Source organism: Peptococcaceae bacterium (assembly GCA_024655825.1).
In the GTDB taxonomy this organism is placed as follows: Bacteria; Bacillota; Peptococcia; order DRI-13; family PHAD01; genus JANLFJ01.
In genome coordinates, this window is record JANLFJ010000010.1 from 1 (window position 1) to 57,671 (window position 57,671).

Consider the following 57,671-nt stretch of genomic DNA (forward strand, 5'->3'; position numbering starts at 1 on the left):
AGGATAAATCAATATTTTGTTAAGTATCAAATTTTAGTAATTACAGCGGCGATTAAGTCGCTGATTGATTACAACTATATTGTACTAGGAGGTGGCAATATCTGTATGTATAAAGAGGCAGCTGAATGGTTTAACATACCGTTTTTTTGGCCGGGTTTTTTCGTTATAGCTTGTTGCATCTATATGGATAGGTTAAGCCTGGTTTTCCCTTATTCTTATGTGATGTCTGATAATATATCAGGATTACAAAAAATAAACGCCATGATGCAAATAACGCAAAAGATAAACAGCGTTTTAGTATAATGTAATCAGCGATAAGCGGAAGGGAGGAAGAACCGCATGCCCAAAAAACTGGCCTGGCCCGCTTTGCTGATCATGCTTGCCTGCGCCTTGCTGCTCGGTTTTTCGACAGCGACAGCCGTCACGTATTACAAAACATACCCGGTGGCCAGGATTGTGCTGAACGGCAACGAGGTGGCCACCCCGGACGTGCCGGCGTTTATCATCGACGGGCGGGTTGTGGTTCCCCTGCGGGTTGTGGCGGAAGCCATGCAGGCCGAGGTGGAGTGGTCCGAAGGAACGCGGACCGTTACGATCACCAGGCCTGATCTTGTGCCCCCGCCGGCGAAGGATAAGATCAGTTTTTCCCCGATACAGCTGCGCGGCTACAACCCCAATTCCACCGAGGTGTCCGGCAGGGTGACGAACAACAACAGCAATTCGGTGCATATCAGATTCACTGTGAACTTCATTGAAGCGCGCGGACCGCTGGGGCACGTCCACGTCGAGCTGAAGTCGGCAAGCCCCGGCGAGGCCACGGAGTTTTATGCGCTGATCAAAGAAAACGTTCAAGCCTACGAGCGGATCGAAATAACCATCGACGAACTGGAGTGGACCTGATCAAACCGCCAGTTCACTTCCGAGGACATAAAAGCGAACAGGTCGACGGGGACCAAAACCCTTTCGTTAATGGACAGCCGCGTCGGGGCTTCAAAACGGGTTTTGTAGCCGTTGATGACCGCAAAGTCCCACCAGACCGAAACCTCCACTTTCCTTGGCCCTTTTTCAAAGGTGACCACGCCGATGTTGTTGCCGTCAACCGCGTAACCTGTTTTGTAACCGAGTTTTTCGGCGATGACCGCGGCCGGGACCAGCACGCTCCCGTCGGCGGCGTAGGGTTTATCCTGCCTGAACACCACCGGCTTGTTGTCGACAAGCACGTTGATTTTCAAGTCCTCCGGCCCGGTGAGGCCTTCCAGCAGGTACGGCTTGGGTATTACGCCGTAGTCCGCTTTCAGATCGCGGCTGACCAGCCCTTTCGGGCAAAATTCCCAGTATTCACCGGTTGCCTGGTACCCGGACCTGCTCCACTCATTGAGGACCTCTTCGCTGACGACGGTGTTCGGCGGCAGCCGTAGTTTGGCGGGGTCGCTGCCCTGCAGCCATTTTTTGGCTTCCTCCAGCGAGCCAAACGGCTTGGGAAGGCTGATGTCTTCCTGGATGTTCCATCTGATTTTGCCGTAGCTCAGGCTGCCCTTATAGTCCAGCCGGCCGGACAGGCCGCTGTATTCGTCGTAGATCCTGTGGATGGTCAGGCCGTCGGAGCTGAGCCTTTCTCCCAGCAGGACCCGGTAAGTCTGGCCGGGTATGACCCGGTAATCTCCCGGAATATCGGCCAGCGCGCCCTGGGCCGGAAGCAGCATGAGCATAAGGACCAGCAATAATATTCTTCTCATCGTTTTTACTCGCCTGCCTGATTTTAGTGCTACTGAATAATATTATAGTTTATCGCGGCATAAAGTTAAATAGCCGGCGGAAGGCGGAACGCTTTATTCCGGCCGAGCTTGCGGTAAAGGTGGGCTTGGGGTATAATTGAGCCAAAATATGGAATGAGAGGCTAAAACATGACCATAAATATAATTAAAGATATGATCATTCGAAAAGCAAGGGAAGTAATATCAGCAAGAGAAGAGGTCCTTTTTGCGTATTTGTTCGGTTCTTTAAGCAAAGGCACAGCCGGGAAAATGAGCGATGTGGATATTGCCGTATTTTTGGACCAAGACAAACATGCAGCAGCGGGTCTTTTCGGCTACCAAAGCGAGTTTTCGGTTGAGCTGGAGCGCCTCTTGCAGGAGCGGGTGGATCTGGTAATATTGAACTCAGCTCCCCTGGTGCTGCGATTCAAGATAATCAAGGATGGTCAACTGATGTTTTGCCGATCGGAAAGCGCCAGGCGAGCATTTCATGAACGGACAATCAGAGAATACCTCGATTTCAGGCCGTTTTTAAGGGCGCAAAATGACTGCCTGCGCAGGCGCCTGGCTGAAGGCACCTTTGGAGGGGGTAAATGTGGCGGACATTGAATTGATAAAAGAAAAACTGAAACAGCTTGACCGTTATTGCATGCAACTGAGCAAGTATCAGGGTGTGACAGCTGAAGAGTTGGAAACAGATCAAAGGAATGGCTGGGTTCAGAAATATTCTTGTTCATGAATATGCAAAAGTGGACATGAAGAAGGTGGCAGAAATTCTTAACCACAATTTTTTATGTTTTATACGATTTGCGGAATATGTGTTAAAATATGTCGAATAGAAATGCCTGTCTTTCTGTCTGTTACAACAGCGGCGAAAGCAGCCTGGCCGCCGATTCCAGCACGCGCCGCGGCAGCGACCGCTCCTTGAAGCTTTCCAGGTCCAGGGCGTGTGAATCCAGGAGGTCCCGGGCAAAATCCTCGTCCAGCCGTCGGGCGGTTTCCTTGTCGTAGACCAGGGCATTCACCTCAAAGTTCAACCGGAAACTGCGCTGGTCCATGTTGGCCGAACCGATCACGGAAAGCACCCCGTCCACCGTCAGGACCTTGCAGTGCATCAGGCCCTTCTGGTAAAGGTACACTTCCACCCCGGCCTCCATCAGCTCTTCCAGGTAGGACATAGCGGCGAGAAAGACGATCTGGTGATCCGTTCTGTCGGGCAAAAGGATCTTGACGTCCACCCCGCTCAAGGCCGCCGTCTTGAGGGCGGTGAGGATGCTTTCATTGGGTATGAAATAGGCCGAAGAAAGGTGGACCGATTTTTCGGCGGTGGCGATGGCGTAGTAATAGGCCTGCATGATCGACTCCCAGTGGGTGTCCGGCCCGCTGGAAGCAATCTGGACGATTTTGTTGCCGGGACGCTCGCCGGTGGGACAGGGAAATTTCTCTTCCAGCGACTCTTTGGTGATAAAGTACCAATCCAGCAGGAAAATGCGCTGGAGAAAACAGACGGCGTTCCCGCTGATCCGCAGGTGCGTGTCCCGCCAGTAGCCGATGCCCGGGTCGCGGCCCAGGTACTCGTCGCCGATGTTGGCGCCGCCCACGAAGCCGATCCGCCCGTCGACCACCAGTATCTTACGGTGGTTGCGGTAATTGATCCTGTTGTGCAGGATTGGGAAACGCACCGGGAAAAAGGGTTCTATTTTTATTCCCGCCTGTCTCAGGCTCTGCAGGTAAGACTCGCCCAGCTCGCGGGAACCCAGGGCGTCGTATATGACACGCACCTCAACCCCCTGCCGTGCTTTTGCCAGCAGGATTTCCATGAGCCGGCTGCCGATTTCGTCGCTCCGCAGGATATAAGTTTCAAGGTGGATATGCTCGCGTGCTGATTCCAGGGCTTCAAACATCGCGGAAAAAATCTGATCACCGTCGGTGAGGACCTGGACATCGTTGTACAGGGTAATAGGGGATTCGGCGGTGTTGATGATCAGGTTCATCAGTCTTTCCTTGGAAGCGGGCAACTTGCTGAAATCAGGGTTACTTTCAGGAATACTTTCCTCCAGGGGATAGATAAATTCACTCAGCCTTCTTTTTTTTGCGGTCAGCCGGCGTTTCCTGATTTGCCGGCCCACGGTCATGTACAGGACGAAACCCAGCACGGGCAGGAAAATGAGGACCAGGAGCCAGGCCAGGGTCCGGGCCGGGTCCCTTCTTTCCAGGATGATGACGATGGCGGTGAACACGACGAGGCAGGCCAGCAGCACGGTGATGGCATCGGTCGTCAGCTCCAGGTAGGGAGGGGCATTAACGTGTTTGAAGTAATTGAAAATGGCCTTGTACGCCGTGGTGATGATCAGCCCGTTGATGATCAGGAGGGTCAGGATGAAAAGAAAAACAACGGAAACGCCGGTTTTCTTCATAGGCCACTTTTCGCCTCGTTTCTGGACTGCGTTTCTTCCTCATTATGATTATGATCTATTTTAATCCTTTTCATTGGCCGGTGAAATAGATTTTCGACATCTTTCGGCCCGCCCAGGCGCAAAGAAATTGAAAAAATGGCCGGAAACGCGATTGACAACCTACCCGGCAGAGAAATAGAATGAAAATGTGTGCTGACCGACCGTTCGGTCAAAAGCCAGCAAGCAAGGAGGTCTTCAGGTGAATAACAGACTGGTAGTTTTGGCGGCGCTCGTTATGGCGTTTGGCCTGGCCGTATCCGGCTGCGGCCAGAAACCGGCCCAGCAGGCCGCTGGTGGCGTAAAAAAAATACCCGTGCGGGTGGAAACGGTGAAGAAGGACACGCTGAAAAAGACTATAAACCTAGGAGGGCTTTTGCAGCCCCAGGACCAGGTTTATTTGAGCGCGAAAAACCCTTCCTTGCGGGTACTGCGTGTGCCTGTCAGGGTGGGAGACGAGGTGGCCGCAGGGACCCCCCTGGTGGTCTTTGATTCGCGCGAGATTGACCTGCAGCTCGAGCAGGCCCGTCTCAACTACGAGCGAAACCAGCAGCTTTACGAGGCGGGAGCGGTTTCAAAGTCCCAGTTTGAGCAGGTTAAATTTACATACGAGAACCTGCTGCTCCAAAAGGAGGCCGCGGTGATTAGCAGTCCCTTCGCGGGGACGGTCGCCAGCGTGGAGGCCGTGGAAGGCCAGCTCGCAGGCGCCGGCTCACTGGTTTCGGTGGTCAACAGCGATAAGCTGAAACTCCAGGTGCAGGTCGGCGAGGCCAATATCGGCAGGCTGAAAAAAGGCGGGGAAATGACGGTCGCGGTGCCGGCTGCCGGCGGGGAATACAGGGGCCTCATCACCTCCATCGCGCCGCAGGCTGACAGCAGGACCAGGGCCTACCCGGTGACCCTGGAGATAACCAACGAAGACAAAGCGCTCAAGGGCGGCATGTACGGCGAAGTCCAGCTGGTCGTGGAGACCAGGGAGGACGTGGTGGTTGTTCCCCAGCAGGCCATCCTTGACCAGGGAGCGAAAAAAGTGGTCTACGTCGTGGAAAACGGCCAGGCCAGGATGAAGGAGGTCAGGGTTGGATTGACCCTGGGAGACAGGGCGGAAATCATCGAGGGGCTGCAGGCCGGGGAAGCGCTGGTCGTTGAGGGACAGTACGGCCTAAAGGACGGCAGCCCCGTTTCGGCCGAGACGGGGAGTGAACGGCGATGAAGCTTTCGGACGCATCGGTAAGAAGACCCGTCGCGGTCACCATGCTGTTTTTAATCATCATCCTGCTGGGCGCGGTATCGGTCAGCAAGCTGAACATGGACCTGCTGCCCGAATTGAACCTGCCCATGGCCTTGGCCATGACCACTTACGAAGGCGTGGGCCCGGAAGAGATCGAAAACCTGGTCACCCGGCCGATCGAAAGCGTGCTGGGCACGGTCAACGGCATCAAAAACATCAGCTCAACCTCCAGCCTGGGCCGCTCCATGGTCATGGTGGAGTTCGCCTGGGGCACGGACATGAACTTCGCCCTCAACCAGATGAGGGAAAAGCTGGACCTTATCGCCAATGTGCTGCCTTCCGATGCGGGCAAGACCACGTTGATCAAGATGGACCCCAATCTGATGCCGGTGGTGGTTTTGGGTTTTGGAGGCAGCCAGGACCTGGCCGTGCTGGATAAGCTGGCCGCCGATGTGGTCAAACCACGCCTGGAACGGGTCGAAGGGGTGGCTTCCGTGTCCGTGGAAGGCGGCGTGCAGAGGGAAATACGCGTGTCTGTCGTTCCCCAGCGTCTTCAGGCTTACGGCCTGAGCCTCGACCGGATCGTATCCTACCTGCGGGCGGAAAACCGCAACACCTCCGCGGGAACGGTGGAGGAAGGCCAGCGAGAGCACGTGCTCCGTGTCACCGGGGAATTTAGAGACGCGCAAGAGATCGAGAACCTCAAGATCCCCCTTTCCACAGGGGGTTATATCAGGCTGGGCGAACTCGCCAGGGTGGAAGACACCTTCAAGGAGAAGAGAAGCTTTGTTTACATGGACGGCGCGCCAGGCATCCAGATATCCATCCAGAAGCAGACGGACGCCAACACCGTAAAAGTGTCGGACGCCGTCTCCAAGGAACTGGAGGAGATCAAAAAGTACCTGCCGAAAGACGCGCAGATCAAAACAGGTTTTGATCAGGCCGAGTTTATCAGGCTCTCCATCCGCAACGTGACGAGGAACATCCTGGCCGGCTCCGTGCTGGCGGTGTTTGTGCTGCTGCTTTTTTTAAGAAACCTCCGCAGCACGCTCATTATCGGCACGGCCATCCCCATTTCCGTCATCGCCACCTTTATCCTCATGTTCTTCGGCGGCCTCACCCTGAACATGGTTTCCATGGGCGGCCTGGCCCTGGGGGTGGGGATGATGGTGGACAACGCCATTGTCATCCTGGAGAACATATACCGCCACCGCCGGGAAGGGTATTCGCGGGTTGAAGCGGCCACCAGGGGCTCAGGGGAGGTAGGGGTCGCCATTGTGGCCTCGACGCTCACTTCAATAGTGGTTTTCCTGCCGATCGTTTATGTCGAAGGCCTGGCTTCCCAGATTTTCCGGCCAATGGCCCTGACGGTGTCCTTTTCGCTCCTTTCCTCGCTGGCGGTGGCCCTTACCCTTGTCCCCATGCTTTCTTCCAAGATTTTAAAGGTCAACCACGCCGGGAAGGCCGGGGAAAACGGGAGCCCAAACGGCAGCGGCGGCGGGAACGGGCGTTTCGCCTTCTTTGCCAGGCTGGCCGACTTCTGGTACGGGATGATCGACAGCCTGGACGCGAAGTACCGCGTCGTCCTGCACTGGGCAATCAATAACAAAAAGAAAGTTGTCTTCCTGACCGCGGGTTTGCTGGCGGCGAGCCTGGCCCTAATTCCCGCGGTGGGCATGGAATTCATGCCCAAGCAGGACAGCGGCGAATACACGGTGAGCATCGCCCTCCCCAACGGCACGGCTTTGCGGGAGACGCAGCGCGTCACCGAACTGATGGTCGGTTACATCCACGAACTGCCGGAACACGAGTGGACCTTCTACGCCGTGGGCAGCGGCGGCGGGATGATCGGTTCCGCCTCCACCACGGAGCGCGCTTTTATCCGCGGCAGGCTGGTCGATAAAAGCAAGCGGCAGCGCGGCATCGACCAGATACTGGACGAACTGCGGCGAAAATGCGCCGGCATTCCTGGCGCCAGGATAAACATCAGCGCTGCGGACAGCAGCATGGGAGGCAGCGGGGCTCCCATCGAGATCAGGCTGACCGGCGACAACCTTGAAGTTCTGCGGGCCTTTTCCGAAGCGGTCGCCGCGCGCATAAAAACGGTGGATGGTGTCCGCGAAGCCAGGGCCAGTTTCGAGGAGGGTCGCCCCGAACTCCACATCAGGCTCAACCGGGAAAAGGCCGACCTTTACGGGATAAACGTCGCCCAGCTTTCCAGCCTGGTCGCCGCAACGGTCAACGGATCCACCGCCACCAAGCTGCGTTCCAAGGGCGAGGAGATCGACGTGACCGTCATCGTCGACGAGAAATACAGGAAAAACGTAAACGACCTGAAAATACTGACCGTGCCTTCTTCCACGGGCGCGCTTATTCCCCTGGGAGACGTGGCCGACTTCGAAACAACCACCGGCCCGACGAGCATCAGCCGGATCAACCAGTCCAGGCGGGTTTCGGTGACCGGGGACATTTCCGGCAGAGACTTAAAGAGCGTCATTACCGACATCCAGGCCGCGATCAGGGATATGAACGTTCCTCCCGGCATCCAGGTAATTTTCGGCGGTTCAAGCATGGACATGATGGAATCATTCCGCGACCTGGGCTTTGCCCTTATCCTGGCGATCATCCTGGTGTACATGATCCTGGCCTCGCAGTACGAGTCTCTGCTCTATCCTTTCGCCATAATGTTCGCCCTTCCTCCCACCGTCATCGGGGTCGTGTTCTCCCTGCTCGTAACCGGGCGGACCTTCAACGTTCCCGCCTTTATCGGGGTCATCATGCTGGCCGGGATCGTCGTCAACAACGCCATAGTCCTCGTCGACTACATCAACACCCTGCGCCGCCGCGACGGGCTGCCGCGCAAGGAGGCCATACTCAAAGCGGGGCCCACCAGGCTCAGGCCGATCCTCATGACAACCCTGACCACCATCCTGGGGCTGGTGCCTCTCGTCCTCGGCCTGGGAGAAGGGTCCGAGATGTCGGCTCCCATGGCTACGGCCGTTTTCGGCGGGCTGTCCTTTTCCACCCTGATCACCCTGGTCCTTGTACCCTGCATGTATATCATCCTGGAAGACGCCAAGAATAAACTGGCCGGCCGGTGGAGAAGGTTCCGCGGGGGCAAGGGCGCCGCGAGTGTTTCCGCTGCCGGGGGTGAACAGCGATGAGGGAAAGCGGCAGCCCGGCCAAGCAGGATTTGATTCTGAAGGCTGCGGCAGAGGTCTTTTCAACCAGGGGGTTTCACGGCGCCAGGATAGAAGAGATTGCCCGGCAGGCCGGGGTGGGCAAGGGCACCGTTTATGAATACTTCAAGAGCAAGGAACACCTTTTCAGCGAAACGCTGAAGGCGGGAATGGAGAAGTTCAATCAACGACTTTTGGAGGAGACCGGCAGGCACGATTGCGCCAGGGAGAAACTGGCCTCCTTTGCCCTGCTGCACATCCTGTTCGGGAAGCGGTACCGTTCCATGGCCAGGATGGCCATGCTGGGAACGCTGCCGCTCGACGAGTCGTTCCGCAAGCGGGTGCGGCAGCTCCACGCGCAGCGCCTGGAGATGATCGAGAATATTGTAAAAGAGGGCATTGCCGGCGGCGAAATAAGGCCGGTCGATCCCTTCCTGGCGGCCAACCTGTTCTACGGGGGAGTCGGCCTTATCGCCGGCCCCTTTGTCGAACTCGCTCCCGCTGAAATTGAAAGGTCGGTGGAGAGAATAATCGATTATTTTTTCAGGGGAATTGCAGCCCGAGATACAGAATTTGTCCCGCCTGTGGTATAATTCAAATAAACAGGGCGAGGTGATTGTTATACGCGCTTTAACTATTACCGGGAAAGAGGTGACGGGGTGTTACTGGGTGAGTTCAAGCAGGAGATCATGAGGCTGAACAACAAGGTGAACATGGAGATTTTCAGCCAGGGTTTGAGATGGCAGAAGGTCGAAATCATCGACGACAAGGTATTCATTATCGCTAATAACAAGCGCCTCCGGGGGCTTGACGCCTTGGACCCGGTGGACCGCCTGACCACCAAGTTGATCGACCTCGCGCTCATCCTGGAGTTCAAGGACCGCTTCATCAAGACGGTGGAAGAGGCGCTGAAAGTCAAGATTCTGGCTCACCTGAAAGACTACGACCCATATACGGAAATTTCCTTCAGTGTTACAATTTTCGAGAAAAAAGTGGATGAGTTGATAAAAGAAATAAAGTTATAAAAAAATATAAGATTTGCGCTTAATAAGCAGGAATTTTTATTTTCGTGTCGAATAGGATACAACGGAAAAAACCGAACAGCGCTGTAAGCTGGCTGAGGGAGCTCCCTAAAAAGAGAGCCCGATATGACCGCTGGTTAGTGGATGAAAGGCAATCAATCCTTTCATTGTACCGACCGGCGTTTTTTATTATCGGGAGAGCCCGAAACGACCGCTTACCCGTCCCCGGCGAAGGAGAGAAGGGTAGTTCCTTTTTTCCTCCGGCGGGCAGAGGGCAGGCGGTTTTTTGTTTAGGGGCAAAAATTTCGGGGCGGCCCGCCGGCCCTGCGGACCAAAGCCGGCTGCCGCGCTTTTCGCCAGGCTTGTCTCCAGAAAGGGGGTGATGGAAAAAAGAAGCTGACCGGTTTTTAAAGGATGCACAGAAAGTGAGGGAGTCGATTGTGAGCAAAAAAGTACTGGTCAAGGATTTAGTGGAAGCTCTGGACAAAATAACCGGGGGGAGGGTGCTGAAGTCCCCTGAGGATACGGCCGGCGGCAAAAATTTGTTTGTGGTGACCAAGTCCTCGAACATCCCCGGGAAAGCCGTCACCGAAACGCCCGGCCTGGTCTGCGGCAGCATGGAGATGGAGATCAAGAAAGCGGCTGTCATAATGACTCTTACCGAGAGCGCTATCGAACTGGCGGGCGCGACAGGTGTCGACGCCATCGTGGCGCATCACCCTATTGCCGATGCTGCCAATTCAGGCGGGGTCCTGCTGCGGACCTACCTTGGGCTCTACAAGGTGGCGGCGCTGGAATTGCACGAAGCTTTTCACGGGCTTCATCCGGGCATTGCCTACCTCCACGGTCACCGCGCCTACCATGTGGACATCAGGTACGGCGGCATTCCGGGCAATATCCTCTACGTCGGCGAGGCGCTTGCCGGGATTAAGACAGTGGGGGACATGCTGGAGCGCCTGAATACCCTCATGTCCGCCGAAGTGGAGGAAAGGATGCTCGAAAGCGAGCGGGAAATCAGGGGGTGCCGTGACATCCAGGAAACGAGCGTTTGCGCGAAAGGCGTCATCCTGGTCGGCAGGCCCGAAAACCCTGTCACCAAGGTCATTCACATCTTCCCGCACACGGGTTTCACCCCGGAACACCTGGAGAGCGTCGTCCGGGAACATCCAGGCGCGGATACTTTGCTGGCCACCATCAGCAGGGCATACCCCGGCAATCCCCTCATTGAAAAAGCCCGGCAGCTCGGACTGAATTTTATTTGCGGGAACTCGCACGCCCTGGAAATCATGGAAAACGGCCTGCCCCTGGCCTGGGCGATAAAGGCGCACCTGCCCGAACTGGAGGTTGTCCTCTTCCGGGAGAGAATGACCAGCGTTCCCCTCGAGTCGTTCGGCGGCAAAGAGCTCCAGGAATACGCGCGCGATATCTCCGCGAGATTTTTGTCAGGCAAAAAATAATCAAATAAAGAAAGGAGCAATGAAAGTGAGTACGGAAATCAAAACTGGTGAAAAGAAAATAAAGACGATCGAAATCGTGGGCCTCGTTTTGGTTGGCTTGTCTTTAGTCGGGCTGTTTTTCGCTCCCGGGTTTATCGCCGGCATCTTTGACGCCATGGTCAAAAGGGCCTTCCCCACGATTGTCCAGACCACCCTTACCGGCACGCTCGGCGTAGCCGTCATCATCAGCGTAATGGTCGGGCGCACCCTGGAACGACTGGGGTTTACCGACGCCCTGATGAGGCTCTTCCTTCCCCTGGCCAGGCTGATGAAGGTCAACTCCGCCGTCCTCATCCCCGCCATTTATAACATCCTTGGAGACATCAACGCCGCGGGAAGGATCGGGGGCCCTATCCTGGTTAAAGCCGGGGCCACCAAGGACGAGCAGAAAATCGCCATCTGCACCATGGTCCAATCGCAGCAGTCATTCTCCACTTTCATGTTCGGGCTGATCGCCCTGACGGCCGTGGGCGCCAAGGCCTTCCTGGTGATAGTCATCGCCGTGTTTTTACCGCTGGTCATTGTGCCCCCGCTGTTGAGGCTGACCATCTGGCGCAACACCAAAGCCGTGTCGCTGGAACAACTGCCCAGCTTTACGCCCACCACCGGCGCGCTGCCGACTCTCTTCGGCGCGACCCGGGAAGGCGCTGAAATCGTTTTCCTCCTGATCATCCCCGCTTTCGCCGTGATCTTCTCCCTGATCGGCGCTCTCGATTACCTCGGTATCTGGAAGCCCATCGAAAACGCGCTCACCTCGATGCTGTCGGCCCTGGCCATCGATCCCAAGTCGGGGATGGTCAGCATACTGGCTTCGCCGACCCTGGCCATGTCCCAGTTGAAAGACGTGGCCGCGACCATGCCGAAAAATTTGGTCATCGGGTCTTTCGTGCTGGCGGCTTCAGGGTTCCCGCTTTCCGTCATTTTCGGGCAGATCCCGGTCATCTGGTCCGGGGTTACCGATTTGTCCCACCGCGAGGCTATGGGCGCCGCCGTGCTGGGCGCGGTTATGAGGCTGCTCACCGCGGGCCTGGTTGCGCTCCTTCTGACACCGCTCCTGTCCTAGGTTGCGGCCGGGTCCGGAGGTGTCAGATTGAGTGGGGGGAGGCTTCGGCCTCCTCTTTTTTTCATTCAGGCGGCCTGTCAGGCTACCAGGTCACCCAGGGGGACGGTGAATTCGCCGCGCCTTTCCCAGTACACGCGGACGTCGGGCCGGGCCAGGGGGATGTCGAGGACACGACCGGCCAGGCTGACGCGGAGGCTGAAACCATGCTTCAATTCGGCCTGGTCAAGTATTTTATTGTTCGCCAGCTTCAGCTTGAGTCCCGGCAGATCCTCTTCGCGGATGGCGATGGCCCTGGCGGGTTCGGCCTCAAAGGGACCCAGGGCGACCTTGAGTTCGTGGACTGCCTTTCTCCCGGTGGCCGCCACGGTTTTATTGGGCCATATGTTACAATTGTAGTTGTAGACATCGGTTCCAATCGAGAGAGGAAGCAGGACATCGCCTGCGTAGAGTTCCATCCGGAAGCTGTGGTTGGGGGTAAGAAAGAGCGAGGTCTCCGTCACCAGTTCCAAACCTATTTCCATACTGCTGCACCTCCTTTCCTGGTTCGGGTGGAATAAATGTTATGCTGTTGCGGTGAAATTGGTGCATGGCTTTATTGGCGTTGACCACGACCGGGGCCAAAAAACCGGCGCCTGCCTGGAGGGAGATGAAGCCGCCCGCATGTTCATTGAAGCGGGGGAAGATGTGATTCATCATGGGCACGGAATAAGCCCCGACAAAGCTCAACTCATGGCTGAAAATGGGGTGGCCCTGGCGGTGACGCCTCATGCCGGGACAAGCAAAAAGCCGACCTCGCCGCAGGAAGTCTACGAGTTTTACAAAAAAGGGGTCAAGATAGCTGTGAAGTGTTGGTCTCAAAAAAATAAACAGGGCCAGGACCGCCCTGTTGTGGAATGAAAAAACCCATTGGAATCACTTGCAGGAGGAGTTTTGTTTCCGGCAAGTGATTTTTTTGTGGTAAATTGACAAAAAACATTTATTTTATGAAGGAATTATCAAACCACATATAGAAATAAAATATATGATATATTTTAAAGCGGAGGGGGACAACCCCTTTGACTTCAGTCATGTTGACAAGCGGGTGAGGAAAGTTGTTGAAGGGTATTCCCTGCATGATCATGCGCGGGGGAACAAGCAAGGGTCTTTTTTTCGCCGAGAAGGACCTGCCCCCGCCCGGCCCGGAGAGGGACCGGATGCTTTTGCGGGTGATGGGCAGCCCGGACGGCAGGCAGATTGACGGCCTGGGCGGCGCCGCGTCTGTCACCAGCAAGGTCGCAATCATCGCTCCTTCCGCGGCGGAAAACGCCGACGTAAACTACACGTTTGCCCAGGTGGCGGTGGACAAGGCGGTGGTCGATTACAAGGGCAACTGCGGCAATATCTCTTCGGCAGTCGGGCCTTACGCCATTGAGGCCGGTCTGGTAACGATCAGCGAACCGCGCACCGTGGTGAGGATCCTGAACACCAACACCAACAAGATCATCCATGCCGAAGTCCAGGTCAGAAGCGGGCAGGTTCTCTACGAGGGGGAATACAGGATCGACGGGGTGCCGGGAAGCGCGGCTCCCGTCAAACTCACGTTCTTTGACCCGGCCGGGTCCGTGACGGGTAAACTCCTGCCCACCGGAAACGCCGTTGACGTGCTCCGGGTGCCTGGAAGCGGGGAGATCGAGGTTTCCATAGTCGACGCGGCCAACCCGCTCGTCTTCGCCAGGGTGGAGGACGCCGGGCTTACTGGGTTGGAGCTTCCCGCGGAAATAGACTCATCGGAGGAAATCTTGCGGCGGATGGAGGCGATCCGGGCGGCTGCGGCCGTAAAGCTGGGCTTTGTCGCCAACGCGGAGGAAGCGGCCTTAAAATCGCCCGCCGTGCCGAAGATGACCCTGGTGACCCGGGCGAAGGCTTACGTCACCACGGAAGGGCGCCTGGTAAAGGAAGAGGAGATTGACCTCGTGGGGCGGATGATGTCCATGCAAAAAGCCCACAGGACCTACGCCCTGACGGGCGCGTTGTGCACCGCAGCGGCGGCGGCGGTCGAAGGGACGCTGGTTCAGGGACTGGTCTCCTTGCGCCTTGATGAGACGAGCCTCAGGATAGGGCACCCCGGCGGGGTCATCGAAGCGGGCGTGGAAACGGAGCGGCACCCGGGCGGGACGCGGCTGATTAGCGTGAGCGCTTACAGGACGGCGAGGCTGCTTATGAAGGGGACCGCTTATTACCTATAACAAATATAACGACAGGGTGGTGCAAACAGCGTGAGCAAATTCAAATACCTGCAGGTTGAAAGCCTGCCTGAGGCGTTTTCCATCCTCGACGAGTACGGGAAGTCGGCCGCTCTGCTGGCGGGCGGGACGGACCTGCTGATCAACATCAAAGAGGGTAAGATTATGCCGCGGGCCGTTATCCCTCTGAAGAGGATCAGGGCCCTGGCAGGCAGAATCACTCCTGAGAATGAAGGGCTGACCATCGGCGCGCTGGCAACTTTGAGCGAGGTGGCGGCGAACGAGACGGTCAGGGCCCGTTACACGGCTCTGGCCGAGGCGGCAGGCAAGATCGGCTCCAGGCAGGTCAGGAACTGGGCGACGATCGGCGGCAACATCTGCAACGCCTCGCCGGCTGCCGACACGGTACCCGCCCTTTTACTATTCGACGCGGAGATAAATATAACCGGGAAGCGCGGCCAACGCGCGGTACCCGCTGCTGCTTTCTTCCTGGGTCCCGGCAAAACCGACCTTAGAGAAGGCGAGATCGTTGAGTCGATCTTCCTGCCGGCCCCACCGCCGGAGTGCGGTTCTTGCTACCTGAAGCTCGGCCGGCGGGAAGGCGTTGACCTGGCCATTGTGGGGGCCGCCGCCCTGGTAAGCAGGGCGGGAGAGGTGCGGATAGCCGTCGGCGCCGCCGGCCCCACCGCTTTCAGGGCGACCGGAGCGGAAAAGCTGCTGGCCGGGAGGGCCGGCAGCGCGGAAGCCCTGGAAAAGGCCTTGCCGGAAGTTTCCGGCCAGGCACGGCCGATCACGGACATACGCGCGAGCAGGGAATACCGCCTGGCCATGGTTGAAGTCTTGACCAGGCGGGCCCTGGAAACAGCCGGGGACAGGCTCAAACAAAAGGAGTGAAGGAAGAATGGAGAGCACAAAAGTAATGGTGGAATTCACCCTGAACGGGAAAGCGCAAAAAGTGGCCGTCAAGCCCACGCACACCCTGCTGAAGGTTCTGCGCGACACTTTCGGCTTCAAAGGCACCAAGGCGAGCTGCGAAAAAGGGGAGTGCGGCGCGTGCACCGTGCTTTTGGACGGCAGGGCGGTCAATTCATGCCTGGTCCTGGCGCCGGAAGTTGACGGCCGCAGCGTGGTGACTATCGAGGATTTGAATAAAGATAATAAACTGGACCCCATCCAGGAAGCCTTCCTGGAGGAAGGAGCGGTGCAGTGCGGGTTCTGCACCCCGGGGATGATCATGGCGGCAAAGGCCCTGCTGGATGAAAACCCGGACCCGGAGGAAAGAGAAATAAAAGAGGCCCTGGCCGGCAACCTCTGCCGCTGCACGGGCTACACCAGGATAATCGGCGCTGTTTCCAAGGCGGCCCAGAAAAGAAAAGGAGCCGGCGCCGGCGAGCGATAAACCGGCAGTTGCCGCCGTGCGGCGGCGCGGCTTAAATCTGGAGAACGGGGTGGTGTTTATGAAATACATTGGCAAAGACGTGCCGCGGGTGGACGCGGTAAAAAAGGTCACCGGCAGCTTGAGGTTTGCCGTGGACGAAGGAGTAAACGGGATGCTGCACTGCAAGATCCTGCGCTCTAAGGTTGCCAGGGCCGTGGATTTGAAAATAGACACTGGTCCGGCCCGCGAGGTCCCGGGCGTCTACGCGGTGCTGGCCGGGGAAGACCTGCCGCAGCCGGTCCCGCGTTTCGGCCCGGTTTTGGCCGACTTCCCGCTGCTGGCGGACAAGGAGATTAAGTTCCACGGCCAGCCGCTGGCAGTGGTCCTGGCGGAGGACGAAGATGTTTGCGCGGCCGCGCTCCGGCTGATCAGGGTGGAATGCCGGGAACTGCCCGCCGTGACAAGCATCGAAGAAGCTTTGAAACCAGGGGCTCCCCTGGTTAACGCCGGGTCCAATGTCTTCAGCGAGTACAATTACGGCTGGGGCGACGTGGAGGGCAGCAGGAGCGAGTGCGCCTGCGAGCTTGAAAACGAGTACACCTTTCCCATGGTCCACCATTTTGCTCTGGAACGGTACTCGTGCCTGGCAATCCCTCTGGTCGACGGCGGCGTGGAAATAAGGACGCCCATCCAGAACCCCTTTATCCTGCGCCGGGTTGTCGCCGCCTGCCTGGGCCTGGAATACTCCAAGGTTCGGGTTGTGGCCACTGATATTGGCGGCGGGTTCGGCGGGAAAGGCTACGCCAAAATAGAACCGCTGGCGGCCTACCTGGCCCTGCGGACCGGCAGGCCCGTAAAGATCCTGCTTTCCACCGAAGAAGGCTTCTTCGCGGCGCGCCGCCTTTCTTCCCGCGTCAGGCTGAGGACGGGTTTTGACCGGGATGGGAAGATCATCTACCAGGACATCCTCGCCGATTACGCGATGGGGGCTTTCGTTGACGCGGCTCCCCGCATCGTCGCCAAGGCCTCCTTCCTGGCCTGCGGTCCTTACCGGACTCCTCATGCCCGCATCAGGGCAAGGGCCATCTACACCAACACCACGCCGGCCACGGCCTTCAGGGGATTCGGCATGCCCCAGCTGACCTGGGCCCTGGAGTCGCAAATGAACGAAGCGGCCGCCAGGCTGGGTATTGATCCTCTCCGGCTCAGGTTTATTAACCTGCCGCGCAAGGGCGAGGTCCTGATCCCCGGGGACACGCCGGTGGACGGGGACTGGCACGAAGGGCTGGCCAGGGCGGCCGAACTGATCGGTTGGGACAAGAAAGAGGAAGAGAAAAAGGAAAAAAACACGGGGCTGGGGATTGCCATCGGGATTAAAAACCCCATCCCGTCGAGTGTGTCCCACGCGCTTGTCAAGCTGCACTCCGACGGCAGCGCCACGGTGGCCGTGGGCACAACGGAGATGGGCCAGGGTGCAAGGACGGTGATGGCCCAGTTTGCCGCGGAAACCCTGGGCATCCCCCTGGAACGTGTCCATGTGGTGATGGGGGATACCCTGGCCGCTCCTTTTGACCTCTCGACAGCCGCCAGCAGGTCTTCCATCACCATGGGCCATGCCGTGGTAAGGGCCTGCCGGGACATCCTGGAACAGGTGAAGGAAATGGCGGCCGGGCTCGCTTCCCAAAAACCGGAAGCCGTGGTGATCGAAGAGGGAGTGGTGAAGGCCGGCGAGGTGAAGATGACTTACGCCGAACTCCTGGCCGCCTGTTACGGGCCGGCCATGGGAGAAGTGGTCGGCCGGGGGATTTACCAGGGCAAAAAGGCGCCCGGGCACCCGCTCGGCGGGCTGACCGATTTCTGGGAAGTCGTGTTCTGCGCGGCAAAAGTCAGGGTGGACAGGGAAACCGGCAAGGTCTCCGTCCTCAAACTGGTCAATGTCAGCGACATCGGAAAAGCGGTCAACCCCCTCCAGGCCAAAGGGCAGGAAGAAGGCGGGGCCGTCATGGGGATAGGGCACACCCTGATGGAACAGATGGTCTACGATGAACACCATTTGCTGGTCAACGGGAGCGCCCTGGATTACAGGATCCCGACCGCCCTGGACATACCGGAGGAGATCAAGTGCGCGTTCGTTGAAAACCAGGACGGGCCCGGTCCTTTCGGTCTCAAGGGAATAGGCGAAAGCGGCTGTTTCGCCACCGCCCCGGCCGTTGCCGGCGCGGTGTACGAAGCCGCAGGCGCCTTGATCCGGAACCTGCCGATTACCGCCGAACGCATCTGGAGAGAAATAAAAGAAAGGTAAAAGAGAAATAAAAGAGAGTTGAACAACGGGCGCCGGGGGGCGCCCGTTTTCGCACCACTTGCCGTCTTCTCCAAAATGCTGTATCCTATTGTTTTAGGAGCGGCTTCGCCGCGATAATGCGGGCAGCATAAGCAATCAAAAGGGGCTGAGCATAAATGGGTTTGAACCTCACGCAGAAAATAATCAAAGCGCACCTGGTCGAAGGAGAGATGAAGGCGGGCCGGGAAATAGCGATAAAAATCGACCAGACGCTTACCCAGGACGCGACCGGCACGATGGCCTACCTGCAGTTTGAAGCCATCGGCATCCCGCGGGTCAAGACCGAACTGTCCGTGAGCTACGTGGACCATAACACGCTGCAGGCCGGCTTTGAGAACGCCGATGACCATAAATTCCTGCAAACCGTGGCCGCGAAGTACGGGATACATTACTCGCGGGCCGGGAACGGCATCTGTCACCAGGTGCACCTTGAAAGGTTCGGCAAGCCCGGCAAAACCCTGCTGGGTTCGGACAGCCATACCCCGACCGGCGGGGGTTTGGGCATGCTGGCCATCGGGGCGGGCGGCCTGGACGTGGCCCTGGCCATGGCCGGCCAGCCGTTTTACCTGACCATGCCGGAGGTCATAAACGTTCGGCTTACAGGCAGGCTTGCTCCCTGGGTTTCGGCCAAGGACATCATCCTGGAGCTCCTGCGCAGGCTGACGGTAAAAGGTGGGGTGGGCAAGGTTTTTGAATACGGCGGCCCGGGTGTGGCTGAGCTGACGGTCCCGGAGCGGGCCACAATCACCAATATGGGGGCCGAGTTGGGAGCGACGACCTCCATCTTTCCGAGCGACGCCCAGACCCAAAAATTCTTGAAAGTGCAGCAAAGGGCGGCGGATTTTGTAGAATTGCTGCCCGATCCTGATGCCGCATACGACGGGACCATCGAGATCGACCTGTCCCTGCTGGAGCCGCTGGCGGCGAAACCCCACAGCCCCGACAACGTGGCGGCGGTGAGGGAACTGGAAGGGCAGAAAATCGACCAGGTATTTATCGGCAGCTGTACCAATTCTTCCTACGCCGACCTGGTCAGGGTTGCCCGCATCCTGAAAGGGAAAACGGTGCACCCGGATGTAAGCCTCTGCATAGCGCCCGGCTCGCGGCAGGTTTTTTACATGCTGGCCAAGGAGGGGGTCCTGGCTTCGCTTATCGCCAGCGGCGCCAGGATCCTGGAATCGGCCTGCGGCCCCTGCATCGGCGTCGGGCAGGCTCCCGCTTCCGGGGCCGTCTCTTTGAGGACATCAAACAGGAACTTTGAAGGCCGCAGCGGCACAGCGGACGCCAGGGTTTACCTGGCCGGGGCCGAAACCTGCGCGGTGGCGGCCCTGACCGGCTGCCTCACCGACCCCAGGAAAATGGGCGACCCGCCGGGTAAAACCATGCCTGAAGAATTTACAGTCGACGACAGCATGATCATCGAGCCGCCCAGGAACGGGAGCGCGGTAGAAGTTGTCAGGGGCCCGAACATAAAGCCGCTGCCGGATTTTGACCCCCTGCCCGGTAAGATTTCGGCAGCGGTGGTGCTGAAGGTGGGAGACAACATCACCACCGACCACATCATGCCCGCCGGCGCCCAGATACTCTCGCTCAGGTCAAATATCCCCGCGATCTCCAGGTACGTTTTCAGCCGGGTCGACCCCGCGTTTTACCAGCGCGTGGTCGAAGAAAAGGGCGGGATAATCGTCGGCGGCCACAACTACGGGCAGGGTTCCAGCCGGGAACACGCGGCCCTGGCTCCCAGGTACCTGGGCATAAAAGCCGTGCTTGCCAGGTCTTTTGCCCGCATCCACCTGCAGAATTTGATTAACTTCGGCATACTGCCGCTGACTTTTGCGGATGAAGGCGACTACGAAGCCGTAAACCAGGGGGACAGGCTGGAACTCGACAACCTTTTGGAGGCGGTGCGGCGAAACGAAATAACGGCCAGGAACCTGACGCGGGGCGCTTCCTTCAGGCTGAAGCATTCCCTTACGCCCAGGCAGGTGGAGATTGTAACGGCTGGCGGGCTGTTGAAATATGCCGGCTTAAACTTGAAAAAGTGATGTGCGCTGACTGGAGGAGAAGCAAATGGGAGAGAAAATAACGGTAAACAACGGTAAACTGAATGTCCCCGACCGCCCGGTGATCGTCTATATCGAAGGCGACGGCACAGGCCCCGACATCTGGCGGGCCACCCGCCGGGTGGTGGACGCCGCCGTGGCCAAGGCTTACGGCGGCCAAAAGAGCATCGCCTGGAAGGAAGCGCTGGCCGGCGAAAAAGCCTTCCGCCTGACGGGAGACTGGCTCCCGCCGGAAACCCTGGAAACCATCCGGGAATATGCCGTGGCCATCAAGGGTCCCCTCACCACTCCGGTGGGGGAAGGTTTTCGCAGCCTGAACGTGGCCCTGCGGCAGGAGCTGGACCTGTACGCCTGCGTCAGGCCGGTCAGGTGGATCAAAGGCGTTCCCTCGCCGGTCGTGCACCCGGAGTGGGTCGATGTGGTGATCTTCCGCGAGAACACCGAGGACGTCTACGCGGGCATCGAATGGGAAAGAGACAGCGCAGAGGCCGGCAAAGTCCGCCGTTTTCTCAACGAGGAAATGAACTGCGGCATTCCCGGCGATGCCGGCATCGGCATCAAATACATGGGGCAATACGCCTCTGAGCGGATCATGCGCAAGGCGATGCGGTACGCCCTGGAGAACAACCGCCGGCGGGTGACGGTGGTCCATAAAGGCAACATCATGAAGTACACCGAGGGTTCCTTCAAGAACTGGTGCTACGGACTGGCCAAACGGGAATTCGGCGGGGTCTTCGTCACCGAGGACGAGCTGGCGGCGGCCGGTGGCCGGATCCCGGAAGGCAAGATACTGCTCAACGACAGGATTGCCGACAACATGCTCCAGCAGCTCGTCACCCGGAGCAATGAATACGAAATCCTGGTTTGCCCAAATTTGAACGGGGATTATATCTCCGACGCCGCGGCGGCGCTGGTCGGAGGCTTGGGCATGGCCCCGGGCGGGAACATTTCCGATTCCGTGGCCCTGTTTGAAGCCACCCACGGCACCGCTCCCAAGTACGCCAACCAGGACAAGGCGAACCCCAGCTCGCTGATCCTTTCGGCGGTCATGATGCTGGAGCACATCGGCTGGAAAGAGGCTGCCGCCAGGATCGAGCAGGCCCTGGAAAAGACGATCCAGGAAAGGAAGGTCACCTACGACCTGGCCAGGCAGATGAAAGAGACCAGGGAACTGACCACCTCGGAATTCGCCCGGGCTGTTATTGAAAACATGTGATTTACATACATGTATGCTTGAATACAGGAGAGACTACGTGTATAATGTATACATAATACAAAACAAGCCGGAAGAAGAGGCGAAGAATACATAATACAGGGAGAATAATTGTTGGATTGTGCTTGAAAGAGACGGCGCAGATAAAGTATAATTTTATTATTTATAACCAACGGTGAGGAGTAATGGAGGTTAGACCATGGCCCAACAAAGAAGGAAAATAGGCATCACCGACACCACCTGGCGCGATGCCCACCAGTCCCTGCTGGCTACCCGGATGAAGACTGAACACATGCTGCCCATTGCCGCTAAAATGGACGAAGTCGGCTTTCATTCCATGGAGGTATGGGGCGGCGCCACCTTTGACAGCTGCATGCGCTTTCTAAACGAAGACCCCTGGGAACGCCTGGATAAGATCAGGAAGGCCCTTAAAAAAACAAAAATCCAGATGCTGCTGCGCGGCCAAAACCTTGTCGGCTACAAGCACTATGCCGACGACGTGGTCGAAGAATTTGTCAAAAAGGCTTTCGCCCACGGGATCGACATTTTCAGGATTTTTGACGCGATGAACGATGTCCGGAATTTGCAAAAAGCCATGGAAGTGGCCAAAAAAGAGGGAGCCAGCGTGCAGGCCACCATGTGCTACACGATAAGCCCGGTCCACGACCTCGGTTATTTCATGAAAATGGCCCGCAGCCTGGTGGATATGGGGGCGGACTCTTTTTGCATCAAGGACATGGCCGGCATCCTGAAACCTTACCCGGCGGCTGAACTCGTTGCCGAACTAAAGAAGGAGTTCCCTGAAATCCCCGTGCAGGTGCATACCCACTACACGAGCGGGATGGCTTCCATGATGTACCTCAAGGCCATCGAGAGCGGCGCCGATGTCATCGACACGGCCATTTCCACCATGGCCCTGGGCACCTCGCAGCCGCCGACCGAAACGATGGTGGCGACGCTGGCCGGCACGCCGTACGACACGGGCCTGAACCTGGAAGCGCTGAGCGAGATAGCCGATTACTTCAAGGACGTGCGCAAGGAATACAAGGAATTCGACGTGTACAAGGCCGGGGTGGATACCAATGTCCTCCTCTACCAGATACCGGGCGGGATGCTGTCCAACTTCATCACCCAGCTGCAGCAGCAAAACGCCATCAACAAGCTGCCCGAGGTGCTGGCCGAAGTGCCGCGGGTGCGCGAGGACCTGGGCTACCCGCCGCTTGTCACCCCGACCAGCCAGATAGTGGGGACCCAGGCCGTCATGAACGTGCTGCTGGGGCGTTACAAGATGGTGACGAACGAGGTGCGCGCGTATGTGAAAGGCTTGTACGGGGCGACGCCCGCGCCGGTCAACGAAGAAGTGAGAAAACTTATCATCAAGGACGAAGAACCCATCACCGGCCGCCCAGCCGACTACATAGAACCGCAGCTGGAACAGGCCGGGCGCGAGATCGGCATCTACTTGCAGAAGGAAGAGGACGTCCTCTCGTACGCGCTTTTCCCGCAGGTCGCCAGGCAGTTCTTGGAAGAGCGTTACGCCGCGAAAACCAATGTGGACTACAACCTGGCCCGCGAGAACGAAGCCAGCACGGGGGCCAAGGTCTATCCCCTGTAGGGGGCTGCCTGCCGGCATATGTCTTAAGAATATGAAAACCGTTTAAGCAGGAACAATTAACGAGAAATCCAGGAATAACATCCTGGATTTTTTTGTGCGACGGACAAAAACAGGCCTCCTCGCGCGAATCATATTACGATATGGTTCGCCGCATCTCCACCAGGTCGTGGTAACAGCGAGGGCAGTACTCGCCTTTATTGCTTATAAACACGCTCTTGTCTTCCGCCCAGGCCTCCTCAATCAAATCAAGCGGCTGACCGCAGCGGATGCAGCAGTTCGTTTCCCGCATCGACCTCACCTCTTTGAATATTCTTTCCGCGGTGGCAGGAGTTATGCGGCGGGAAAAGAATTAGTAATATAAAACAATATGACGACGAAATTAAAATTGTGGCGGGATAGGTATGGGAAAACTTAGCCTGGAAAAGATCATCTCCGAAACGCTGCAGGCGATTGAAAAGGGCAAAAGCCAGATCTACGACATCGCCGAGAACACGCGCAGCGAAAGCGAGAGGGTAAAAAAAGAACTGCAGGAAATCCAGGGCCAGATCATGCTGACTATCGACCAGGTGGATAACCTGGAGCGGGTTGAAAAGGCGGCCCGTATCCGCCTGATGGAGGTCAGCCGCCATTTTGACAGGTACTCGGAAGAGGAGGTCAGGGAGGCTTACGAAAGGGCTCGCAACCTCCAGGTGGAGCTTGCCTTGCTGCGGGAACGGGAAAGCCAGCTCAAACTGCGGCGCAATGAACTGGAAAGGAGCCTGCGAAAACTCGTCAGCACGCTTGAAAAGGCCGAGGGACTGATGACCCAGGTCGGCGTGGTCCTTGACTACCTTGGAGGAAACCTGAAGGTGATTAATAACGAACTGGAGGTAGTTAACCAGAGAAGGCTCCTGGCTCCCCGGATCATTCAGGCCCAGGAAGAGGAGCGAAAAAGGGTGGCCCGTGAAATCCATGACGGGCCGGCCCAGTCCATGGCCAACGTAGTGCTGCGGACGGAGGTGTGCGAGAAACTGATGGAAACGGACCTGGCCGCGGCCAGGAAGGAGCTGCGGGAACTGCGGGAGACGGTAAAGGGAAGCCTGCAGGACGTTCGCCGCATCATTTTCGACCTGCGGCCGATGACCCTGGACGACCTCGGCCTTTTGCCGGCACTGGGCCGTTACCTGGAGACATTGAAGGAAAGACACCAGATAAACATAGAAACCAAATTCAGCGGCCAGCAGAAGCGGCTCAGTTCAACCATTGAAGTGGCTGTTTACCGGGTTGTGCAGGAGGCAGTTCAGAATTCAATAAAACATGCCCACTCTTCGAAGATAGTGGTAAAATTAGAAATGGAGCCGCAAAGCGTTATTGTCTCCATTAAGGACGATGGAATCGGCTTTCAGGCCGAGGGCTACCTGGAGTCGCCCAGGGCCGACAGCTACGGCCTGCTGGGAATGAAGGAAAGGCTGGATATCCTGGGGGGACAGCTGTCCATAAAGTCGATCCCCGGTACGGGAACTGAAATACTGGCCATTCTCCCGTTAGACTAACCAAGGAGAGAGAAAAACATGGCGGAAGAGAAAATCAGGGTTGTTATTGTCGATGATCATCCCCTGGTCAGGGAAGGGCTGCGCAAAATACTGGAGATGAGCGACGAGATCGAAGTGGTCGATGAAGCCGGCGACGGGCAGGGCGCAATCAATGTAACGCGCAAGCAAAAGCCGGATGTGATCCTGATGGACATCAACATGCCCGGCACCAACGGCATAGAGGCCACCAGAGTGATTAAACGGGAGTTCGCTTCGGTGGGTATCATCGCCCTGACCATTCATGAGGAGGAAGAGTACATCCTGGAACTGGTCAGGGCCGGTGTTTCCGGTTATGTCCTCAAGGACATCGCGCCGGCCAAACTGCTGGAAACGATCAAAACGGTGGCGGCAGGGCAGTCCGTGATCGACCCCGGCATCACCAGCAAGGTGTTCGGCGAGTTGAACCGCCTAAGCCGTTCCCGCCGCGTGAAAGAGGAATGGGAGACCCTCACCGACAGGGAAATGGATGTTCTCAAACTTATCGCCCAGGGCAGGAGCAACAAGGAAATAGCCAAGCTGCTCACCATTAGCGAGAAAACAGTGAAAAACCACATTACCAACATTTTCAGAAAGCTGCAGGTTGAAGACAGGACCCAGGCCGTCCTTTTTGCCATCAAAAACCGGATGGTGGAACTCCAGTAGGAAAAAAACGCCTGCCCCGCGCATATACTACATTACCAGCTACTGTGGGGGAAACCGGAGTGGGCGTGTTGCAGCTTGTCTTGCTTAATCTGATCATACTGGTTTACGGGGTGTACCGCGCCCGGGAGGAAATGCGGCGGCGGGATTTTCCGCCGCTGTGCATGATCCTGGGGAAAGATGAAAACGTGTATATTGAAGGCGTGGTGAGGCATACGACCGCCTGGATGAGGAGGCGCGGCGTTCCTAAACGCCTTGTTTTGTTTATCGAGGCCCCCGGCGGCGAAACAGCCGTGATTGCGCGAAAACTGGCGCAGGATTTGTCGATTATTGCCTGGGAAATGATGTTTGGGGCGGAAATCCAGGAATTTATCGGCAAGCGCGAGCCTCTCGTGAAAATCCTCGACTTGCGCGGGGTAAAGGGACAAAACAGGCCTTGCGGGCTGGTAGAAAAATGGTTGAGGGACGGTGGTGGAGAACAGGCCGCAGAAAGCGAGGGATAGGTGCCGGGTCCTAATTCATAGGACCAGTATTTAGTGAAAATTTAGGAAACATTTCTGGAAAAAATAAGTTCACGGCCGGATGGTCAATTCTGGTGCGGCGTGTAAAATGGTAATCACAACAAAGACTTGTCCAGCGGTGGAATAATGTCAAGAAAGGAGATGGGTATCCGATGTTGAGCCGGATCAGAAGTTTTCTTCGCGATGAAAGAGGACAGGGGCTCGCCGAGTACGGCCTTATTATCGCCCTGGTGGCCCTGGCTGTCGTAGGCGCTCTCACGGCCCTCGGCGGTGGACTAACCAGCATTTTCGGGGACATCAATGACGACCTGACGAACGCCACTTCCGGCGGTTCCAGCTAACCGGGATGAATAAGGAAGGGTAAACGGGCCCTGCTTAAGTTCTCTTAGGTAGGGCCTTCCTGGTCCTTAAACGTGTTTCTCTTAAATTCAAAATGCCGGGGAAAGGAGTGTTTCTTATGCCGGTGATAGACGTGACGCTGCTTGTTGTGCTCCTGATCTCCTGCTATACGGACCTCAGGTTTCAAAAAATCTACAATGCCCTTCTGTTTCCCCCGCTCCTGGGAGCACTTGTTTTGCACTGCCTGTCTGGAGGCATGGGGGGGCTCTTTTTTTCCTTGAAAGGCCTGGCCCTGGGGATGGCGCTCCTGTTCCCGCCTTACCTGTTGGGAGGCATGGGAGCCGGGGACGTTAAGCTCCTCGGGCTGGTAGGCGCCCTCAAAGGAGCGCAGTTTGTTTTTGCCAGTTTCCTTTTGGCCGCCCTTTTAGGCGGAGTCATGTCTTTGCTGGTGCTGGCCTGCCGCGGCCAGCTGGCCAGGGGACTGAAGAAAACCGGGCAGGGTTTGAAAACGGCATTCTTTTCAAGGTTCACGGTCTGGAATTTTGCCAGTTTGGAAGAAGAAAACGCCGACAGTTTTCCTTACGGCCTGGCCATAGCAGCGGGGGCCCTGGCGGCTTTGATGGTGGCCTAAGATGCTGAAAAGATTTCTTAAGTGCGGCAGGGGCCAGGCGGCAGTCGAATTCGCCCTGGTCATCCCGGTGCTGTTGCTTCTTTTATTCGGGATTGTGGAGTTTGGCCGCATATTTGGCGCCAGCCTTATTGTGGCCCACAGCGCCCGCGAGGGAGCAAGGCTTGGTTCGATGGGCGCTTCCGACAGCGAGATCATCCTGCGCGTGGAAGAAGCGGCAGCATCTTTGGATGCGGATCTGCTGGATATAGAGATAACTCCAGACGAGGCCGGGAGGGAAACAGGAACGCCCATTCGCGTTCATGTGGCTTATCCCGTTACGGTGTACGCGCCCTTTATTTCGATAATAACTGGGCAAACCGTAACGGTTCAATCCGATATGGTAATGAGAGTGGAATAAAAAAAGGACCTGCAATTGCCGGCAGCTGCCGGCATGAGCCGGAGGGTGAAGTGATTTGAAAAACAAGCATGTAATCGCGCTTTCCATCCTGTTTGGACTTCTTACGGCATACCTGATCTATGATTACCTGACCAAAGTTGAGAGGTCCATGAACAATGTCCAGTACGGCGAGGTGGTGATGGCGGCGGCGGACATCCCGGCCCAAACGCTGGTCACCGGCGAGATGCTCCAGGTGAAAAAGGTTGCCGCGGAGTACATCCACCCACTGGCCGCCCGCAAGAAGGAGGAGGTTATCGGGCGTATTACGGTGGCGCCTGTGGCAGCGGGCGAGCAGGTTCTCAAAAAAAGGCTCGCGGGTCCCAGCGAGGCCAAGCACGGGCTGTCTTACCTCATACCGGCCGGCAAGCGCGCGGTTACGGTGGCTGTAGACGATGTGAGCGGCATTTCGGGCCTGATCAGGCCGGGCGACCGCGTTGACGTGGCCGCCACCGTGAGCATTCCCGGAGAAAGGGAACAAAAAGAAATTCCCTACACCCTGGTTATTCTGCAGGACCTGCAGGTGCTGGCGGTGGGCAAGACGCTGGAAGACAAAAGCGAAGGTCAAACCCCGCTCGAATACAAGACCGTAACCCTGGCTGTTACCGTTGAGCAGTCCCAACCCCTGGTCCTGGCCAGCCAGAGAGGAAGCATCCGCCTGATGCTTCGCTCGCCTGTCGACAGCAGCCTGGTGGATACTGCTCCCTACAGGGCGGAACATTTTCTTACCCGTTAAAGTAAAGAACATTCTTCATGACCGGGAGGTAACCGGAATGGAAGCCATACGCGTTCTGGTGGTTGATGACATAGCTGAAACCAGGGACAACATCCGCCGCCTTCTTTCTTTTGACAGGGACCTGGCCGTGGTCGGCGAAGCCCGCGACGGGGTGGAGGCCGTGCAAAAGGCGGCGGCTCTGGATCCCGACGTGGTGCTGATGGATGTGAATATGCCCAGGCTGAATGGCCTTGCGGCCGCGGAGAAAATCATGCAGAATCAACAGGGTTGTTCCGTCATCTTCCTGAGCGTGCAGGATGAGGCCGAATACCTTCGCAAGGCCATGGCCGCGGGGGCCCGTGATTACCTGGTGAAACCTTTCCAGGGGGAAGAATTGATAAGCGCCATAAAAAGGGTTTACTTGCTGGAAAGCAGGCGGGCCGCTCCCGGCGAGGACAAAACCGCGGGGAAAGAAAAGCCCCAGGTGATAACAGTTTTCGGCACCAAGGGCGGCGTGGGGAAAACGACCATCGCCGTAAACACGGCCGTGCTGCTGGCCCAGGCCAAGAAAAAAGTGGCCGTTGTGGACCTGGACCTGCAGTTCGGCGACATTTCCGTTTTTCTGAACCTCCTGCCCGGACGCACGATCGCCGAGCTGGCCCAGGAAGGCAGCGAGTTTGATCTTGACCTGGTCGAATCGTACATGATCCCCCACCTCTCGGGGGTCAGGGTTCTTCCCGCGCCGGGCCGGCCGGAACATGCCGAACTGGTGACCGTTGCCCAGGTGGAGAGGGTCATTGCCGTTTTAAAAACCAGTTACGACTATGTGATCATCGATACGCCCCCCGTGTTCAACGATACGAATTTGAGCGCCCTGGACCTTTCCACCCAAATTTTTCTCGTCCTTGCCCTTGACCTGGCCACGATCAAGAACGTCAAGCTCAGCCTGGAGCTGATGCAGTCCCTGCACCATCTCGGCAAGACCAAACTGCTTCTCAACAGGGCCTCGGACGATGTCGGCATAAAAATAAAAACGGCCGAAGAAATACTCGACTTCCTGATAGCCGCCCAGATACCCAGCGACGGCAGGCTTTGCGTCTCGGCCCTGAACAGGGGTATTCCCTTTGTTCTTTCGGCCCCGGGAGCAAAGATAAGCCAGGCCATGCGCTCCGTATCAGAACTGATCATCAACGACCGGGGGTACCAGGAAGACCTGAAAGAAAAAAGGAAAGAAAGCTTCCTGGGCAGGCTGTTCAAGTGAGGGGTGACTGCGCTGTGTCTCTTTTAAAGCGGCTGGAAAAAGAAAAAGGAACGCGCGCCTTCCCGGGGGCGGGCGGAACCAGTCACGGCGACGCTAAGGCGGTGGACCCCTTCCGGGATTTCAAGCTCAGGGTCCACCAGGAAGTAATTGAAACGATGGACAGGGAGTTAAAAGAAAACCGGGACAAGAACAAGCCCGTAATGGCGCCCGGAGAACTGGGCTGCCGGATCGAAGAAATGGTCAACGCGATCCTGGACCGGGAAGCATCCAATCTCACCAGGGTTGAAAGGCAGCGGGTCACAGCGGAAATAATGGACGAAGTTTTGGGCCTTGGTCCAATCGAGCAGCTGATCAAGGACCCCGAAATCTCGGAAGTGATGGTGAACGGTCCACATCAGATTTTTGTCGAGCGAAAAGGCCGGCTGGAAAAAGTGAATGCCTGCTTTCGCGATAACGAACACGTTATGCGCATTATCGATAAAATAGTCTCGCCCCTCGGCCGGCGAATCGACGAATCGATGCCCATGGTGGACGCCCGCCTGCCCGACGGTTCCCGCGTCAATGCCGTAATCCCGCCCCTGTCTTTAATCGGGCCGGTCATCACCATCCGCAAGTTTTCCCGCGACCCCTTGACGATACACGACCTGATCCGTTTCGGAACCCTGACTCCCCAAATGGCCGCCTTTCTGGAAGCCTGCGTCAGGGGTCGATTGAACATCGTCATTTCCGGCGGGACGAGCAGCGGTAAGACCAGCACCTTGAACGTCCTCTCCTCGTTCATTCCCGGAAATGAACGCATCGTGACGATTGAAGACGCCGCCGAACTGCAGCTACGCCAGGAACACGTCATCACCATGGAGAGCCGGCCGCCCAACATTGAGGGGAAGGGCGAGATCACCATCCGCGATCTGGTCCGCAATTCCTTGCGAATGAGGCCGGACCGGATAGTCATCGGTGAAGTCCGCTCGGGCGAGGCCCTGGATATGCTGCAGGCCATGAATACGGGGCATAACGGCTCGCTCACCACGGGACACGCCAACTCGCCGCGGGACATGCTGGCCCGGCTGGAGACCATGGTCCTCATGGCCGGGATGGACCTGCCGGTGCGCGCCATCAGGGAACAGATGGCTTCGGCCATAGACTTGATCGTCCACCAGGCCCGGCTCCGCGACGGCAGCCGAAAAATAACGAGCATTACCGAAGTCCTGGGGATGGAGGGTGAAGTGATTACCCTGCAGGACATCTACCGATTCGAGAGCGAGGGTTCTGACGACCGCGGCCGCTTAAAAGGACGCTTCAGGGCTACCGGCGTAAGGCCCAGGTGCGCGGACAAGCTCCTGCTGGCGGGAGTGGTCCTTCCCGATGACCTGTTCATTTGAGGAGAGGGTTTGGATGGAAATCCGGTTTATCGTGATGAGCGCCTGCGGCTTTGTTTCCGTGACTTCCGGGATTTTCGGCCTCTACTTGTTGGCGACCAGGGAAAGGCGCAGGCTGCAGGAACGGCTGGAAAAAATGACTGACCTCAGTTGGAGGAAAAGGCAGGAAGAACCGGCGGGAAAAGAGCAGGGGACGGGCCTGGGCGCCGTTTTGGGCCGCGCCGGGCGGTTCCTTTTCCGGAAAGGGATGACCAAAAAAATCGAGGAGCAGCTTGCCGCGGCTGGCCTTCCCCTGCGCGGGGAAGAATTCCTGGCCGCCTGGGCGTTCTGTGCCCTGGTCCCGGTTTCCGCCGCCCGCCTGGTCACATCAAACCTGGTCTTCGTCCTGCTCGTTTACCTTGCAGGGGTGCTGGCGCCTCTTTTGTTCATCGGTTCAGCCAGGCGGAAGAGGCAAAAAAAATTCAACCAGCAGATGAGCGATTCACTTTCCATTATGTCCAACGCGCTCAGGGCCGGGTTCAGTTTTGTCCAGTCAATGGAGGTGGTGAGCCGCGAAATGCCCGAACCGGTGGCCGGGGAGTTCGCCCGCACCTGCCGGGAAATAAGCCTGGGGACATCGGTGGAAGAAGCCCTGCAGAAGATGGTAAAAAGGGTAGCCAGCGCCGACCTTGACCTGCTGGTGACAGCCGTATTGATCCAGCGGCAGGTTGGAGGGAACCTGGCCGAAATACTGGACAACATATCCTGCACCATCCGCGAGCGCATCCGCATCCAGGGCGAGATCCGCACCCTGACGGCCCAGGGCAGGATTTCCGGGATAATAATCGGGCTGCTTCCTCCCGCCTTGATTATCCTTTTGCTCCTGATCAACCCCGGCTACCTGCTGCCCCTGTTTAAAACGCGGGCCGGTCATCTCATGCTGGCCGGCGGCGTTTTTGCCGAAGCGGCAGGGGTGTTGCTGATCAAAAAGATCGTCAGCATCGACTACTAGACGGAAGACGAATTATCCGGTTTTGTGGGGAGAAAACGATGGCTCTTATTGTCTTTTCCACATTTTTATTCGCTTTTACCATCGGCCTGGCCATGTTCCGGGGTATGTTGAGGGACAGGGAACTGCTCGCCCGGCGCTTGGAAAAGTACACAAAAAGCCTGCGGCAAAAAAGGCGCGAGGAAGAAGATATCCTGAACAGGCCGTTTTCGGAACGGGTGGTGCGGCCGGTCATAGCGCAGCTTTCCCTTGCCCTGGCGCGCCTGACTCCTTCCAGGAACAGGCGCAAACTGCAGCAGGTCCTCCAGCAGGCGGGGAACCCGGGCGGCCTGAAAGCCCATGAATTCATGGCCCTCCAGTACATGTTCGCCCTTATTTTGATGCTGGGAGCCTGGCTTTTTGCCTGGCTGGCCCGAAAAGGGCCAGGCGGCCAGGTCTTCTTTACGGTATCGGCGGGGGTATGCGCCAGCCTGGCCGGCAGGGCCTACCTTAATTCCAGGGTGAGAAAGAGGAAAGCGATAATCCAAAAAGAACTCCCCGACGCCATGGACCTCCTGACCGTGAGCGTCGAAGCCGGCCTGGGATTCGACGCTGCTCTTATGCAGGTGGTCGATAAATTCAAAGGGGTCCTGGCGGGCGAGTTCCGGATAACGCTGCAGGAACTGCGGATGGGCAGGTCGAGGCGTGAGGCGCTGAAAGACATGAGCAGCAGGACCGGAGTCGAGGACCTGCAGGCTTTCGTGGGCGCCATGATCCAGGCTGACCAGCTGGGAGTTCCCATTACCAGGATTTTACGGGCCCAGTCCGAACAGATACGAGCGAAGAGGCGGCAGCGCGTGGAAGAAAAGGCCATGAAGGCGCCTGTCAAGATGCTGTTTCCCCTGGTTTTCTTCATCTTTCCCAGCATCTTCATCGTTTTGCTTGGTCCTGCCGCCCTCAAGATTTTCAGTTTCCTGGCGAACAGGTTTTAGAAGCAAAAGGCGCGGGATGACTGGCAAGACAGCCGTGCCGGTACCCGGCGTGCACAAGGGGGGAATAAATTATCAACAAAACAGTCATAATGAAGGGGGGAGAAGTTCTCGGCTGGAATATTCGCGTGGCCGATACTTTTTTCCGGCGCCTGACCGGGCTTTGGGGAAAAAGGAAGCTGTTCCCGGGAGAGGGGCTGCTGTTGGTGCCCTGCCGGCAGGTGCACACCTGGTTTATGTCTTTCCCTGTCGATCTGGTCTTCCTGGACAGGAAAGGGAAGATTGTCGAACTTGCTGCCGGTTTGCCGCCCTGGAAGATAAGCCCCCGCGCAAGGGGCGGCTTCCAGGTCCTGGAGCTGCCGCAGGGGACAATCGAGGAGTTCGGGCTGCAAAGGAATGACGTGCTCGAAGTGCTCAGGGTCTAAAATGTGCTACAAAAATTTACAATTTACGTATACTATACTAAATGATGGCAATACTACTAACAACAACTAATTAAATTCCAGTAAGGAGGAATTAGCCAGTGGAAATGCAGTTGTTGTTAGAAAAGACCAGGATACTGCACCAGTTGCTCCAGAAGTCGGCAGGACAGGCCTTGGATTTCAACGCTATCGCCGGGGAACTCTCCCGCATGATCGAATCCAGCGTGTATATCGTGGGAAAAAACGGGAAAGTGCTGGGCAAAGGAGAGACCACTTCCGTCAGGGGGGGCCTTTTTCACCCCGATGAGCTGAAGGACGGCCAGTTCAGCGAAAGCAGCCAGCAGTGGCTGTTTGGTTTTACCCACACCGAAGTCAACCTGGTTCCCAAGGATACCGGCTTTTATTGCATCCTGGCCCCTGTATTCGGCAGCGGCGAGAGGATGGGTACTGTCGTCTATGCCCGGGAAGGCCAGCCCTATTCTCCGGCCGAAACAATCCTGGCCGAGTACGGCGCCAGCGTAGCGGGCATGCAGATTCTGAGGAACGCCAGCGAGCGCCTGGAAACTGAAGCCAGGAAAAAGACCGTGGTGCAGCTGGCCCTGGAGGTGCTTTCCTATTCGGAATTGGAGGCCGTCAAGTACATTTTCAGCGAGATAGAAGGCAGCGAGGGCTTCCTGGTTGCCAGCAAGCTGGCGGAGGAGTACAAGCTGACCCGTTCCGTCATCGTGAACGCCCTCAGGAAACTGGAAAGCGCCGGGGTCATCGATGCGCGCTCCCTCGGCATGAAAGGGACTTACATCAAGGTCTTGAACGATTTTCTCTACGAACAACTGGCCCAGATTTAATAGGCCGCAAGCGAAAAATAATCCCCGCCATATTAGCCAGGCGGGGATTATTTTTCGCTTGCCTTCTTTTCTGCTTTGCTGTCGCTGTCCACTTCCTGCCATGAAAGTGAGTGGCGACAGCATCTGCATGTAAAGCATCCGTACGGCTTAGATCAACAGGTGGTGGAAAACCAGTTGTATATTGCGTTAGCTTAATAACACGCCACAATAAACATTAGGGGTTTTTCAAGGTCTGGTTGTGTTCTCCAATATTCCGCAGTAAAATCCCCTCTTCTGTATATTCCCAGGTCATCCGGATGTCCATGGTAATAGTTGCCTCAAATTTCCTACTTGTATTTCGGCAGGATGGAGCCCCGAAGAAGCATTGAAAAATGCAAAAGAAGTGCTGGCCCTCCATTTGTATGGGATGGAGCAAGAAAAACTGGATATACCAGAACCTACACGGATCGAAGATGTAAAAATTGAAAAGGGCCAGACCCTGGCACTGGTGGAGGTATTTATGCCGCTGTACAGGATTGAGATGGCACAAAAGCTGGTCCGAAAGCAGATTACGCTGCCGGCATGGCTTTGTAAGTTGGCCGACCAAGCTAACATTAATTATTCAATGGTATGCCAGGATGCTCTTATTAATGCTTTGGGAATTAATCCGGATGAGCATCAACGGCTGCGCATTTTTCGGTTGCCAAACAAAAAATGAATTGAATTTATCTACGCTCAATTACGGCAACTCTCTCCAATTCTCGGTAATTTCGTATATCAATATTTATAAATATCTCATAGTTATTTTTATTATTAATAAGTCCTTCAATATATGCATCCCAGTTTCCGTTTTTGGTAATTAAACTCTTTAACTTGCTTCGTGTTAAAATATCTTGGTGGATAGAAATTATTTCTGGGGAATTAATATACTCCTCCGGGCTATTATAACCATTGGTTTTGATTGCATTAAAGTAGTTTACCTTAATCGGGTCATTATCCTGTAGTTTCCTCATTTGCTCCAACTGCTCTTTTAAATACATAGCCGCCTCTTCCGCAGTAACATTAATTCCCTTTGCTTTTGCTTCTTGTTTTAGTAGTGCATGTTCAACCAACATGCCAAGGGAAACCGTTTTATAGAATAAATCTGATTGGGGTTTGTTTAATTTCTCATATGCTTCTTTCTTAATTCTCATTCGTTGCTCTAATTCAGCAGATGTGATTTCTTGTTGACCAACTTTTGCAACTAATTGCTCGCTTTTAGAATTATTTTCCCGGCCGTTTGTATTTTCGCCAGACACTTGATTTGTACAACCCATTAGGAGTAATAGAATTAGAATTAATGAAAGCTTAATATTTCCCAAAGATAATTTCCCCCGCTTATTAAAATTAGGTTCATTGTTTAACAAAGGGGCTGAGCTTTCAAACCCCTTTGTTGACAAACTCGGGAAAAATAAACGGCCTACTAGAAATAATAGAGCACTACATAAACCGCAATAATTGTTAAAAGAACTTGAACTGAAGCCTTCCAAAATTCGTTTTTATAAAATTCCTGAATAGAGAGCGAAAAACTACTAATTGCTATTACTGATAAGAGTAATTTAAGAATAGGGAATATTATTTCTCTTGATGTTGTAAAAAACACAGTAATAAGAAGAATTACAGCTATAAGTTTTATTAAGTAGTTACCGATTTTATTTATCTTATTGGTTATGTTAATTATGTACATTTTGCTGTCCATATTAATAAGAACTCCTTACATTCTTTTTACTATTTATTATATTATATTGAGCCCACAAATGTTGTTGTTATTAGGAAAAGGTTTTAAAATTAAGGGGGCTAACCACAAACAGTTAGCCCCCTTAATTTAAGGCAGTGGAGCATATTCTTGCCAGTATTCAGTGTCATAACAATTAGTACGTTGACTATCCCAGTAAGCATAGCAAGTAATATCATCCATGTAGGGATAATAGTAACCGCCCGAGGTATAGTCATAATACCTCCAGTAATCTTTCGTCCACCAGGTAGTATTAATTCCAGCGTAACCAGCTACATAAACAGAAGCGATAGCTAATGCCTTGCTATAAGGGGAAGGGATATCTGCGGCTAATGCTGAGGCTACGGCGGCTATAGTTATCATATAAAAGAAAGTATCACCGTTCTCAATAAAGTGGCTGGCGCTGCTGTATCCCATTATAGTAATGCTGTTATTCTTTGGCTTATCTATTTTTGTTTTTGTGACTTTTGTTTCACTGACAAGGGTGGTGCCGTTTAGATATAGTTTCCTGTTCTTTTTATCATATGTATAAACTTCCGTGGTATTGCTTTCTTTTTCTAATACTACGTTTTTAAAGGAGCCATCTTTGCCTCTGTCCAATACATAAGTATAAATTTTTCCTTTATACGAGTAGGACCCTTCTTCGCGCACACCTTGTTCAGTACTATAAATCTTAGATTCAATTATAGTAACTGAATGATCTTGTGCAAAAACTGGTGTTGTTAATGAAAATATCATTATTAAACAAAGTGTTAGAGTTAACAATTTTTTCATCATAGCTCTTTCAAACTCCTTCTATTGCAAATTAACATTTATAGTGGAATTAGTGGAATGACAAGCCCAATGGAATCCCCTCCCTTCTATGAGGTAAAACCCTAAATGTAATGATTCTTTTAAAATGATACTTTCTCACATGTATTTTGGGTTGTACTAAGTTAATATTATCACAAGAAAAAAGAAAATAATGTCGAATTAAGCAGAAAATGGTATAAAAGTTTATTTATACTATCTTAAAAATGATTATAATTAGAATTATTATTATAATTTGACATATTTTATGCAAATTGGAAGTAGAATATTGATAAAAGGTGGGAGCGGAATATGTATAATGAAATGGACAGGTTAATAATGATTTTTGCAGCGGTAATATTATTACTTGCTTTTTTACCGGGTGCTATTTTTGCCGGGGCCTTTTTTTATTGGCAAAACTGTTTTATAAGCAAAGGATATATGTGTACGGTGTTTATATTATTACTGGTCTTGCAGATGTTTTATACTTAGCCTCCCGGGAAATTGACAATTTTGTTGTCAAATATTTTACGGCAATCTGGGAGATATATAAGGCTCTTTATTATCAAAAAGCGCCGGCAGGGATAGACTGGGGTTTATTGTTTGGTGCAGGGTTACCGGCGGGAGCTGCGGCTTACTTGCTTTATCAGTTTTATGATTATGCAAGGCCGGAATGGGTCAAGCAGCGAAAAGGATTATATGGTACTCGGGGAAATAAGAAGGAGTTTAATGTAAAACTCCTCGGCAAAATATCGGGAGAAAAGCATCCGGCCAACGGTACTTTGATAGGTGTTGATAATAATGGCAAAAAGGTTATCATAACAGATGAGGAGCTTAACGGCCACTGCCTTTTGCTGGGGGCTACCGGCGCCGGGAAAACAACTACGCTGCTGAATTTTATCGAAAGCGCGGCGCAGAGGGGACTGCCGGCAGTTATTGTGGACGGCAAGGGAGACGATGACTTCGTTGGTAAGGTCAGGCACTTGGCCGAAAAACACGGGAGAAAATTATATTTTTTCAGCATGACCGAAATTGCCGTCAGCAAGCATTATAACCCTTTGCGGCATGGCAATTATACGGAACTTAAAGATAAGCTTATAAGCCTGACTGAATGGACAGAACCCCACTACAAGATGCAGGCGGAAAGGTATTTGCAGACGGCAGTCAAGGTGCTTATGGCGGCCGGTATAACGGTGGACTTGGTCAGTATAGCCGAGGAAATAGCACCGAAAAGGCTGGAGACGCTTGCCGCAAAGCTGCCTGAAGAAGTCGGAATAAAGGTGTTTGATACTGTTGATGAGGCAGGGAATACAATATTCGGATTGTTAAACAGGCTGGCCGTATTTGCTGAAAGCGAAATAGGATGGCTTTTTACCGACACGGGAGACGCAAATACCATAGATTTGTTGAAAGTCATGCAAGAAAAGGCCATGGTTTTATTCAGCCTGAACAGCTTGATGTTTGCTGAGTATTCCCGGCTTTTGGGGAGACTTATTGTCATTGATTTGAAAACGGCGGCAGCCAGGCTGCTAAGCCGGAAACAAAACATTTATTGCATCTTCGATGAGTTTGGCGTATTCGCTGGACTGCAAGTGATCGATTTGGTCAACAAATCCAGGGCGGCAGGCTTTCATATTATCCTTTCGACCCAGGAGTTGGCCGACCTGCGTTTTGGCGGAGGCAACGACCTCATGGAGCAGGTCCTGGGCAATACAAATATAAAAATAATACACCGGCAGGATGTGCCGGCGTCCGCCGAACTACTGGCTTCATTGATAGGGACCAAAGATGATTACATGATAACACAGCAGGTCAACCAAACAGGTGCAACTGGGATGGGAACGGTGAAACAGGAAAAGAGCTTTATTGTTCATCCGGATGATATCAAACGGTTGAGTGTTGGGGAAGTTTATATGATTAAGAAGTTTCCCCATTTTGATGTAAATAAGTTAATAGTGAAATTATTTTGAAATGAATACAAACAATATTATCACCCCGAATTAATAGCGTTTATTATGCAAAATATATTTAATATTAATGATTAATTGAGAGATTTCCGCTTATTGTCGGCAAAAATGGCAAAAATAATCGTTTGAATAATTATTTGCCAAATATACATTATATTTATTATATCTTATGATTAATTCAAATACAAACATTAAATGTATAATAATGTTTAAATATGCCATAAATAGCCTATATTTAACTTTAGCGTCAATTTCTGTAGATTTTGTTGGCTGTTCAAGCTCCGTTAACTTGAATGCGAAATTTGTAATAAATGCTCCCTTATTATGGCATTTAATTGCCAGAAAAAAACATCTCACCGCGCGCCTTTTGTTGTTTATTGGTAAAACCTTTCTTTGTTGCGCCAATTGGGAATTTAATAAAGAAAGTGCTGTTCAAGTATTTTTCCAAAACTTTTCAAGACTTATTGATAAATCCTGGGCCAAAATCTTTGAATCGCAGGCTATGGAGTTGTAATTTATATCCTGCCACTGTATTAGTCCTGTAATGGTTGTATAAACCTTACGCCGGCCTGGCCTTTGGCTTCAGCCGGCAAAGAACAAAGGGGGGATTGTCGCTGCTCAGGGACTGGCTCGATTCGTTGCTCGACATGGTTTTTCCCGAGGTGGAACTGTGCGTGTTTTGCCTGAAGGAGCTGGGGGGACGCGCCTTCAGGGGGGTCTGCCCGGATTGCGCCGGCCGGGTGATGAACCTGGGCAGCCTGCTGCGGGCCTGCCCGCGCTGTGGCTTTTTTGCTGGGTCTAGGCGGCCGTGTCCCAACTGCGGCGACTGGGACGAGGAAAGCCTGCAGAGGTCTGTGAGCGTGGCGCCGTATGACGGCATATACAAGGAACTGATCAATAACCTTAAATACGGCGGCCGGAAAGAGCTGGCCGTTCCCCTGGGCCATCTCATGGCCGGAAAGGCAAAAGAATCCGGCCTGGCCGCGGCGGCGCAGGTGGTGGCGCCAATACCCCTTTACCCGCTGCGCGAAGAGGAACGGGGCTACAACCAGAGCCTTCTGCTGGCCGGAGTGGTGGCGGGCGAACTAGGCCTGGCCTGCGAAGATGACCTGCTGGTGAGGGTGCGCCATGAAAAAACTCAGACCGGCCTTGGACGAAAAGAAAGGAGAGCCAACATACGGGGGGCTTTTACCGTCAACAATGCCCGGAAAATTGTGGGCCGCAGGGTCCTGCTGGTCGATGACGTCCTGACGACCGGCGCGACCATGCTGGCCGCAGCCGCCGCCCTGTCGGCATCCGGGGCGGAGGGAATATACGGCCTGACCTGGGCCGCGGGTGCCGGCAATTATTTGCAGGTCAAAGCAGGAAGTGGGACAAAAAAAGAGAAATAAAATAATGAACGTAAGGTTAGATAGTGAAGAGGTGAGAATATGGAAGTGCGGAACTGCCCGGAATGCGGCAGGGTATTCACCTTTATCAGGACAAACCTCTGCCCGGAATGCCAGAAAAAGGACGACGAGGATTTCAGGGTTGTCCGCGCGTTTATCGCCAGGAATCCGGGTGCTCATGTTTCTACTGTCAGCGAACAGACGGGCATCAGTGAAAAGAAGATCTTTCGCTTTATCAAGGAAGGACGAATTGAAGCTGGAGCCGATAGGGTATCCGGACCGCTGGCCTGCGAAGTATGCGGGATTGCCATACCGGCCGGGCGTCTTTGTAAAACGTGCAGCGATAAACTGTCTTCAGGGTTGAAAAAGAGCATCATGGAAGAAAACAAAAAGGCCAGGGAAGAGATGAAAAAGGGGCCCCGCATGCACACGGCGGAACTTTTCGAGAAGCGCGATTAGTCATGTGGGACAGCAAACGAGAGAAAAAGGCCGCTTTTCCAAAAAGAAGCGGTTTTTTTCGCGTTTTTGGTCCTAAATTATTATCATCGATTATCCGATTAAATAAAAAGAGCACCCATATGCTTATTCAAAAATCAGGTGTGAGGGGTGAGCGGTTTGCGTATCAGCAGCCAGCACATTCTTGGGATTCAAAAGGCATACAACCAGCAGAACAAACCGGGCAAAACCGGCAGCGCCGACCGGCCGGCCAGGGAAGACGGGGTCAGCATATCACAGGAAGCCCGACTGTTGAGCGTTGCCCTCAAGGCGATCCAGGAAAGGCCGGAAGTGGACGCCCAAAAAGTTGAGGAACTTAAAGCGGCGGTCAGGGACGGCACCTATCAGGTCAGTAGCGAGGACCTTGCCGATAGAATCTGGGCGGAGAACTGGCCCAAAAAATAGCTCTTAAGGGGGGCGGCCTGGTTGGATAACGATTTTGGCAACCTGGTTCAAATTCTTGAAGAACAAAAGAGCATTTACGAGGAACTGCTCAGCCTGGGCAGGCAAAAACAAGGTGAGCTGGTTAAAGGTTCGGTTGAAGAACTCGACAAGCTGACCAGGAAGGAAGAGGCGCTGATTTTTCGGAACGGCCGCCTGGAAGAGGAAAGGTGCAGGTGCGCGGCGGAAATCGTCGCCCGCTGCGGCCTTGAGGAGAACTCCACGCTCCAAGAACTGCTGAAAGCAGCGCCCGAAGAGGCAAGGCGGGAGTTGGAGCGTCTTCGCGCCTCCCTGGCGGAAATCCTTGACCGGATGGAGAAAGTCAACCGGGAGAACATGAACCTGACCCAGCAGTCTCTCCGCTTTATCCGCTTTTCTTTAGAGACCATGGCCGGGGAGACCGAGACGACCTATACCGCTGAAAAAGAAATAAAAATAGAGGCTTTGAACCGGCTTTTGGACAAGAAAATATGACCTTTGGTGCCGGACACGGGTAAAAGAGGGGTGAAAAAGGGATGCGTTCCACCTTTTACGGCTTGAATATAGGGTTAAAGGCTTTGCAGGCCCAGCAGAAGGCCCTGGATGTCACCAGCCACAACATCGCCAACGCCAATACGCCCGGGTACACCCGGCAGGACGTGATCATGGAGGCCTCGCCCGCCTTTTTGACGGAAAAGGGATATGTCGGCGCGGGGGTGGATATAACGGAAATCCGCCGGCTCAGGGACGAGTTCCTCGACGTCCAGATCAGGACCGAGAGCAAGTACCTGGGCGAGTGGGAAGTGCGCTCGGACATCCTCGCCAAGCTGGAAGGGATCATCAACGAACCTTCCGACAGCGGCCTGCGTTCCGTCATGGACGAATACTGGGCGGCGTGGCAGCAGCTCTCCACCAATGCCGCGAGCGCGGCCGACAGGAACGTGGTGATCCAGAGCGGGGTCGACCTGGCCGACCTCTTCAACCAGCTCGACAGCACCCTGAGCGAGCTGCAGGCCGACATCAACAAGGGGATAGAATCCCGCGTAAGCGAGATCAATTCGATTGCCAAGCAGGTCAGCGCTTTGAACGACCAGATCATCAAGGCCGAGCTGGGCGGCTTCAAGGCCAACGACCTGCGCGACAGGCGCGGCCTGCTGGTGGAGCAGCTTTCCAAGATTATCTCCGTCCAGGTGGTTGAGGACAGGTTCGGCGCTCTGGACATAACCGCGGGGGGAGGGACCCTGGTAGCCAACAATTACTACGCCGTCATGAAATTCACCGATGACCCGGCTGACCCGACCCGGGCCACCCTGCAATGGGTCGACCCCGCCGGCGGCAATGTGGTGGGAGACGTGCGCGTAAACGGCGGCTCCCTGCAGGGGTACATCGAGATGAGGGACAAGACCATAGTCAGGATCAAGAACGATTTATCGCAGCTGGCCGCCAGGATTGCCGAAGAAGTGAACGCCCTGCACAGCGCCGGTTCAGGTTTGAACAACACCACGGGCACTGAGCCGGGTCTTGACTTCTTTGTCAAAAAAGACGAGAATATTCCTTTCAGTGCTTCGAACATCATGGTCAACCCGCAGCTGATCGACGACCCGAACAAGGTCGCCGCCAGCCAGAGCTCGCCGGTCGTATCGGGAGACGGCAGCAACGCCCTGGCGATTGCACAGCTGAAGAGCAAGCTGACCATGAACCCGGCTGGTCCAGGGGAATATACCACCACTTTCGACGACTTCTACCGGTCGACTGTCGCCGCGCTGGGGATCGAGGCGGGGGAAGCCGAGCGGATGCTGGACAACCAGAACCTGCTTATCAACCAGCTGAGCAACAAGCGGGAAGCCATCTCGGGCGTGTTCCTCGACGAAGAGATGGTGAACATGATCAAGTACCAGCACGCATATGAGGCGGCGGCCCGGATAATCAACGCCATGGACGAGATGCTTGACACCATTGTCAACAGGCTCGGCCTGGTGGGAAGGTAGGGTATTGACAGATGAGACTGACCAACAACGTCATGTACAGCAACCTGAAGCGCAACCTCTCCAACAACCTGCGCAGCCTGGCGGAAATGCAGGACCGGCTGACCTCGCAGAGGATGATCAGGAAGCCTTCCGACGACCCCGCGGGGACGGTGGAGAGCCTGCGGCTGGCCTCCAGGCTTAGGGAGTGCAAGCAGTACCAGTCGAATGTCCAGGATGCCGTCAGCTGGCTGGAAAGCACCGACGACACCCTCAACCACCTGACGGAGATATTGAACCGCGCTCATGAACTGACGGTTTACGCGGCCAACGGCACGCTGAGCCGGGAAGACCGCAGCGCCATCGCCGACGAAGTGCAGCAGATCATCGGAGAGGTGGAGACGATTGCCAACGCCACCCAGGGCGACAGGTACCTGTTCGGGGGGACCAATACCCAGCAAAAGCCGTACGACGGCGGCGCGTGGAACTCAAATACGCAAAAAATATATTACGAAATCGGCGCCGGCGTGACGCTGCCGGTGAACATAACGGCCCAGGAGGTTTTCCTGGAGAAGGACCTGCTGGGAACCCTGCAGTCCATATATGACCATATGGTGGGCAGCGACCTAACCAGCTTAAGCGGCAGCGACCTGGAAAACCTGCAGGAAAACATCGACCAGGTGCTTTCCTGCCGGGCCCAGGCCGGGGCCAGGCTCAACCGCCTGGAAATGGCGACGGAGCGCCTGCAGGACCAGGAGTTGAACTTCATGACCCTGCAGACGGAGGTAGACGGTCTGGACATGGCCCTGGCCGTTGTGGACCTCAAGAATCAGGAGAGCGTCTACCAGGCGTCTTTGGCCGTGGGAGCGCGGGTGATCATGCCCACTCTGGTCGATTTTCTGAGCTAGTTCTAAAAGGATGGAGGAATACCGCCTTGCTTGTTCAGACCATGCGTTTTGGCGCTATCGAGGTGCCGGAAGAAAACATCATCGATTTTCCCTGGGGGCTGCCGGGGTTCCCGGGCCAAAAACGGTTCGTGCCCATCCAGCACCGGGAGGACGGGGCCGTTTCCTTCTTGCAGTCGCTGGAAATGCCCGAACTGACCTTTATCGTGGCCGACCCGTTCAAACTGGTGGCCGGCCTGGAAGTGGACATACCGGAAAACGAGCTGGCAGCGCTGGAGATAACGTCGCCGGAGGAGGCCGGCGTTTACGCCATCCTCACCGTGAAGCGGGGTGGAGAAGAAATCACCGCCAACCTGGCGGCCCCGCTGGTCGTCAATACTTCCAAAAGGAAGGCGCGCCAGGTCATCTTGAGCGACCAGGACGGCGGCAGATTAAGGTATCCCCTGGTGACAAAAGGCCGGGCGGAAGGAAAGCGAGGAGATGCCGGTGCTTGCCTTGACGAGAAAAACGGGACAGAGCCTGGTGATAGGCGATGAAATAGAGGTCACCGTGGTGGAAATCAGGGGTGACCAGGTCAGGATTGCCGTCAGCGCTCCCCGGAACGTGGCCGTGCACCGGAAGGAAGTGTACGAGCTGATCAGGGAGGAAAACAGGCGGGCGGCCTGTCTCCCCGCAACGCTGGATGTTGATGAAATCTTGGGACTGGCGGGGGGAAAATGAGTAAAAAATTGCCCAAATAATATGCATGCTCAAGAAAAATGGACTTGCCGGGAGAAAACCGGACAAAACAAGCAGGCAATGAAAAAAAACGGGCTAAAAAGAACAAGGCGTCTTTTCGATATATTCTGGTAGAAGAACCTCGCCTGTTCGTAGCGGCCGGACGAAAAGGGCAGGGTCTTTCTATACAGCACAGGGAAGTGCGAAAAAATTCAAGGAGGATGATATTTGATGAGAATCAACCAGAACATTGCCGCCTTAAACGCCTGGCGGGGACTGACCCAGACCGACACCGCCCTGAGCAAGTCGCTGGAGAAGCTGTCGTCGGGCATGCGGATCAACCGGGCCGGCGACGACGCGGCGGGCCTGGCCATATCCGAAAAGATGCGCGGCCAGATCAGGGGCTTGAACCAGGCGATGCGCAACGCCCAGGACGGGATTTCCTTAATCCAGACCGCTGAGGGTGCCCTTAGCGAAACCCACTCCATCCTGCAGAGGATGCGCGAACTGGCCGTCCAGGCGGCCAACGACACCGCCACGTCGGCGGACCGCGCCGAAATACAAAAGGAAGTCGACGAGCTGGCCAAGGAGATTACCAGGATTTCCAACACCTCCGAGTTCAACACGAAGAACCTCCTGGCGGGCGGGTTCTCTTCCAGCTTCCACATCGGCGCAAACGCGGCTCAGAGCATCAGCCTGAGCGTCAGCGCCATGGACGCTTACACGCTCGGGGTGGCCGGCAACCTGGTCACGACCTCGTACACGGGGACCAACACCGGTGTTTCCAGCATCAGCACCGCTTCCGAGAACCTCAACGGCCTCTTCCTCTCAGTGACAAAGACCAACCAGACCTTGAGCGCCGTCACTCCCAGCAACGCCGCCGGTGGTGCCGGTACGCTGAACGCTGCCTCCAACTACAGCGCGGCCACCGATAAGAGCTTCATCGTCAAGATCGGGACGGTCGACGGCAGCGGCAAGGTCACGGCCGCCTCGTATTCGACGGACGGCGGCGGCACCTGGAGCAGCGCGGTGGTCGACTCCTCGGGCGCTAACGGCATAGTTACCCTGTCGGACGGCTTGCAGCTCACGATTGCCACTGATGCGGACAACGCTTCGGGCGACACCTACTCCTTCTCCGCCACCGCCCAGTACCTGTCTTTCCAGGTCAACACCGCGGCAGACGGCACCGGCACCAGGTACGGCGATATAGTGAAGGCTTACAACAACCAGTCCAGCGTGGTCGTGGGCGACGCCGACCACCAGCTGACGGCCTCCTTTACCTTCTCCACCGTGGTTTCAAAAGTTGCAGAGGGTAGTTATTCAGGCGACCAGATCACCCAGACGATCACCTCCTCCTCGGCTGCCGTCACAGCCGCTGACGGGAGCGTCACCACCGCGGCCGTGGCCCAGAAGGGGATCAATGTTTCCACCCAGGACGACGCCAACAACGCCATCACCAAGATCAACACGGCCATATCCACGGTGTCGGCGGAACGCTCCAAGCTGGGCGCTTACCAGAACCGCCTGGAGCACACCATCGCCAACCTGGGGACGGCCTCCGAGAACCTGTCCGCCGCCGAATCCCGTATCCGCGACGCGGACATGGCCTCGGAAATAATGAATTTCACCAAGCTGAACATCCTGGCCCAGGCGGGCACGGCCATGCTGGCCCAGGCCAACATGCGGCCGCAGTCGGTTCTTCAGCTCCTTCAATAGTAATTAAATAGTTTGCAGGTAGCGAAGAGCCGGCCGGGTCCCGGCCGGCTCTTCGCCAAGAGCCTGCGTTGGCAGGCAGCCATTCTTTTTGCGGGCGGTGAACAACTATGGTCAGCACCAACCTCCGGATAGGAGGCTTGTCTTCAGGCATCGACACCGATTCCATCGTGCAGGACCTGATGAAAGCGGCCCGGGCGCCCCTTGATAAAAAAGTCAGGGAAAAAACGCTCTGGACATGGAAGCAGGCGGATTACCGCAGCATCAACCTCAGCCTGCTTAATCTAAAGAACGCGGCTTTCAACATGAAACTGGAATCACCCTTCCTGGCCAAGCAGGTGACCACGGAGGACGCCGGCATTGTCACGGCAACGGCGGCGAACACGGCGGCGGGCGGCACGTACAGCATCAAGGTCCTGCAGCTGGCTACGGCAGCCAGCAACGCCAGCACGGGGGCGGTGTCCGCGGACCCTGACGATAAAATCGACGCCGGCGCGTCCATCCTCTCGCAGGCGGCCAAGTGGGCCGTTCCCGGCGGCTTTTTCGACGGCAAAACGGAAGCGGACACGTTTACGGTCACCGTCAACGGGGAAGAGTTCACCTTTACATACGGCGACAGCTTAAACGGCATCATCGCCGAAATAAACGAAAACAGTGAGGCGGCGGTTTCTCTGTTTTACGACAGCGCCACCGACAGGGTGGCTTTGAGTTCCACCGTCACCGGGGCCAGCGCCGGCCTGGAAGTGACCGGCGACTTTTTTACCACGGTGCTCAGGGTGGACAACCTGCAAAAGAGCAGCGGCACGGACGCCTCTTTCGAATTGAACGGCCTGCAGACGACCCGCTCCGGCAACACCTTTACCATCAACGGCGTGACCTTCAGCTTAAAAGGCCTCACCGCGGGCGGGCTGGGGGGAGCTGCGACCCGGGTGGAGGTCCGGGCCGATGGCGATGCGGTCTACAATCTCATTGCAGACTTTGTCAATACGTACAATGAAATCTATGAGGCAATCGACAGCAAGCTGAAGGAAGAACGCTACTCCGACTATTATCCCCTTACGGACGAGGAAAAAAGCGCCATGTCCGAAAAAGAAATCGAGCTCTGGGAAGAAAAGGCCAAAAGCGGTCTTTTAAAAAACGATGCCCTTCTCGGCGGGATATTGAGCAGCATCAGGAGCGCGATGAGCGGCATGCTGCAGGGGGTTGACGGCCCGCGGTCGCTGGCCGAGATCGGCATCACCACGGGCAGTTACTGGGACGGCAACGGCGGCAAACTGGTCATCAACGAGAGCAAGCTGCGGGCGGCGCTGGCCGAGGACGCGGAAGGCGTGGCCAGTCTCTTTAACAACGACGGCGGAGCGGCAGGCGAGCAGGGTGTGGCCGTAAGGCTGTACAATACCCTGGTGTCGGGTATCGGGCGCATTACCTCGTACGCCGGCAGCAGTTCGGCGTTGTACGACCAGTCATATATCAGCAGGACCATCCGTGAAATAGACAGCCGGATCGCCACCCTGGAAGAGAGGCTCGCCAAGCAGGAAGAACGCTACTGGCGCCAGTTTACGGCCATGGAACGCGCCATCTCCAGCCTGAACCAGCAGAGCAGCTGGCTTTCTTCCCAGTTCACGAGCTTGCAGGGCCAGCGATAGACAGGAGGTGCAAGAACAGATGAGCGTTGAACCCGTGGTCCCTGTTAACACTGTTTCCAGGGTATCGTCATTCCAACCGGGGCAGCAGCCTGCCGAAAAAAGCGGGCAGGAGGCTAAAGGTTTAGGCCGGCCCGCGGAAAACCAGCAGCCCGAGGGCGGGGAAGAAATGTCCCTTAAGGAGGCTAAAGCCCTGGCGGACGTGTTGAATAAGGTTTCCGAGTTTTACGACCGGCAGCTGCGTTTTGACGTGTTCGAGGAAACCAACAGGGTCTATGTGCAAGTCATTGATAAAGCAACAAAAGAAGTCATCAAGCAGATACCGCCCCAGGAAATGCTGGAACTTTCGGCTAAAATTAAAGAAATGGTCGGGCTTTTTCTTGACAAATACGTCTGATGCAGGCGAGAAGAAAGGATGATCAACGTGGCAGTCCCCAATCCGTACCAGCAGTACAGGCAGCAGCAGGTCAGCGCCGCTACCCCCGAAAAACTGCTGTTGATGCTGTTTGACGGGGCCATCCGTTTCAGCGGCCAGGCCCTAAAGTCATTGCAGGAAAAACGAAACGACGCCGCTCACCACAGCCTGACCAGGGTGCAGGACATCATCATGGAATTGATCGGTTCTCTAAATATGGAATATGAGATTGCACAAAATTTATATTCTTTGTATTATTATTTATATAGGAGACTGGTCGAGGCCAATGTCAAAAAAGACGCCGCCATTGTGGAGGAAGTGATGAAATTCCTTAAAGAACTGCGCGGCGCCTGGTATGAGACGGCGGCAAAGGCCAAAAGCGAAGGAGCGGTATAAGTTTTGAAGGATAACGTCGTCAGGCTCGGCCTTGCAAGCATGGCCCGGGAGTACCGGGAGCAAACGGCGATCTACGAAGAGATGCGCCGGCTTGCGCTTGAACAGGAAAAATGCCTGCAGCAGCCGGAAGTAGACACCGATTTGCTTATGGAATTATTAAACCGGCGCCAGGAAATGATCAACAGCCTGGAGGAAAGGAACAGGAATATGGGCCAGTTGAAGGAAGAGATCAGGCTGGCCCTGGGTATTGACGAGTTCACGATCGGCCAAATTTCGGCTTGCCTTAACGCCGCGGAGATTGAAGAGCTGGCGGAGAGCATGGAAAAACTAAGCATGGTCCTGGTGGAAATCAAAGAGCTTGACAGGAAAAACGAGCAAGCCATGCGGCACCATATCCAGGAAACCGCCGGGAAACTGAACCGGCTCCAGCACGGCAGGAAGGCGCGGAAAGCCTACCAGCCCGGGCTGGTAAACAAAGATGGTGTGTTTATCGATTATTCAAAATAGGAATAAAAAAGGCATCGGCAGGGATGCCTTCTTTATTTTTCCGGCTTTTTGTGCAGATTGTTTTGCCAAATTTTTTCGATAACCCGTGAAATTCGGCGTAATTTTTGGCCGGAACTTGGGAGACAAGGCTTTTTGAATCGCTAAAAAAATATGTTTTTCGACAGTGTATAGGACCTTTTTCCTGTTAGGAGACAGGTAACATATATGTAAAATAATGTAAGCAATAATTTTTTTTTATCCACATTTGGACCATTCACCATCAGAGTTATCAACAGTTTTATACACATTATCCACAACCGGAAGCGAGGAAGGTATTTTGTCAGAACATGGCCGGGGGTGGAATTATCTGAGAATAATGTGCGCGGCAAAAGGACATGCTCTAAACGGCGTTGCAAATGAAAAAATTGACTAAGGCAATATCCGGTGCTATAATCAACACGGTGGAGATTCCACGCGTATTTAGTTTTAGGAGGAATGTTTTTGATGCAGGGCAAAGTTAAATGGTTCAACAAGGAAAAAGGGTACGGCTTTATCGAGCGGGAAGGCGGCTCCGACGTTTTTGTACACTTTTCCGCTATTCAGGAGGAGGGGTTTAAGACCCTTCAGGAGGGAGAGATTGTCCAATTCGAAATAGTGGAGGGGCCCAAGGGTTTGCAGGCGGCGAACGTAATCAAAGCCTAAACGGGAACGCACGATAAACAGCGATTGGAACCCTGGTAAAATCTACCGGGGTTTTATTTTCGGCAGGAAACAGTGTGGGCAGGATTTTTTTGGGTTGAGGGGAATAATTATATTAACAGCAATTTGAAGAGGAGTGGATGGCATGAGGTTTCAAATAAGGGGCAAAAACATGCAGTTAAGCGATGCCTTGAAGGAGTACGTGGAAAAAAGAGTAGGCAAGCTGGAGAAGTACTTTGAAAACAACCCCGAAGCTATCGTCACTCTTGTTGTGGAGAAGGAGAGGCACCGCGTGGAGGTGACCATGCCTATCAACGGGTACATCCTGCGCGGCGAAGAAGAGTCGACGGACATGTACGCCTGTATCGACCTGGTGGTGGATAAGCTGGAAAAACAGATCAACAAGTACAAGACGCGCTTGAACAGGAAAAACAAGGGACTGAGCATTAGGGAGATGACTCCTGAAACGGAAATCCCTGTTGAAGAATACAAAGAACCGGAAGTGGTCAGGACGAAGCGTTTTGCCATTAAACCGATGGCGGTGGAAGAGGCCATCATGCAGATGAACCTTTTAGGCCACAACTTTTTTGTTTTTTCCAACGCGGAGACGGAAGAGGTAAATGTTGTTTACCGGCGCAAGGACGGGAACTACGGTCTGATTGAGCCGGAATAACTGCAGCAAGTGGGAGGCGCCGGCATGGATAAAACCGGCAGCATAAACACGGCATGGTGCTGCTGCAACTCCTAGATGAGGCCGGAAAGCGGGTGCATGATAAATGGTGCTGGGTTTACTAAAAAATATTTTTGATGAAAACATCAGGGAAGTCAGGCGGCTGAGCAAAAAGGTGGAGACGATAAACAGGCTTGAACCCGGGATGCGCTCTTTGAGCGACCGGGAACTGCGCGCCAAGACGGAGCAGTTCAGGGAGCGCCTGGCCGGGGGAGAAACCCTTGACGACATCCTGCCGGAGGCCTTTGCCGTTGTCCGGGAAGCCTCCCGCCGGGTTTTGGAGCTGAGGCATTTTGATGTCCAACTGATTGGCGGCATGGTCCTCCACGAGGGAAAAATCGCCGAGATGAAAACCGGTGAAGGCAAAACCCTGGTGGCTACCCTTCCCGCCTACCTGAATGCCCTGACGGGCCGGGGAGTGCACATCGTCACGGTCAATGACTACCTGGCTACGCGCGACAGCGAATGGATGGGCCAGGTTTATAAGTTCCTCGGGCTGTCGGTGGGCCTGATCGTGCACGGTCTCGATTTTGAAGAACGCAAGAGAGCCTACAACGCGGATATAACGTACGGCACCAACAACGAGTTCGGCTTCGATTACCTCAGGGACAACATGGTCTTTCATCCCGACCACATGGTGCAGAGAGGGCTGCATTACGCCATCGTGGACGAGGTGGACAGCATCCTCATCGACGAGGCCCGCACTCCTCTCATCATTTCCGGGACCGGCGACAAGCCGAAGGACCTCTATAAAAAGGTGGCCCGGATCATCCCGCGCCTCAAAAAGGAAGAAGACTACACCGTTGATGAAAAAGCCAGAATCGTCACGCTTACGGAGAAGGGCGTGGAGAGGGTTGAAAACATGCTGGGCGTGGATAACCTCTACGATGACGTAAACATCGAGCTGAGCCACCACGTCAACCAGGCCCTGCACGCTCATGTCATCATGAAGAGGGATGTCGATTACGTCGTCAAAGACGGCCAGATCATCATTGTCGATGAGTTTACCGGGCGGCTCATGTTCGGGCGCCGGTACAGCGAAGGATTGCACCAGGCCATAGAGGCCAAGGAAGGGGTCGACATCGAAAAGGAGTCCCAGACCCTGGCCACCATCACCTTCCAGAACTATTTCCGAATGTACGAAAAACTTGCCGGCATGACCGGCACGGCCGTGACCGAAGAAGAGGAATTCAGAAAGATATACAAGCTCGATGTCGTCGTCATTCCCACCAACAAGCCCATGATCCGCAAGGATATGCCGGACGTCGTCTACCGCACGGAGGCCGGCAAGTTCAACGCCGTGGTGGACGAGATTGAAAGACGGACCAAGCAAGGCCAGCCTGTGCTGGTTGGGACCATATCCATAGAAAAATCGGAACGCCTTTCCGAAATGCTGAAAAAAAGGGGCATCGAGCACCAGGTCCTAAACGCCAAGTTTCATGACCTGGAGGCCCACATCGTGGCCCAGGCCGGGCGGAAAGGGGCCGTTACCGTATCCACCAACATGGCCGGTCGCGGTACCGACATCCTGCTGGGAGGCAACCCCGGCTACCTGGCCCGCCAGGAGATGCTCAAACAGGGCTACGAGTCTCATGTGATCGAAGAAGCGGCCAGCTACAGCGCGGTGGAGGATCCCGGCATCCTGCGGGCCAGGGAACACTACCGGCGGCTGTACGAGGCCAAGAAGGTGGAAACCGACAAGGAACACGAGGAAGTCGTGAAACTGGGCGGTCTCCATATTATCGGCACGGAACGGCACGAGAGCAGGCGCATCGACAACCAGCTGCGCGGCCGTTCGGGACGCCAGGGAGACCCCGGCTCCAGCCAGTTCTACATTTCCCTGGAGGATGACCTCATGCGCCTCTTCGGCGCCGAAAACATCATGGGACTCATGGACAGGCTGGGGATGGACGATTCGATTCCCATCGAGAACAACCTCATTTCCAGGGCTATCGAGAACGCGCAGCGCCGGGTGGAGAGCCGCAACTTCGATATCCGCAAGCACGTCCTGGAGTACGACGACGTCATGAACCAGCAGCGGGAGGTCATCTACGGCCAGCGCCGCAAGGTCCTGATGGGAGAAGACATGAAGGAGAGCATCCTGGAGATGATCGGGAAGGTGGTCAACCGGACTGTGGACCGTTTCGCCGGGGAAAGCAGGTACTCGGAGGAATGGGACCTCAAGGGGATGCTCGAGCAGGCCAGGCATGTTTTCCTGCCGCGGCACACCCTGACGCTGGCGGACCTGTCCAAACTGGAAGACAAAGAGATCAGGGAGCTGTTGTTGGGCGAAGCGTGGAAAGATTACGAGAAAAGAGAGAAAGAACTGGGACCGGAAAACATGCGGGAACTGGAGCGCCTGGTCACGCTCAGGGTGGTGGACAACAAGTGGATGGGCCATCTGGACGCCATGGACCAGCTGCGCCACGGCATCGGGCTGCGGGCTTACGGCCAGCGGGATCCCCTGGTTGAATACAAGTATGAAGCCTATGACATGTTTAACCAGATGATCGAGGAAATCCAGGAAGAAATCGTGCGCTACGTCTATCACGTCACCTTCGTGGAAAGACCGAAGGAGAGGGAGGATTTGGTCGAAAACCGCGGGGAGGGCGAAGTGAAAAGAACGCCGGTCACAAGCCGCAAAATCGGCCGGAATGATCCCTGCCCCTGCGGCAGCGGGAAAAAATACAAAAAATGCTGCGGGAAATAGGAGGTTTGCTGTTTTGTCAGTGGAAATAAAGCGGGAACTGGAAAAAATCAAAAAAAGAATCGACGAATTAAGGGGGTCCCTTTGACATCGCCGGTAAACAGGCTGAACTGAAAGAACTTGAAGAAAAGATGGCTCAACCCGGCTTTTGGGAAGACCCGGAGGAAGCCCAGAAGATTGTGCAGCGAAGCAGCGTCTTGAAAAACAGGGTCCAGGAATGGGAAGACCTTTACGACCGCTTCGAGGAGGCGGGGGTGCTTTATGAACTGGGACAGGAAGAGGAGGAATACCTGGAGGAGGCGGAAAAAACCCTGGAGGAACTCGGCCGGGAACTGGACAGGCTGGACCTTCAGCTGCTCTTTCGCGACAAGTACGACGCCGGCAACGCGATCGTTTCCCTCCACCCCGGCGCTGGGGGAACAGAGTCCCAGGACTGGGCGGAGATGCTTCTCAGGATGTATACCCGCTGGGCCGAGCGAAAGGGCTTCGCCGTGGAAATGCTTGATTACCTGCCGGGGGAGGAAGCCGGCATAAAGAGCGTCACCCTGCTGGTAAAAGGAGAAAACGCATACGGCTGCCTGAAAACCGAGAAGGGCGTTCACCGGCTGGTGCGGATTTCGCCGTTCGACGCTTCCGGCAGGCGCCACACTTCTTTTGCGGCCGTCGACGTGATTCCCGAAGTGGACGAGGAAATCGACGAGATCACCCTGGACTATTCGGAAATCAAGGTCGACACCTACCGTTCGGGCGGGGCGGGAGGCCAGCACGTGAACAAGACTGATTCGGCCGTGCGCATGACCCACCTTCCCACCGGGATAGTGGTGCAGTGCCAGAACGAGCGGTCCCAGATTTCCAACCGCATGGCCTGCGAGAAAATACTCAAAGCCAAACTGCTGGAATTGAAGCGGGCTGAAAAAGAAAAGGAATTGAACAGCCTGAGGGGCGAACAGCAAGAGATCGGTTGGGGCAGCCAGGTCCGGTCGTACGTGTTTCATCCCTACAGCCTGGTGAAGGACCACCGGACCGGGGTGGAAGTGGGCAACGTCCAGGGGGTCATGGATGGGGAGATAGACGTGTTCATTGACGCCTGCCTGAGGATGGAGGCCGCTAGAGATATGAATAGTAGTGGGAGTTGAGGAATCGTGGACCAGGTTACAGAAGAGAAACTGAAAGACACCGCCAGGCAGATCCGCCGCGATATAATCACCATGATTGCCGCGGCCGGTTCGGGTCACCCCGGGGGCTCGCTTTCGGCGGTGGAAATAGTGACGGCCCTGTACTTCCGGGAAATGAGGATCGACCCGTCCAACCCGGCTTGGCCGGAGCGGGACAGGTTTGTCCTCAGCAAGGGACACGCCGCGCCGCTGCTCTTTTCCGCGCTGGCGGAGAGGGGCTTTTTCCCGCGGGAGGAGCTCCTGACCTTCCGCCGGATAAACAGCCGGCTGCAAGGACACCCGGACATGAAAAAAGCCCCGGGCGTGGAAATGTCCACCGGCTCCCTGGGACAGGGAATTTCGACGGCGGTGGGCATGGCCCTGGCCGGGAAGATTGACCGGAAAGACTACCGGGTCTTTGTCCTTTTAGGGGACGGGGAAATAGAAGAGGGGCAGGTCTGGGAAGCGGCCATGGCCGCTGCCCACTACAGGCTGGACAACCTCACCGCCTTCCTTGATTATAACGGGCTGCAGATAGACGGGCCCATTTCGGAGGTGATGTCGCCGGAGCCGGTTGACAAGAAATTTGCCGCCTTCGGCTGGCATGTCCTGGAAATCGATGGGCACTCCTTTGCGGAAATCGGCGAAGCCGTGGCGGAAGCCAGGCGGACCAAGGGCAAGCCGACCATGATCATCGCCAGGACGGTTAAAGGAAAAGGCGTTTCATTTATGGAAAACCAGGTAGGCTGGCACGGCACGCCGCCCAACCGGGAACAGGCGGAACAAGCCCTGGCCGAGCTGTCCTGAAAGGGAGGAAGAAAACGTGGAAATGATTGCGACGAGAGACGCGTACGGCAAGGCTCTCGTTAAACTGGGCGCCAGTGACCCGCGGGTCGTTGTGCTGGATGCCGACCTGGCCAAGTCAACCAAAACCGTGGAATTTATGAAGCATTACCCGGAGCGTTTTTTCGACATGGGGATTGCCGAGCAGAACATGATGGGGACGGCCGCCGGCCTGGCGGCCGCAGGGAAGGTCCCTTTCGCCAGCACGTTTGCGGTTTTCGCCGCCGGCCGGGCCTTTGAACAGGTGCGCAACTCCATCGCCTACACCAGGTTGAACGTCAAGATAGCCGCCACCCACGCAGGGCTGACCGTGGGAGAGGACGGCGCTTCCCACCAGGCCATTGCCGACCTGGCGGTTATGCGGGCCTTGCCCAACATGACTGTCGTCGTTCCGGCCGACGGCGTGGAAACGGAAAAGGCCGTCTTTGCCGCGGCCGAGACCGGGGGGCCTTTTTACATACGCCTGGGGAGGTCCGCTTTGCCGGTGCTTTTTGACGGCGATTACCGGTTTCGCATCGGCGAGGCGGCCGTCATGCGGCCGGGCAATGACGCCTCGGTTATAGCGTGCGGCATAATGGTGGCCGAAGCCCTCAAGGCGGCGGAAGAACTGGAAAAAGAAGGGCTGTCCGTACGGGTGATCAACATGTCCACCATCAAGCCCCTGGACAGGGAGGCGGTAACCATTGCCGCCAGGGAGACGGGAGCGATAGTCACCGCCGAGGAGCATACCGTTCTCGGCGGGTTGGGAAGCGCTGTGGCCGAAACCCTGGTGGAGACCGTTCCCGTGCCCATGGAAAGGGTGGGGATAAAGGACGTTTTCGGCGAGTCCGGCAAGCCCCAGGAACTTTTGGAGAAATACGGGCTCACGGCGAAAAATATCAAGGATGCGGTGTATAAGGCGATCGGACGGAAAAAAGAACGGGCATAACGAATACCCGCCGGCATTTAACAGGCCTTTCCAGCAGGATTTCCCCTGATCATGTCGAACAAAAAGATAGTTGGCAGAATAATTGCAGAGATTTAATTAAAGCGGGGTGATCAGGTGATCCAGATGTTCAACGTCTTCAAGACATACAACGGTGAAGTAAGGGTGGATGCCCTTTGTGATATAAACCTCCACATTAAAAAGGGGGAGTTTGTTTTTATTGTCGGTCCCAGCGGGGCCGGCAAATCGACCCTTGCCAGGCTGATGATCAGGGAAGAGCTGCCGACAAAAGGACAGATCATGGTCGACGGCCGCAGCATCATCAGGATGAAAGAACGGGAAGTTCCTTATCTTCGCCGGAAAATCGGCTTCATCTTCCAGGACTTCCGGCTTCTCATGGACCGCACCGTCTATGAAAACGTGGCCTTCGCCCTCGAGGCCCTGGAGATGCCGCGCAGCGTCGTCCGGGAGCGTGTTCCCGCCGTCCTGGAAATGGTGGGACTGGCGGACAAGATCAATTCTTATCCCTACCAGCTGTCCGGCGGCCAGCAGCAGAGGGTCTGCATTGCCAGGGCCGTGGTCAACGACCCCCTGATAGTGATTGCCGACGAACCGACCGGGAACCTTGACCCCGACACCTCCTGGGGGATCATGTCGATCCTGGCGGCCATTAACAAGCGGGGCACGACGATAATTACGGCAACGCATGACCGGGAGATTGTCGACAGGATGAAGCGCAGGGTGATTGCCCTTTCCGAAGGCCGTATTGTCAGGGATGACGAAAGGGGGTTCTACCAGTCGTGAAGCCGAGCAGTTTTAGCTACGCTTTTCGTGACGCCCTCCGCTCCCTGTGGCGCAATAAATTCATGAGCATGGCCTCGGTGGCTACCGTGGCCATATCCCTCCTCGTGCTGGGTTCGGCCTGGTTGCTGGTTATGAATACCCACCACCTGGCCAAAGCAATGGAGTCCGAACTGGAAATCAACGTCTACCTTAAAAACGAAGTGACCAGGGAACAGGCCCTGGCCCTGAAGGAGCAGTTTGCCGGGATTCCCGGCACGGCCGAAGTGATTTTCGTTTCAAAAGAAGAGGGTTTAAAGGTCCTGGAAGAACGCTTCGGAAAAGAGACCGACCTGCTGGAGGCGCTGGGCGGCAGCAACCCTCTCCCCGACGTGTACCGTATTAAGGCGCAGGCGGCCGAGGATGTCCCGCGGATTGCCGACGATGCCGGCAAAATTCAGGGAGTGGAAAAGGTCCGCTACGGCCAGGGGTTTGTGGAGAAACTGCTTTCCTTAACGCGGTGGCTGCGTGTGTCCGGAATAATAGCCATTTTTGCCGTTGCCCTGGCGGCGGTGTTCCTGATCGCCACGACCATCAGGCTTACCGTTTACGCCCGGCGGCACGAAGTTGCCATCATGAAACTGGTGGGGGCTACCAACTGGTATATCCGCTGGCCCTTTTTCCTGGAAGGCATGGTCATCGGGTTTACGGGAGCGCTGATTTCCGTCGTTTCATTATACCTGTTTTACGACAAGCTGACCGAGAACATCGCTCTTACCGTCAGCTTCCTTCCGGTGATGACCGACAAGAACGTCCTCTTTGACATCTATAAAAATCTGCTGATTCTGGGCACGGGCCTGGGAGCGCTGGGGAGCGCGATCAGCCTGCGCCGCTTCCTGAAAATTTGACAGCTTCATTTATGATACGCCCGGTAATTTTTTGCAAAGCGGTGAAAATGGCCGACCGCGTAGTAAGGGAGATGATGGGACTGCAATAATTATAATATCGCTGTTGTATTTTACGAAGCTTGCCCAGGGAGAGCA

The 57,671-nt window shown here is 55.3% G+C and carries 59 protein-coding genes and 2 pseudogenes; 55 read left to right on the forward strand and 6 right to left on the reverse strand.

Annotation, left to right across the window (positions count from 1 at the left end):
- Together NUV48_05365 and NUV48_05370 are read left to right on the forward strand one after the other, a co-directional pair.
- On the forward strand, positions 1-303 hold a 303-nt coding region (locus NUV48_05365), incomplete at its 5' end, for a hypothetical protein (GenBank protein MCR4441570.1).
- 36 nt (positions 304-339) lie between these two features.
- Positions 340-900 carry a copper amine oxidase N-terminal domain-containing protein gene (locus NUV48_05370; protein MCR4441571.1) on the forward strand — a complete coding sequence of 187 codons (561 nt, stop codon included), beginning with the start codon at positions 340-342 and terminating at the stop codon, positions 898-900.
- Here the strand turns inward: NUV48_05370 and NUV48_05375 are convergent.
- Positions 855-1,736 carry a copper amine oxidase N-terminal domain-containing protein gene (locus NUV48_05375; GenBank protein MCR4441572.1) on the reverse strand — a complete coding sequence of 294 codons (882 nt, stop codon included), beginning with the start codon at positions 1,734-1,736 and terminating at the stop codon, positions 855-857. The genes NUV48_05370 and NUV48_05375 overlap by 46 nt on opposite strands.
- A 168-nt stretch (positions 1,737-1,904) precedes the next feature.
- Between NUV48_05375 and NUV48_05380 the strand changes: the two genes are divergently transcribed.
- Both NUV48_05380 and NUV48_05385 read left to right on the forward strand, forming a co-directional pair.
- On the forward strand, positions 1,905-2,363 hold the full coding sequence (locus tag NUV48_05380) for a nucleotidyltransferase domain-containing protein (protein ID MCR4441573.1): 459 nt from the start codon (positions 1,905-1,907) through the stop codon (positions 2,361-2,363).
- Entirely contained in the window at positions 2,350-2,493 is a 144-nt protein-coding gene (locus tag NUV48_05385) for a hypothetical protein (protein MCR4441574.1), read from the forward strand. Before NUV48_05380 ends, NUV48_05385 begins: the two co-directional genes overlap by 14 nt.
- A 121-nt stretch (positions 2,494-2,614) precedes the next feature.
- Here NUV48_05385 and cls read toward each other — a convergent pair whose 3' ends face one another.
- Positions 2,615-4,171 carry a cardiolipin synthase gene (gene cls / locus NUV48_05390; protein ID MCR4441575.1) on the reverse strand — a complete coding sequence of 519 codons (1,557 nt, stop codon included), beginning with the start codon at positions 4,169-4,171 and terminating at the stop codon, positions 2,615-2,617.
- A gap of 238 nt (positions 4,172-4,409) precedes the next feature.
- On the opposite strand from cls, the gene NUV48_05395 reads away from it, so the two are divergent.
- The 6 genes from NUV48_05395 (at position 4,410) to NUV48_05420 (ending at position 12,198) form a co-directional block, all read left to right on the forward strand.
- Positions 4,410-5,420, forward strand: a complete 1,011-nt coding sequence (locus NUV48_05395; protein MCR4441576.1) for an efflux RND transporter periplasmic adaptor subunit — start codon at positions 4,410-4,412, stop codon at positions 5,418-5,420.
- Complete coding sequence (locus NUV48_05400) at positions 5,417-8,602, forward strand: efflux RND transporter permease subunit (protein ID MCR4441577.1); 3,186 nt, start codon at positions 5,417-5,419, stop codon at positions 8,600-8,602. The genes NUV48_05395 and NUV48_05400 overlap by 4 nt, the downstream gene beginning before the upstream one ends.
- On the forward strand, positions 8,599-9,210 hold the full coding sequence (locus tag NUV48_05405) for a TetR/AcrR family transcriptional regulator (GenBank protein ID MCR4441578.1): 612 nt from the start codon (positions 8,599-8,601) through the stop codon (positions 9,208-9,210). The genes NUV48_05400 and NUV48_05405 overlap by 4 nt, the downstream gene beginning before the upstream one ends.
- Before the next feature lie 66 nt (positions 9,211-9,276).
- Positions 9,277-9,642, forward strand: a complete 366-nt coding sequence (locus NUV48_05410) for a Na-translocating system protein MpsC family protein (GenBank protein ID MCR4441579.1) — start codon at positions 9,277-9,279, stop codon at positions 9,640-9,642.
- Positions 9,643-10,079: 437 nt separating this feature from the next.
- Positions 10,080-11,096 carry a Nif3-like dinuclear metal center hexameric protein gene (locus NUV48_05415; protein MCR4441580.1) on the forward strand — a complete coding sequence of 339 codons (1,017 nt, stop codon included), beginning with the start codon at positions 10,080-10,082 and terminating at the stop codon, positions 11,094-11,096.
- A 19-nt stretch (positions 11,097-11,115) separates the two neighbouring features.
- Positions 11,116-12,198 (forward strand): hypothetical protein, encoded by a 1,083-nt coding sequence (locus NUV48_05420; GenBank protein MCR4441581.1) that lies wholly within the window; start codon positions 11,116-11,118, stop codon positions 12,196-12,198.
- 77 nt (positions 12,199-12,275) lie between these two features.
- On the opposite strand, the gene NUV48_05425 is transcribed toward NUV48_05420, so the two are convergent.
- Positions 12,276-12,719: a hypothetical protein gene (locus NUV48_05425; GenBank protein MCR4441582.1), complete on the reverse strand. Its 444-nt coding sequence runs from the start codon at positions 12,717-12,719 to the stop codon at positions 12,276-12,278.
- 61 nt (positions 12,720-12,780) lie between these two features.
- Here NUV48_05425 and NUV48_05430 point away from each other — a divergent pair, with 61 nt between their 5' ends.
- The 8 genes from NUV48_05430 (at position 12,781) to NUV48_05465 (ending at position 23,030) form a co-directional block, all read left to right on the forward strand.
- Positions 12,781-13,095, forward strand: a complete 315-nt coding sequence (locus NUV48_05430; protein ID MCR4441583.1) for a hypothetical protein — start codon at positions 12,781-12,783, stop codon at positions 13,093-13,095.
- Positions 13,096-13,289: 194 nt separating this feature from the next.
- The gene (locus NUV48_05435; protein MCR4441584.1) at positions 13,290-14,423 is read left to right on the forward strand and encodes a 3-methylitaconate isomerase; all 1,134 of its coding nucleotides are present in this window, start codon (positions 13,290-13,292) and stop codon (positions 14,421-14,423) included.
- A 30-nt stretch (positions 14,424-14,453) separates the two neighbouring features.
- A complete protein-coding gene (locus NUV48_05440; GenBank protein ID MCR4441585.1) occupies positions 14,454-15,314 on the forward strand; it encodes a xanthine dehydrogenase family protein subunit M in 861 nt (286 codons plus the stop codon).
- Between the two features lie 7 nt (positions 15,315-15,321).
- Positions 15,322-15,819: a (2Fe-2S)-binding protein gene (locus NUV48_05445; GenBank protein ID MCR4441586.1), complete on the forward strand. Its 498-nt coding sequence runs from the start codon at positions 15,322-15,324 to the stop codon at positions 15,817-15,819.
- A gap of 58 nt (positions 15,820-15,877) precedes the next feature.
- The gene (locus NUV48_05450) at positions 15,878-18,100 is read left to right on the forward strand and encodes a xanthine dehydrogenase family protein molybdopterin-binding subunit (GenBank protein MCR4441587.1); all 2,223 of its coding nucleotides are present in this window, start codon (positions 15,878-15,880) and stop codon (positions 18,098-18,100) included.
- 155 nt (positions 18,101-18,255) lie between these two features.
- On the forward strand, positions 18,256-20,184 hold the full coding sequence (locus tag NUV48_05455) for an aconitate hydratase (protein ID MCR4441588.1): 1,929 nt from the start codon (positions 18,256-18,258) through the stop codon (positions 20,182-20,184).
- Between the two features lie 25 nt (positions 20,185-20,209).
- A complete protein-coding gene (gene icd / locus NUV48_05460) occupies positions 20,210-21,418 on the forward strand; it encodes an isocitrate dehydrogenase (NADP(+)) (GenBank protein MCR4441589.1) in 1,209 nt (402 codons plus the stop codon).
- A 196-nt stretch (positions 21,419-21,614) separates the two neighbouring features.
- Complete coding sequence (locus tag NUV48_05465; protein ID MCR4441590.1) at positions 21,615-23,030, forward strand: oxaloacetate decarboxylase subunit alpha; 1,416 nt, start codon at positions 21,615-21,617, stop codon at positions 23,028-23,030.
- A 133-nt stretch (positions 23,031-23,163) separates the two neighbouring features.
- Here NUV48_05465 and NUV48_05470 read toward each other — a convergent pair whose 3' ends face one another.
- A complete protein-coding gene (locus NUV48_05470) occupies positions 23,164-23,319 on the reverse strand; it encodes a hypothetical protein (GenBank protein MCR4441591.1) in 156 nt (51 codons plus the stop codon).
- Positions 23,320-23,431: 112 nt separating this feature from the next.
- On the opposite strand from NUV48_05470, the gene NUV48_05475 reads away from it, so the two are divergent.
- From NUV48_05475 to NUV48_05540, 14 genes are all read left to right on the forward strand, one after another.
- On the forward strand, positions 23,432-24,562 hold the full coding sequence (locus tag NUV48_05475; protein ID MCR4441592.1) for a histidine kinase: 1,131 nt from the start codon (positions 23,432-23,434) through the stop codon (positions 24,560-24,562).
- A gap of 18 nt (positions 24,563-24,580) precedes the next feature.
- Complete coding sequence (locus NUV48_05480; protein ID MCR4441593.1) at positions 24,581-25,243, forward strand: response regulator transcription factor; 663 nt, start codon at positions 24,581-24,583, stop codon at positions 25,241-25,243.
- Positions 25,244-25,302: 59 nt separating this feature from the next.
- Positions 25,303-25,743 (forward strand): hypothetical protein, encoded by a 441-nt coding sequence (locus tag NUV48_05485; GenBank protein ID MCR4441594.1) that lies wholly within the window; start codon positions 25,303-25,305, stop codon positions 25,741-25,743.
- A 170-nt stretch (positions 25,744-25,913) separates the two neighbouring features.
- Entirely contained in the window at positions 25,914-26,102 is a 189-nt protein-coding gene (locus NUV48_05490) for a Flp family type IVb pilin (protein ID MCR4441595.1), read from the forward strand.
- Positions 26,103-26,218: 116 nt separating this feature from the next.
- Positions 26,219-26,731 (forward strand): A24 family peptidase, encoded by a 513-nt coding sequence (locus tag NUV48_05495; GenBank protein MCR4441596.1) that lies wholly within the window; start codon positions 26,219-26,221, stop codon positions 26,729-26,731.
- Position 26,732: 1 nt separating this feature from the next.
- Positions 26,733-27,128 (forward strand): pilus assembly protein, encoded by a 396-nt coding sequence (locus NUV48_05500; GenBank protein ID MCR4441597.1) that lies wholly within the window; start codon positions 26,733-26,735, stop codon positions 27,126-27,128.
- Between the two features lie 55 nt (positions 27,129-27,183).
- The gene (gene cpaB / locus NUV48_05505; GenBank protein MCR4441598.1) at positions 27,184-27,900 is read left to right on the forward strand and encodes a Flp pilus assembly protein CpaB; all 717 of its coding nucleotides are present in this window, start codon (positions 27,184-27,186) and stop codon (positions 27,898-27,900) included.
- Positions 27,901-27,937: 37 nt separating this feature from the next.
- Positions 27,938-29,140 (forward strand): response regulator, encoded by a 1,203-nt coding sequence (locus NUV48_05510; protein ID MCR4441599.1) that lies wholly within the window; start codon positions 27,938-27,940, stop codon positions 29,138-29,140.
- A 32-nt stretch (positions 29,141-29,172) separates the two neighbouring features.
- Positions 29,173-30,519 carry a CpaF family protein gene (locus tag NUV48_05515; protein ID MCR4441600.1) on the forward strand — a complete coding sequence of 449 codons (1,347 nt, stop codon included), beginning with the start codon at positions 29,173-29,175 and terminating at the stop codon, positions 30,517-30,519.
- Between the two features lie 13 nt (positions 30,520-30,532).
- Complete coding sequence (locus NUV48_05520; GenBank protein ID MCR4441601.1) at positions 30,533-31,507, forward strand: type II secretion system F family protein; 975 nt, start codon at positions 30,533-30,535, stop codon at positions 31,505-31,507.
- A 38-nt stretch (positions 31,508-31,545) separates the two neighbouring features.
- Positions 31,546-32,475, forward strand: a complete 930-nt coding sequence (locus tag NUV48_05525) for a type II secretion system F family protein (protein MCR4441602.1) — start codon at positions 31,546-31,548, stop codon at positions 32,473-32,475.
- An 89-nt stretch (positions 32,476-32,564) separates the two neighbouring features.
- Positions 32,565-32,897 (forward strand): DUF192 domain-containing protein, encoded by a 333-nt coding sequence (locus tag NUV48_05530; GenBank protein MCR4441603.1) that lies wholly within the window; start codon positions 32,565-32,567, stop codon positions 32,895-32,897.
- Between the two features lie 104 nt (positions 32,898-33,001).
- Positions 33,002-33,739, forward strand: a complete 738-nt coding sequence (gene codY / locus NUV48_05535) for a GTP-sensing pleiotropic transcriptional regulator CodY (protein ID MCR4441604.1) — start codon at positions 33,002-33,004, stop codon at positions 33,737-33,739.
- Between the two features lie 334 nt (positions 33,740-34,073).
- Positions 34,074-34,436 (forward strand): type II toxin-antitoxin system HicB family antitoxin, encoded by a 363-nt coding sequence (locus NUV48_05540; protein ID MCR4441605.1) that lies wholly within the window; start codon positions 34,074-34,076, stop codon positions 34,434-34,436.
- A gap of 7 nt (positions 34,437-34,443) precedes the next feature.
- Here the strand turns inward: NUV48_05540 and NUV48_05545 are convergent, their stop codons facing one another.
- Together NUV48_05545 and NUV48_05550 are read right to left on the reverse strand one after the other, a co-directional pair.
- Positions 34,444-35,079, reverse strand: coding sequence for a SurA N-terminal domain-containing protein (locus NUV48_05545; GenBank protein MCR4441606.1), 636 nt, complete (start codon positions 35,077-35,079; stop codon positions 34,444-34,446).
- Positions 35,080-35,582: 503 nt separating this feature from the next.
- The gene (locus tag NUV48_05550) at positions 35,583-36,269 is read right to left on the reverse strand and encodes a hypothetical protein (protein ID MCR4441607.1); all 687 of its coding nucleotides are present in this window, start codon (positions 36,267-36,269) and stop codon (positions 35,583-35,585) included.
- Positions 36,270-36,691: 422 nt separating this feature from the next.
- Here NUV48_05550 and NUV48_05555 point away from each other — a divergent pair, with 422 nt between their 5' ends.
- From NUV48_05555 to ftsX, 23 genes and pseudogenes are all read left to right on the forward strand, one after another.
- Positions 36,692-38,251 carry a DUF853 family protein gene (locus NUV48_05555; GenBank protein MCR4441608.1) on the forward strand — a complete coding sequence of 520 codons (1,560 nt, stop codon included), beginning with the start codon at positions 36,692-36,694 and terminating at the stop codon, positions 38,249-38,251.
- Between the two features lie 605 nt (positions 38,252-38,856).
- Positions 38,857-39,639 (forward strand): ComF family protein, encoded by a 783-nt coding sequence (locus NUV48_05560; GenBank protein MCR4441609.1) that lies wholly within the window; start codon positions 38,857-38,859, stop codon positions 39,637-39,639.
- A 39-nt stretch (positions 39,640-39,678) separates the two neighbouring features.
- The gene (locus NUV48_05565; protein ID MCR4441610.1) at positions 39,679-40,095 is read left to right on the forward strand and encodes a flagellar protein; all 417 of its coding nucleotides are present in this window, start codon (positions 39,679-39,681) and stop codon (positions 40,093-40,095) included.
- A 147-nt stretch (positions 40,096-40,242) separates the two neighbouring features.
- Positions 40,243-40,536, forward strand: coding sequence for a flagellar biosynthesis anti-sigma factor FlgM (gene flgM, locus NUV48_05570; GenBank protein MCR4441611.1), 294 nt, complete (start codon positions 40,243-40,245; stop codon positions 40,534-40,536).
- A 21-nt stretch (positions 40,537-40,557) separates the two neighbouring features.
- Complete coding sequence (locus NUV48_05575) at positions 40,558-41,046, forward strand: flagellar protein FlgN (protein ID MCR4441612.1); 489 nt, start codon at positions 40,558-40,560, stop codon at positions 41,044-41,046.
- A gap of 41 nt (positions 41,047-41,087) precedes the next feature.
- Positions 41,088-42,539 (forward strand): flagellar hook-associated protein FlgK, encoded by a 1,452-nt coding sequence (gene flgK, locus NUV48_05580; protein MCR4441613.1) that lies wholly within the window; start codon positions 41,088-41,090, stop codon positions 42,537-42,539.
- Between the two features lie 11 nt (positions 42,540-42,550).
- On the forward strand, positions 42,551-43,423 hold the full coding sequence (gene flgL / locus NUV48_05585) for a flagellar hook-associated protein FlgL (protein MCR4441614.1): 873 nt from the start codon (positions 42,551-42,553) through the stop codon (positions 43,421-43,423).
- A gap of 26 nt (positions 43,424-43,449) precedes the next feature.
- Entirely contained in the window at positions 43,450-43,956 is a 507-nt protein-coding gene (locus NUV48_05590) for a flagellar assembly protein FliW (GenBank protein MCR4441615.1), read from the forward strand.
- On the forward strand, positions 43,907-44,140 hold the full coding sequence (gene csrA, locus NUV48_05595) for a carbon storage regulator CsrA (protein MCR4441616.1): 234 nt from the start codon (positions 43,907-43,909) through the stop codon (positions 44,138-44,140). Before NUV48_05590 ends, csrA begins: the two co-directional genes overlap by 50 nt.
- Positions 44,141-44,368: 228 nt before the next feature.
- Positions 44,369-44,872: pseudogene (locus NUV48_05600) on the forward strand (flagellin).
- 726 nt (positions 44,873-45,598) lie between these two features.
- Positions 45,599-45,853, forward strand: a pseudogene (locus NUV48_05605) (flagellin).
- Between the two features lie 107 nt (positions 45,854-45,960).
- On the forward strand, positions 45,961-47,496 hold the full coding sequence (gene fliD / locus NUV48_05610) for a flagellar filament capping protein FliD (protein ID MCR4441617.1): 1,536 nt from the start codon (positions 45,961-45,963) through the stop codon (positions 47,494-47,496).
- A 19-nt stretch (positions 47,497-47,515) separates the two neighbouring features.
- Positions 47,516-47,890, forward strand: a complete 375-nt coding sequence (locus NUV48_05615) for a flagellar protein FlaG (protein MCR4441618.1) — start codon at positions 47,516-47,518, stop codon at positions 47,888-47,890.
- 18 nt (positions 47,891-47,908) lie between these two features.
- Positions 47,909-48,304, forward strand: a complete 396-nt coding sequence (gene fliS / locus NUV48_05620; GenBank protein ID MCR4441619.1) for a flagellar export chaperone FliS — start codon at positions 47,909-47,911, stop codon at positions 48,302-48,304.
- Positions 48,305-48,307: 3 nt separating this feature from the next.
- Positions 48,308-48,811, forward strand: coding sequence for a flagellar protein FlgN (locus NUV48_05625; protein ID MCR4441620.1), 504 nt, complete (start codon positions 48,308-48,310; stop codon positions 48,809-48,811).
- Positions 48,812-49,291: 480 nt separating this feature from the next.
- Positions 49,292-49,492 (forward strand): cold-shock protein, encoded by a 201-nt coding sequence (locus NUV48_05630; protein MCR4441621.1) that lies wholly within the window; start codon positions 49,292-49,294, stop codon positions 49,490-49,492.
- A 142-nt stretch (positions 49,493-49,634) separates the two neighbouring features.
- Positions 49,635-50,162 (forward strand): ribosome-associated translation inhibitor RaiA, encoded by a 528-nt coding sequence (gene raiA, locus NUV48_05635; GenBank protein ID MCR4441622.1) that lies wholly within the window; start codon positions 49,635-49,637, stop codon positions 50,160-50,162.
- Between the two features lie 106 nt (positions 50,163-50,268).
- Positions 50,269-52,929, forward strand: a complete 2,661-nt coding sequence (secA, locus tag NUV48_05640) for a preprotein translocase subunit SecA (GenBank protein ID MCR4441623.1) — start codon at positions 50,269-50,271, stop codon at positions 52,927-52,929.
- A gap of 13 nt (positions 52,930-52,942) precedes the next feature.
- A protein-coding gene (prfB, locus tag NUV48_05645; protein ID MCR4441624.1) for a peptide chain release factor 2 occupies positions 52,943-54,062 on the forward strand; the annotation gives its coding sequence in 2 pieces (ribosomal slippage) (positions 52,943-53,011 and positions 53,013-54,062; 1,119 coding nt in all).
- A 6-nt stretch (positions 54,063-54,068) separates the two neighbouring features.
- A complete protein-coding gene (locus NUV48_05650) occupies positions 54,069-54,887 on the forward strand; it encodes a transketolase (protein MCR4441625.1) in 819 nt (272 codons plus the stop codon).
- Positions 54,888-54,903: 16 nt separating this feature from the next.
- Positions 54,904-55,851, forward strand: a complete 948-nt coding sequence (locus tag NUV48_05655) for a transketolase family protein (GenBank protein ID MCR4441626.1) — start codon at positions 54,904-54,906, stop codon at positions 55,849-55,851.
- A gap of 114 nt (positions 55,852-55,965) precedes the next feature.
- Positions 55,966-56,652, forward strand: coding sequence for a cell division ATP-binding protein FtsE (gene ftsE, locus NUV48_05660; GenBank protein ID MCR4441627.1), 687 nt, complete (start codon positions 55,966-55,968; stop codon positions 56,650-56,652).
- Positions 56,649-57,536, forward strand: a complete 888-nt coding sequence (gene ftsX, locus NUV48_05665) for a permease-like cell division protein FtsX (GenBank protein MCR4441628.1) — start codon at positions 56,649-56,651, stop codon at positions 57,534-57,536. The genes ftsE and ftsX overlap by 4 nt, the downstream gene beginning before the upstream one ends.
- The last annotated feature ends 135 nt before the right edge of the window (positions 57,537-57,671 follow it).

Bases quoted from the DNA above. Each gene is read 5' to 3' on its own strand.
- NUV48_05425 (MCR4441582.1), bottom strand. From the start codon at position 12,719: ATGGAAATAGGTTTGGAACTGGTGACGGAGACCTCGCTCTTTCTTACC.
- NUV48_05455 (MCR4441588.1), top strand. From the start codon at position 18,256: ATGGGTTTGAACCTCACGCAGAAAATAATCAAAGCGCACCTGGTCGAA.
- codY (MCR4441604.1), top strand. From the start codon at position 33,002: ATGCAGTTGTTGTTAGAAAAGACCAGGATACTGCACCAGTTGCTCCAG.
- flgL (MCR4441614.1), top strand. From the start codon at position 42,551: ATGAGACTGACCAACAACGTCATGTACAGCAACCTGAAGCGCAACCTC.
- NUV48_05490 (MCR4441595.1), top strand. From the start codon at position 25,914: ATGTTGAGCCGGATCAGAAGTTTTCTTCGCGATGAAAGAGGACAGGGG.
- NUV48_05565 (MCR4441610.1), top strand. From the start codon at position 39,679: ATGGAAGTGCGGAACTGCCCGGAATGCGGCAGGGTATTCACCTTTATC.
- NUV48_05475 (MCR4441592.1), top strand. From the start codon at position 23,432: ATGGGAAAACTTAGCCTGGAAAAGATCATCTCCGAAACGCTGCAGGCG.
- NUV48_05510 (MCR4441599.1), top strand. From the start codon at position 27,938: ATGGAAGCCATACGCGTTCTGGTGGTTGATGACATAGCTGAAACCAGG.
- NUV48_05400 (MCR4441577.1), top strand. From the start codon at position 5,417: ATGAAGCTTTCGGACGCATCGGTAAGAAGACCCGTCGCGGTCACCATG.
- NUV48_05500 (MCR4441597.1), top strand. From the start codon at position 26,733: ATGCTGAAAAGATTTCTTAAGTGCGGCAGGGGCCAGGCGGCAGTCGAA.
- NUV48_05370 (MCR4441571.1), top strand. From the start codon at position 340: ATGCCCAAAAAACTGGCCTGGCCCGCTTTGCTGATCATGCTTGCCTGC.
- raiA (MCR4441622.1), top strand. From the start codon at position 49,635: ATGAGGTTTCAAATAAGGGGCAAAAACATGCAGTTAAGCGATGCCTTG.
- NUV48_05530 (MCR4441603.1), top strand. From the start codon at position 32,565: ATGAAGGGGGGAGAAGTTCTCGGCTGGAATATTCGCGTGGCCGATACT.
- cls (MCR4441575.1), bottom strand. From the start codon at position 4,171: ATGAAGAAAACCGGCGTTTCCGTTGTTTTTCTTTTCATCCTGACCCTC.
- NUV48_05495 (MCR4441596.1), top strand. From the start codon at position 26,219: ATGCCGGTGATAGACGTGACGCTGCTTGTTGTGCTCCTGATCTCCTGC.
- fliS (MCR4441619.1), top strand. From the start codon at position 47,909: ATGATCAACGTGGCAGTCCCCAATCCGTACCAGCAGTACAGGCAGCAG.
- NUV48_05480 (MCR4441593.1), top strand. From the start codon at position 24,581: ATGGCGGAAGAGAAAATCAGGGTTGTTATTGTCGATGATCATCCCCTG.
- icd (MCR4441589.1), top strand. From the start codon at position 20,210: ATGGGAGAGAAAATAACGGTAAACAACGGTAAACTGAATGTCCCCGAC.
- NUV48_05405 (MCR4441578.1), top strand. From the start codon at position 8,599: ATGAGGGAAAGCGGCAGCCCGGCCAAGCAGGATTTGATTCTGAAGGCT.
- NUV48_05420 (MCR4441581.1), top strand. From the start codon at position 11,116: ATGAAAGTGAGTACGGAAATCAAAACTGGTGAAAAGAAAATAAAGACG.
- flgK (MCR4441613.1), top strand. From the start codon at position 41,088: ATGCGTTCCACCTTTTACGGCTTGAATATAGGGTTAAAGGCTTTGCAG.
- NUV48_05380 (MCR4441573.1), top strand. From the start codon at position 1,905: ATGACCATAAATATAATTAAAGATATGATCATTCGAAAAGCAAGGGAA.
- NUV48_05465 (MCR4441590.1), top strand. From the start codon at position 21,615: ATGGCCCAACAAAGAAGGAAAATAGGCATCACCGACACCACCTGGCGC.
- NUV48_05470 (MCR4441591.1), bottom strand. From the start codon at position 23,319: ATGCGGGAAACGAACTGCTGCATCCGCTGCGGTCAGCCGCTTGATTTG.
- NUV48_05615 (MCR4441618.1), top strand. From the start codon at position 47,516: ATGAGCGTTGAACCCGTGGTCCCTGTTAACACTGTTTCCAGGGTATCG.
- NUV48_05550 (MCR4441607.1), bottom strand. From the start codon at position 36,269: ATGATGAAAAAATTGTTAACTCTAACACTTTGTTTAATAATGATATTT.
- NUV48_05450 (MCR4441587.1), top strand. From the start codon at position 15,878: ATGAAATACATTGGCAAAGACGTGCCGCGGGTGGACGCGGTAAAAAAG.
- NUV48_05445 (MCR4441586.1), top strand. From the start codon at position 15,322: ATGGAGAGCACAAAAGTAATGGTGGAATTCACCCTGAACGGGAAAGCG.
- NUV48_05520 (MCR4441601.1), top strand. From the start codon at position 30,533: ATGGAAATCCGGTTTATCGTGATGAGCGCCTGCGGCTTTGTTTCCGTG.
- fliD (MCR4441617.1), top strand. From the start codon at position 45,961: ATGGTCAGCACCAACCTCCGGATAGGAGGCTTGTCTTCAGGCATCGAC.
- NUV48_05375 (MCR4441572.1), bottom strand. From the start codon at position 1,736: ATGAGAAGAATATTATTGCTGGTCCTTATGCTCATGCTGCTTCCGGCC.
- NUV48_05525 (MCR4441602.1), top strand. From the start codon at position 31,546: ATGGCTCTTATTGTCTTTTCCACATTTTTATTCGCTTTTACCATCGGC.